We start from the raw sequence: 57,671 nt of genomic DNA, 5'->3' as shown, positions 1-57,671 counted from the left end.
CGGTGACCCAGGTCGCGGCCGCGACATCCCTCGCCCGCACCTACCGGTACGTCCGGCTGGCGATCCTCGGGGCTGTGCTCGCCCTCCTCGTCTCCGTCGCCGCGGTCGCGATCGACGTCGGGACCGCACCGGAGTCGTTGAGCGCCGGCTTCTACACCCCTGCTCGGACGGTCTTCACCGGGTCGCTCTTCGCCGTGTCGCTCGCCCTCCTCGCCCTATCGGGGCGGAGCGTGCCCCAGGCTCTGCTCGATGTCGCCGCGGTCCTGGCCCCCCTCATCGCCATCATCCCGACCCCTGTGGGTGGCGTCGTGCCCGCCGCCGTGCACGCCGACGTCGTCAACGGTCTCATCACGTTCGCGATCGTGGGGGTGGTCGCGCTCGTCGCCACGCTCTTCGTCGCCCGCGCCCAGCGGACCCTCACCCGTGGCGTGCTGACCACGGCCGGCGCCGCGGGCGGGCTCATCGTCGGGTTCCCCCTGTGGTCGGCCGTGGATCAGGAGAGTCTGCTCCGTTTCGGCCATCTGGCGGCGACCCTGGCCTTCTTCGCCCTCATCGCCGCTGTCGCCGGGTGGACCGCCTGGGCGCCGACCTCCTCCCGGCCGGCCGCCCGCGCGATCTACGGAACGATCGCCGTGGGAATCCTCGCCGCGATCGGCTTCCTCTTCGTCGTCTTCCTCCTGAGCGTCGCCGATCCGCGAGGGGCGGCCACCGGCATCCCGCTCGTCCTCATCGGCGAGGTCGTGCTCCTCCTGCTGTTCTCGGCGTTCTGGATCGTCGAAACGGCTCAGACGTGGAACGATCCGGATCCGACTTTTCGGTGACGGCGGTGGGAATAGTCGCCATCACGTCGCGTTGAAGTTGATACGTGTCTGCTCAAGTTCCCGTACCGGGATCTCCGAGCAGGCTTCGCATCACCCTTCACGGAGACTGACATGCCCGAAGACTTCCCCCAGACCGGTGACGGTCAGAGCGCGTTCGACGAGTTCCTCGCTCGCTACCTCGCGGGCGAGCGGGCTCGCGCGGAGCGTTCGATCGACCTCAGCCGCTTCCTGAGCGCCCGAACCCAGGAGATGCTGCAGCGTTCCGGCCGCTACGCCCTCGAGCGCGGGCAGCGCGAACTCGACGCCCTGCACGTGCTCCGCGTGCTGGTCCAGCACGCCCCGGCACGCGATGCGGTGGCGCGGATCGGCTCCGATCCCGACGCGATCGCCCGCGCGGCCGAACAGCGGCTCCCCGCCGCGTCGACGGCCGCCGACGTCGACGGCGCCGTGATCACTCCGTCGGTGCAGCGCGCCCTCTTCCACGCCTTCCAGGTCGCACGCTCCTCAGGCTCGACCTACGTCGACCCCGAGCACCTGTTCTTCGCCCTCGTCCTCGCGCAGGACACACCGGCCGGGCAGATCCTCGCCCAGGCGGGCGTCACCGCCGAGGCGCTCACCCAGAGCGTGCGCGAGACGGTCACCCCCGGCGGAACGAGCGCCGAAGAGAGAGCGGACGCCGCGGCATCCGATTCCCCCATGCTCGACCGTTTCGGCACCGACCTCACGGCCCGTGCCCGCGACGGACTGCTCGACCCGGTGATCGGGCGCGAAGACGAGATCGAGCAGACGATCGAGATCCTCAGCCGCCGCACGAAGAACAACCCCGTGCTCGTCGGCGAGGCCGGCGTCGGCAAGACCGCGATCGTCGAGGGCCTGGCCCAGGCGATCGTGGCGGGCGACGTTCCCGAGCAGCTGCGCGACAAGCGCGTGATCGCCCTCGACCTGCCCGCGATGCTCGCCGGCACGCGCTACCGGGGCGACTTCGAGGAGCGCCTCACCCACACGATGGACGAGATCGCCGCGCGCTCGAACCAGCTCATCGTCTTCATCGACGAGGTGCACACCGTCGTGGGCGCCGGGGGCGGCGGCGAGGGTGCGATGGACGCCGGCAACATCCTGAAGCCCCGGCTCGCGCGCGGCGACCTTCATCTCGTGGGTGCGACGACGCTGAAGGAGTACCGCACGATCGAGAAGGACCCCGCCCTGGAGCGCCGTTTCCAGCCGGTGAGGGTGGGCGAGCCGTCGCTCATCGATGCCGTCGAGATCCTCCGCGGCCTCCGTGGCGCCTATGAGGAGCACCACGGGGTCACCTACACCGACGACGCACTGCGTGCCGCCGTCGAACTCAGCGACCGGTATCTCACCGACCGGGTTCTTCCCGACAAGGCGATCGATCTCATCGACCAGGCAGGGGCACGGCTCCGGCTGCGCCTGGGGTCGAAGGTCGACACCCGGGAGCTCCTGGAGCGTCTCGCCACGCTCGAGGCCGACAAGAATGCCGCGGTCACCGCGGAGCGCTACGAGGAGGCGTCTCAGATCCGCGACGAGATCGCCGCGGTGCAGGAGCGCCTGCGTGTGGCGACCGAGGCCGGCGCGAAGGCGGGTGCGGCGGTGGTGGACGAACCCGAGATCGCCGCGGTGATCAGCCGCGCCACGGGCATCCCCGCTCAGCGTCTGACCGAGACCGAGCGTGAGCGCCTGGCGGTGCTGGAGAGCGAGCTGCACGCGCGGGTGATCGGACAGGATGACGCGGTGACCGCCGTCGCCAAGGCGGTGCGGCGGAGCCGCACCGGAATGGGGGACAGCCGCCGTCCCGTCGGTTCGTTCCTCTTCCTCGGCCCGACAGGGGTGGGCAAGACCGAGCTGGCGAAGGCCCTGGCGGCCTCCCTGTTCGATGACGACGGCGCCGTCATCCGCTTCGACATGAGCGAATTCGGCGAGCGGCACACGGTGTCGCGCCTGGTCGGTGCCCCTCCCGGATACGTCGGATACGACGAGGCGGGGCAGCTCACCGAGCGCGTGCGGCGCAACCCGTACTCGATCGTGCTCTTCGACGAGATCGAGAAGGCCCACCCCGACGTGTTCAACCTGCTGCTGCAGGTGCTCGACGATGGCCGCCTCACCGACGGTCAGGGACGAACGGTCGACTTCCGCAACACCGTGGTCGTGATGACCTCGAACATCGGGAGCGAATTCCTCGCCTCGCGCTCGGGTGCCATCGGCTTCATCGCCGACGGCGGCGGAGCCACCGGTTTCGGCTCGGACAAGGATCTCCGCGACCGTGTGATGGGGCGTCTGCGCGACGCCATGCGACCGGAGTTCCTCAACCGCATCGACGAGATCGTGCTCTTCCGCAAGCTCGAGAAGGAGCAGCTGGAGCAGATCGTCGGACTCATGCTCGGGGCGACCCGTGCACGGCTGAGCGCCCGCGAGGTGTCGCTCGAGATCGATGACTCGGCGATCGCATGGCTCGCCGAGAACGGCTACGAGCCCGAGTACGGGGCGCGTCCCCTGCGCCGGCTCATCCAACGCGAGGTCGACGACCGCATCGCCGACCTGTTCGTGTCGGGAGCGCTCAGCGACGGCGGAGCGGTGAGGCTCGACGCCGCCGACGGGATGCTGCGGGTCGCCGCCGGAGCGACGGTCGCCGCTGCAGCCTGACGCTGGTTCCGATGGGGCATGCTGAGGACATGGCATGCTCCATCGGAATCGCCGCCGCCGTCGGGCCCGCGTTCGCTCGCACGATCGCCCCGGTCGTCGAACGAGCCGGGTTCACCACCCTGTGGGTGAATGACACCCCGGGTCACGACGCACTCGAGGTGCTCGCCGCCGTCGCCGAGGTCACCGACACCCTGGGGCTCGCCACCGGCGTCATCCCGGTGGACCGGCGTCCGGGAGAGGAGATCGCCGGGCAGGTGAGGGCGCTCGAACTCCCCGCCGCGCGTCTCACCCTGGGAATCGGGTCCGGGGGCCTCCGACGCGGCGCCCTCGATGCGGTCCGCACCGCGATCATCCGGCTGCGGGAGGGGACCGGCGCGCGCATCGTCGTCGGCGCCCTCGGACCGCGGATGCGCGACCTGGGCGCGACGACGGGGGACGGCGTGCTCCTCAGCTGGCTGAGTCCCGCACTCGCGGCCGCACAGGCGGCCGAGGCGCACCGCGCCCAGGACGGCGCGCACGCGGCGCTGTATGTCCGCGCCGCCCTCGACGTCGACGCGCTGCCGCGGCTGGAGGCGGAGCGCGACGCCTACGCCGAATATCCCGCCTACGCGGCGAACTTCGCGCGACTGGGTCTGGCGCCCTCCGACACCGTCCTCACTCCCGACACCGCCGCGCTGCGGCTGCCGGACTACCTCGACGCCGTCGACGAGGTGGTGCTGCGGATGATGCTGACAGATCCGGGCGACAGCGTCGCGGCTGCGCGGTTCATCGAACGGGCGGCGGAGATCCGTGCCCGCTGACCGGTGTCGCACCCCCGTGGCAGAATCGCGCCCATGCTCCTGAGAGAGGTGGTCGAGGCCACCGAGGTCGTCTCGCAGACGGCGTCGAGGAAGGCGAAGGTGGTGGTGCTCGCCGAGACGCTTCGCGGCCTCGAGCCGCAGGAGGTCTCGATCACCGTGGGGCTGCTGTTGGCGAAGCCTCGACAGGGTCGGCTGGGTGTCGGGTGGCGCACGCTCTCCGCCGAGCGTGAGCACGCGCCCCACGCCACGCTGTCCGTCCTCGACGTCGACGCGGCCTTCGAGCGCCTGGCCGTCGCCGCCGGAACAGGCTCTGCGGCACGGCGGCAGGCAGAGCTCGATGCCCTCGCGCAGGCCGCGACGGCGAGGGAGTGGGACTTCCTGACCCGCGTCATCCTCGGCGAGCTCCGCACGGGGGCCCTCGAGGGCGTGCTCCTCGACGCGGTCGCCCTCGCAGCCGATCGTCCGCTCGCATCCGTGCGTCGGGCGGCCATGTTGTCGGGAGACCTCGGCGAGGCGGCGTCGGTGGCCCTCTTCGGCGGCGCCGACGCGCTCGACGAGGTCGGGCTCATCGTCGGCCGCGCCGTCCTGCCGATGCTCGCGGCGACGGCGGCCAGCGCGGGCGAGGCGGTGTCGGCGACCGGGGACTCATCGGTGGAGTACAAGCTGGACGGCGCCCGCATCCAGGTGCATCGTCACGGCGACGACATTCGCGTCTTCACCCGCACCCTGGCCGATGTGACCCATCGCCTCCCCGAGATCGTCGAGGCCGTCCGGGCACTGCCGGTGAGCGCGGCGATCTTCGACGGGGAGACCCTCGCCCTCGATGAGGACGGCGCCCCCCGGGCCTTCCAGGAGACGATGTCGCGGTTCGGATCCGAGGCTGCCACCGCGGTGGCGCTGCGCCCGTGGTTCTTCGACCTGCTGCACCTCGACGGCCGCGACCTGATCGATCAGCCCTTGCACGTGCGACAGGAAGAACTGGATCGCGTGGCAGGGGAGTGGCGCATTCCCGCGGTGCGCACGGCTGATCCCGAAGTCGCGGAAGAGACCGCCCGCGCCGCCCTCGCCGCCGGGCACGAGGGCGTGATGGTCAAAGCCATCGACTCCGCCTACCAGGCGGGCCGTCGAGGGAAGAGCTGGCTCAAGGTCAAGCCCGTGCTCACCTTCGACCTGGTCGTCCTCGCCGTGGAGGAGGGATCGGGGAGACGGACCGGGTTGCTCTCGAACCTGCACCTGGGTGCTCGCGACCCCGACGGTGCGTTCGGGCCGCCCGGCGGGTTCGTGATGGTCGGGAAGACCTTCAAAGGCCTGACCGACAGGCTCCTGGCCTGGCAGACCGCCCACTTCCCGACGATCGCGACCTCCCGGAGCCCGCACGCCGTCCACGTCCGACCCGAAACGGTCGTCGAGATCGCCATCGACGGTGTGCAGCGTTCGACGCGCTATCCCGGCGGCGTCGCGCTCCGCTTCGCACGGGTCAAGGGGTATCGACCCGACAAGTCCGCGGCGGAGGCCGACACCATCGACGCGCTGCGCTCGCTTCTGCGGGGCTGACCGTGCGCGTCGTCGTCCTCACCGGTGCGGGGATCTCCGCCGAGAGCGGTGTGCCGACCTTCCGCGATGCCGACGGACTGTGGGAGGGGCACCGGGTGGAGGACGTCGCGACGCCGGAGGGGTTCGAGCGCGATCCCGACACCGTGCTGCGCTTCTATGACGCGCGTCGGCGGGCCGTGGCATCCGCTCTGCCTCATGCGGGCCATCGCGCCCTGACCGAGCTGGAGGCGGCGATCGGCGATGACCTGCTCGTCGTCACGCAGAACGTCGACGACCTGCACGAGCGCGCCGGCACAAGGCGGCTGGTGCACATGCACGGCACCCTCGCGAACGCGTTGTGCACTGCGTGCGGGGAGGTGTCGGTCATCGTCGACGACCTCGAGGGCCGACCGGCGTGTCCGGCGTGCGGAGCGTCTGCGCTTCGCCCCGACGTCGTGTGGTTCGGCGAGATGCCCTACGAGCTCGACCGGATCGAGCGGGCGCTCGTCACCGCGGACGTGTTCGTGTCGATCGGGACCTCGGGGAGTGTCTACCCGGCCGCGGGATACGTGGCCTTCGCCTCGGCGCTGGGTGCCCGCACCGTGGAGCTCAACCTCGTGCCGAGCGACGCGGCTGTTCCCTTCGACGAGGTCCGCGCCGGGCCCGCGTCGCAGGTGGTGCCCGCGTGGGTGTCGGAGGTGCTGACGAAGGGGTGAGTGCGCCCGGACGCGTGCCGGGGCGCACTCACCCCGCAGTCAGATCCGTATGCCTCCCGACCGGAGGCGCGAGAGCGCATCGACCGTGGCGGCGAGGATCAGCACACCGCCGGTGACGAGCAGGTTGACGCCGGCGGGCAGGTTCAGCAGCCCCAGGCCGTTCGTGATGACGGCGATGACGAGCGCACCGATGGCCGCGTGGACCAGGCGCCCGCGTCCGCCGAAGAGGCTGACGCCACCCACGACCGCCGCCGCGACGCCGCTCAGCACGATGTCTCGACCGACCGTAGCGTCCACCGAGCCGACACGGGTCACCGCGAGAAGGGCCGAGGCCACGGCGAGACTCGAGCAGATGACGAAGGCCCACCACTTGACCCAGCGCACCTTCACGCCCGAGCGACGTGCCGCCTCGGCGTTGCCGCCGATGGCGTAGATGTAGCGGCCGAACTTCGTGCGGTCGAGCACCAGCGTCCCGATCCACAGGATCGTCAGCACGACGGGGACGATGATCGGCACGCCCTCGACCGCCACGACCGACTGGCCGCGGTTCTGGTTGAGGACGTACACCACGACCCCGCCGATGACGGCGATGGCGGCGAGCTTGATCCACACCAGCGACAGCGCCCGGTTGGGCACGCCCGCCCGGGTGCGCCGATTGCGGTCCCAGAAGCTCGTCGCGGCGGAGATGAGGAGCATGACCAGCAGCATCACCCAGCCTCCCCACACCGGCAGGTTGCCGTTCTGCAGGGCGAGGAGTTCGGGGACTTCGACGCGGTAGAGGCCGCCGGGTCCGATGACCGTCAGGGCGAGACCCTGGAATCCCAGGAACAGACCCAGCGTCACCACGAACGAGGGTATGCCCACCCTCGCGACGAAGAATCCGATGAACGCGCCCGTGAGGAAGCCGAAGGCGAATCCGATGAGGAGCGCCAGCGGCCAGGGAATGCCGAACTGGGCCGTGAGCACGACGAACAGCGCCATGCCGACGCCGCCGGTCACACCGGCCGACAGGTCGATCTCGCCGAGCAGCAGCACGAAGACGAGCGCCATGCCGAGGACCACCAGGGTTGCGGCCTGGTTGAGGAGATTGGCGAAGTTGCGCTCGGTGAGGAAGAAGGGGCTGAGTGCGCTGAAGAGGATGCCGAGGACGACGAGGCCGCCGATCGCGGGAAGCGCGCCCATGTCGCCGCCGCGGACGCGCTGGAGCCAGGCTCTCACCTGGTCCATCAGGCCGCCCTCGACGCCGCTGCCGATCAGATCGCTGGTCACCGGGTCGGGTGCAGCCTCGGTTCGGGTCGCGTTGCTGCTCATTCGGCTCCTCCCGTGCTGAGGGTGGTGGTGTCGATGATCTCGACCCCGTTGGTCTTGGTACCGGTGATATAGCCGACCACGTCGTCACGCGTGGTCTCACCGGTGGGGATCTGCGCCACCATCTGACCGAGGTAGAGCACGGCGATGTCGTCGGCGACCGCGAACACATCGGCCAGGTTGTGGCTGATGAGGATGACGGCGACACCCTGCTGTGCGAGGCGCTGAACGAGATTCAGCACCTGTTCGGTCTGGGCGACCCCGAGCGCTGCCGTCGGCTCGTCGAGGATGACCACGCGGGCCTTCTTCAGGACCGCACGAGCGATGGCCACGGTCTGCCGCTGCCCACCGGACAGGGAAGAGACCTTCTGGCGCACGGATTTGACGGTGCGCACCGACAGGGAGCGCAGGGTGTCGGAGGCGTCCTTCTCCATCCGCCCCTCGTCGAACATGCCGAAGGTGAGCTCCTCGCGCCCGAGGAACATGTTCTGGACGATGTCGAGGTTGTCGCACAGCGCGAGGTCTTGGTAGACGACTTCGATGCCGAGGCCCGAAGCGTCCCGCGGGGCGACGAGATCGCGATGCTGGCCGTCGATGAGGACCTCGCCCTCGTCATAGGGCTGCACACCGGCGAGCCCCTTGATGAGGGTGGACTTGCCGGCGCCGTTGTCGCCGACCAGAGCGGTCACCTTGCCGGGGTAGACCTTGAGATTCACGCCCTTGAGGACGCTGACGGGGCCGAAGGACTTCTTGACCCCGACGAGTTCGATGATGGGTTCCAGGGCGGTGGGGGTGTGGATGGTGTCTGTCATGCTCGCTTCCTTGCGACCGGGTGGAGGGGCGCGGCGGGGGCGCCACGGCGCGGTGCCGTGGCGCCCCCGGTTCGGCGCGTTGTCACGCGCGGGGCATCACTCGGTGACGCCGAACTCCTCGCACGCGGCCATCACGTCGGGGGTGCAGACGTCGTCGTAGGAGGCGTCGCCGGCGGCGATGACGTCCTTGACTTCGTTCGGACCGACGAGGACCGGCGTGACCTGGATGTAGGGCGTGCCGTCTTCGAGCTCGGCCTCGGCGGTGACCTCTTCGCCGTTGAGCAGCGCCACGGCGAGCTCGACGGCCGCGTCGGCCTCATCCTTCACCGGCTTGTAGACCGTGGCGGTCTGCCAGCCGAGGAGGATGTTCTGCAGGCCCGCGACGTTGGCGTCCTGACCGGAGACGGCGACACCTTCGAGGTTGTTGTCCTGCAGCACCTTGATGACGCCGGCGGCGTTGGTGTCGTTGGCCGCCCAGACGCCGTCGACCTGACCGCCGAGCGAGGTGAGGGCCTGCTCGAAGTTGGTCTGCGACTCAGCCTGGTCCCAGACCCCCGGGGGCTCGGCAGCCGGGGTGATGCCGGCGGCCTCCATGACCTCCACGGCGCCGGACTTGAACATCGCGGCATTGCCGTCGGTGGGGTCTCCGCCCATGTAGACGACGGTCGCGGTGGCGGGGTCCTTGCCGGCGGCTTCGAGGCCGTCGAGCACCGTCTGGCCCTGCAGACGCCCGACCTCCATGTTGTCGAACGAGACGTAGTAGTCGGCGCCCTCGAAGGGACGGTCGTACGCGATCACCGGGATGCCCTCAGCCGTGGCGTTCGCAGCGACGGCCTCAGCCGCACCCTGGTAATCCACGAGCAGCATGACACCGCAGCCCTGGGTGAGCTGCTGGTCGGCGATCGTCGAGTAGGTGTTGGTGTTGCCCTGCGCGTTCTGGATGTCGACCTCGAAGCCGGCTGCCTCCAGGCCCTCCTGCAGGTACTTGCGGTCGAAGTTCTCCCAGCGGGGCGAGGATGCCGCGTCGGGGAGGATGACGCAGGCCCGGCCCGCGGCGTCACCGCCGCCGGTCTCGCCACCGCCACCGCCGCTGTCGCCGCCGGTCGAGCTGGAACAGCCCGCCAGCAGCATCACGGCTGCGCCGGCCACCGCCGCGGCCGAAAGGAAGGATTTCTTCATTGTTCACCTTTCATCGTCGAATGGTGAGCGCGACGCCCCCATTGGGCCGCTCACGAGACTGATCATCCCGAGTGGCCACCCTTGGCGTCAAGTAGTGAACGTAACGCTTTCGCAACGGCGCTCATGCGTTCGGTCCCTGAAGGCAGTTACCGGCCGGTGGCCTCCCGGGTCCGTCGTGAGAGGGAGTCGATGATCACGGCGATGACGAGTACGAGGCCGGTGATCATGTAGTGCACCGACGAGTCCAGGGTCAACAGCGTCAAGCCCGAGGAGATCGACTGGATCACGATGATGCCGAGGAGTGCGGAATACGCGGTGCCGCGTCCGCCGAACAGGCTCGCCCCGCCGATGACCGCGGCGGCGATCGCATTCAGGTTCGTGTCCCCGCCGCCGGAACTCTGGCTCACCGCGGCGAGCCGGGCCGCAGCGAGGATGCCGCCGATGGCGGCGAGACTGGAGCACAGGGCGAACACCGTGACGTAGATGCGTCCGACGCGGATCCCCGCGCGCCGCGCGGCCTCCTTCGACCCGCCGACGGCGTACACCGCGCGGCCCCATCGCGTCTGCTGCAGCACGATGTCGATGACGACGACCAGGGCGAGGAAGAACAGGAACATCACCCCGACGCCGCGCGAGAGGTTGAGGTACCAGGTTGCACCGGCGAGGAAGACACCGAGGATGATCGTCCGCACGGCGATCTCGCGGTAGCTCTGGCTGTCGAGGTTCGCCTGCACGCGCCGCTGGGCGCGGCGGACGCGCGAGAGAGCGTAGCCGGCGACGGCGAGGCCGACGAGCACGTAGGAGAGCCAGGCGGGAAGGAACAGCTGCTGCGCGAAGACCACCAGCCACGAGTCGAAGGGCAGGTTGATCGATCCGGTCTCGCCGAGCACCCACAGCTGCAGGCCGAGGAACCCCAGGAGTCCCGCCAGGGTGATGACGAAGCTCGGCAGGGCGAACCGGGTCAGCAGCAGTCCGTACCCGGCGCCGATCGCCGCCCCCGCAGCGACGGCGGCGACGATCGCGAGGATCAGATCCCACTGCATCTGCACGAACGTCACGGCGAGGATCGCGGCGGCCAGTCCGGAGACCGACCCGACGGAGAGATCGATCTCACCGACGAGCAGGACGAGCACCACTCCCAGCGCGATGGTGCCGATGGCGGCGCACTGCATCGTGAGGTTGACGAGGTTCTGGCTCGAGAGGAACGACGGATTCAGCGACTGGAACACCGACCAGATGACGACCACCCCGACGATGACGGGGAGTGCACCCAGGTCGCCCTCCCGAACGCGAGCGGCGACGCGCGAGAACGTGTCGGCGGCGGTCATCCGTCGAGGTCCTGCGTGCGCGGACGTCGGCGGGGGCGGTCGGTGGGGAGGGGGATGATGCGACCGGGCGTCGCCTGCTCGGGCGCCGGCGCGGGGGGCGCCGGCGCGTCGGCGGTGGCCCCGGTGATGGCGGCGATGAGGGTCTCGGTCGTGATGTCGGCGACGTCGTACTCGCCGTTGTTCCGGCCGAGGCGCAAGACGACCGCGCGGTCGGCGACGGCCATCACGTCGGCCATGTTGTGGCTGATCAGGATGACGCCGTGCCCGCGTTCGCGCAGCCGCTCGATGAGGTTCAGCACTTCGGCGGTCTGCGCCACACCGAGTGCCGCCGTCGGCTCGTCGAGGATCACCACGCGCGGGTCGCCGATCAGCGATCGGGCGATCGCGACGGTCTGGCGCTGACCACCCGACAGCGAGGCGACCGGCACCCGCACCGAGGGGAGCTTCGCGGCGAGCTCGCGCAGCAGCGTCCAGGTGCGCTGCTCCATCTCGACCTCGTTCAGGCGTCGTCCCGAGACGAGTTCTCGACCGAGCCACAGGTTGGCGACGACATCGAGGTTGTCGCACAGGGCGAGGTCCTGGAAGATCGTGGCGATTCCCAGCTCCTGCGCGTCGGCGGGGCTGCTGAGGCGCACGGGTGCGCCGTCGAACTCGATCACACCGGCGTCGGCGGTGTACACGCCGGCGAGGATCTTCACCAGCGTCGACTTGCCGGCGCCGTTGTCGCCGACGAGGGCGACGACCTCGCCCTCGTCGACCCAGAAGTCCACATCGCTGAGGGCGCGCACGGCGCCGAACCGCTTGCCGATGCCGTGCATCGTCAGCACGCGCTCCCGGGGGCGGGGCTTGGGCGCCGTCATGCCGCCGGTCATCGCAGTCCCGCCTGCTCGCAGGCTGCGGCGTACTCGGCGGTGCAGATGTCGTCGATCGTCCAGAACCCGTCGGCGACCACGGTGTCGGCGATGTTGTCGACCGTCACCGCGACCGGGTCGAGGAGCGTCGTCGGCGTCCCTTCGATCTCCAGAGGTGCACTGACCTCCTCGCCGCGCAGCAGCGCGACCGCCACATCGGCGGCGCGCTCGGCCTGGGGGCGGATGGCCTTGTACACCGTCATGAACTGATCGCCGGTGAGGATCCGCTGAATGGCGGTCAGCTCGGCATCCTGGCCGGTCACGATCGGGAACGGCGTGACGTTGCCGGCGCGCAGCGCCGCCACCGCGCCCCCGGCGGTGGCGTCGTTGGCCGCATAGACCGCGGCGATGCGATCACCGAACTGGGCGAGCTGCCCGGCGACCCACTCCTGCGCGAGATCGGGGCTCCATTCGGGTGTGTCGAAGGACGACAGCACGGTCAGCCCGGCGTCATCGATGACCTCCAGGGCGCCGGACTTGAACAGCGCGGCATTGCTGTCGGTCGGCGAGCCGTTCACCATCAGGATGCCTCTCTGCTCCGTCTCGGGTTCAACGCCGGCCAGGGCCTCGGTGAGCGCGGCCGCCTGGAGCTGGCCCACCTTCTCGTTGTCGAACGAGACATAGTAAGCCAGATCGCCCCCCGCGACGAGTCGGTCGTAGGAGATCACCGGAACCCCCTGCGCATTGGCCTCCCGCACGATCGTGACGGCGGCGTTGGCGTCGACCGGGTCGAGCACCAGAACCCCGGCGCCCCCGGTGAGCGCGGCCTCCGCCTGCTGCTGCTGCTTGGCGGCATCCTGGTCGGCATTGGAGTACAGCACTCGGAAGTCACCGAGCTCTTCCACACGCTGTTCGAAGTACGGGCGGTCGAAGGTCTCGTATCGGGCGGTCTTGGCGTCGGGAAGCAGGAGCGCGATCGTCCCCTCCTCGCCCTCCGTCGGCGACGCGCAGCCCGCTGATCCCAGCACGACCATCGTCGCGAGGAGGGCCGCGGCGGCGCGGCGGAGAGCGGAGGTCATCGGCCGCTCACGCGGTGGCGCGATCGACTCCGCTGTCGACCGCCACATGATCGAAGGCGACGGCGTCGAGCGCGGCCGCGATGGCTCCCCGGGTCTCGGTCCATTCTCCGAACGAGCTCGCGACGATCTCGGGCAGGCCGTTGCCCGCGGCCAGCGCCGTGCGCTCGAGCGAGTGGCGCATCGGTGCCATGAGGGTCTCGCCGGCCTCGGCGAGTTCGCCGCCGACGACGATCAGCCCGGGATCGAGGAGGTTGCACAGGCTCGCCGCAGCGATGCCGATGTGCCGACCGGCGTCGGCGATCACCCGTCGTGCGCTCCCGTCGCCGGACTCCGCGGCCTGGATGAGGTCGCTGAGACGTCGCATCCCCTCCCCGGGCGGGAAGAGGGAGAGGAGGGCCGGCCCGCCGGCGTAGGTCTCGAGACATCCGCGGTTGCTGCAGCGGCAGATCGGCCCGTTCTCGTCGATCGTGACGTGGCCGATCTGGCCGGCCTTGCCGTTGACACCGCGGAAGAGCTCTCCGCCGACGACCATCCCCGCGCTGATCGTGTGTCCCACACGGAGGTACACCGACGACGCGACGTCCCTCGACACGCCTTCGCGGGCCTCGGCGAGTGCCCCCAGATTGGCCTCGCTGTCGACGAGGACCGGACGCTGGATGCGGGCGGTCAGGGATGTCGCGATATCGACGTTCTCCCAGCCGCGGAGGATTCCGGCGGCGCTCACCATGCCGGTCCGCGGGTCGATCGGGGCGGGAAGGGCGAGCCCCACGGCAAGGAGATCGTCGACGGCACCGCCGAGGGAATCCATCATGTCGCCCAGGAGCAGCGCGAGACGGTCGAGCTCGGCATCGTGCCGGTGATCGAGGGGAAGGGGGAGCGAGCTCTGGCTCACGACGGTGCGGGTGACATCCGAGATGGCGATGTGCAGCTGACGCGAGCTGAAGTGCGCTCCGGCGACCAGACCCAACTGGCGCGCGAGGGAGACCAGGGTCGCCCGGCGACCGCTGCGCGAGGTGATCGAGGTGTGCAGCACCCCGGACGCGACGAGCTCCTTGACGATGTTCGACACCGTCGCCGGGGACAGCCCGGTGATACCGGCCAGCTCGACCTGCGTCATCCGCCCGTGCCTCTTCAGCGTCTCGAGCAGGCGCGCGCGGTTGGCTTCACGCAGTGACGACTGCGAGCCCGGCGGCGTCTCTCGGCGGATCACATGCACACTGTAGCGGGTCAGGTCTTCTCGCCCGCGAGGCGGACGAGCACGATGTGGCCCGACTCGTCGACCTCGGCGACGTCGGCGTGGGCCTTGACGAACTCCGAGAAGCTGCGGAATCCGTAGGCCTTCTCGCTGAAGGACGGGTCCAGACGCTTGATGAGGCTCTTCACCGCCGACGCGTGCTGCCAGTCCTCGCCCTCGCGGTCGCTCTCCAGCCGCAGCGCCCGCTGGAGGAGCTCGGCGCCGGGGTCGACGGTCTTCTTCCGCGACCGGCTGCGGGCGGTTTCCGGCTTCTCGGTCACCGCCGGGGCGGGGATTCCCGGGAGGGCGTCGTAGGCATGGAATTGGTCGCACGCGGCGGCGAGGGACTTGGCGGTGGACCCGGCCACCCCGATGCCGACGACGAAGCGTCCGAGTCGTTTGCATCGCTGAGCCAACGGGACGTAGTCGGAGTCGCCCGCCACGATGACGACGTGAGTGAGGTCGTCGAGGCGGAACATGTCCTCGACCGCGTCGACCGCCAGGCGGATGTCGGCGCCGTTCTTGGCGTACGCCGCCGCCGGGAAGAGCTGAACGAGGTCGACGGCGCGGGCGACGAGCTGGGAACGGTACACCGCGTTGACCGGAGACGACCAGTCGGCGTAGGCGCGCGTGAGGACGAGGGTGCCGAAGGTCGCCGCGTAGTCGATGATCGCGCCGACGTCGATCATGGCCGCGGCCAGCCGCTCGGTGATCTCGGCATCGCCGTCGCCGGCGACGATGCGCTGACGGTCACGGGCGTAGGAGTTCCGCCCGTGCACCCGGTCGTACCAGGACATGACGATGTTGTCGAAATCGAGATAGACCGCGACGCGGCCGTTCTGATCGGCCATCACTTCTCCCCGGGGTAGCGCACGCCGATCTGGGTGCGGATGTCGTCGAGGGTGCCCATGATCGCCACGGTCTCGTCGATCCCGAGCAGGGGACTGTCGGTCTCGCCGCGCGCGATGATCTCCTCGGCCGCCAGCGCCTGGAACTGCATCCCGCGGCCGGCGATGTCGCTGACGTAGTCCTCGATCACGGTGCCGTCGGGACCGATGACGCGGAAACTCGTGGGGGTGTACCAGGTGCGATCGATGTCGATGCGAGCCTCGGTCCCGATGATGTGGGCGGTGTTGGGGCCGGCCGAACGCGACGAGGTGATCGACGTCGAGATGGCGCCGGAGGCGTGGGTGAAGATCGTCGACACGTCGGCGTCGGCGCCGGTGTCGGCCAGTCGCGCCCGTGCGGTGACCGAAGCCGGCGCGCCGAGGATGTCCCAGAAGAACGAGATGGGATAGATCCCGAGGTCGAGCAGCGCGCCGCCACCCAGGTCGAGAGCGTTCAGCCGGTGCGAGGGGTCGGCGGAGATCTTCTGGGTGTGGTCGGCGAAGACGGCGCGGATCTCGCCCAGCGTGCCGGCGGCGAGGATCTCGCGGATGCGGATCATATGGGGGAGGTACCGCGTCCACATCGCTTCCATCGCCAGGAGCCCGTGCGCTCGGGCCGCGTCGCGGATCGATGCGGCCTCGGCGGCGTTGAGGGTGAAGGGCTTCTCGACCAGGACGTGCTTGCCGTGCTCGAGCGCGAGGATCGCGTTCTCGGCGTGGAAGGGGTGGGGGGTGGCGATGTAGAGGATGTCGACATCGGGGTCGGCGACGAGCGCTTCGTAGGAGGCGTGCGCGTGCGGGATGCCGAACTCGGCGGCGAACGATCGCGACGCCTCCTGACGCCGCGACCCGACGGCGACGATGTCGCGCTCGGCGGTGCGCAGATCGGTGGCGAAGGCATGCGCGATGCCCCCCGTGGCGAGGATCCCCCAGCGAAGTCCAGTCATGCGTTCGAGCGTACCGGGGTGGGCGGTGGCGTCACGGAAGCAGGATGACCTTGCCCGCGGCGCCCTGCTCGACGGCGCGGTGCGCGGCAGCGGCGTCCCCGAGCGCGAAGGAGGGTCCGAGCTCGACGGAGAAGGCTCCGCCGGCCAGGAGCGCGAGCGCCACCGGTATCGCCTCGGCGCGCCATGCCCGCTGCTGCGCGGTGAGCGGGGTGGGCGCGCCGCCGGAGAAGGCCCGGATGCCGTAGCCGGCGGCATCGCGACCCCGGACGAGTGTGGCGATGCGCGCCGCGGGGGCGAGGGCGAGGGAGGTCTCGATCGCCTCGTCGGTGCCCGCTGCGTCGAGGGCGACGGTGATGCCCCCGGGGGCGGCCGCACGGACGCGGTCGGTGAGGCCCTCGCCGTAAGCGATCGGTTCAGCCCCGAGATCGTGGACGCGATCGAAGCGCTCCGGCGAGGAGGTGGCGATGACCCGCGCGCCCCACAGGGTCGCGAGCTGAATGGCCGCTTGACCGACGGCGCCGGATCCCGCGTGGACGAGAAGGGTGTCACCGTCGCGGACACCGAGCGAGCGCAGCGCTTGATACGCCGTCGCCACGGGGATGCCCAGGGCCGCACCCTCGGCCGCCGTCACGGATGCCGGCCGGGGCTGCGCCGACCGGACGGGGACGGCGATGTCGGTGGCATAGGCCCCCGTCGCGCCGAACACGACGACAGGGTCGCCCACGCGGAAGCCGTCCACGTCGGGGCCGACGGCCGTGATCACTCCGGCGCCGTCGGTCCCGATGCGCCGGGGCTCGGCGATCGGCGCCGAGGGTCGGAGGCCTGAGCGCAGCTTGTGGTCGATCGGATTGACGAACGCCCCGGGGCGTGGATGCTATTCCCGCAGCGCCTTCTGGATCCGCTGCAGCGAGACCGGTTCGGCGGTGCCGAGGGGCTGGGCGAAGAGACTCACGCGATACTCCTCGAGCAGCCACCGTGCGCGCACGAGGGCAGGCGGCGCTTCCGCCGGAAGAGGGATGATCCCGCCCGCCTCGGCGAACATCGCGGCGGCCCGTTCGAACTCCGTCATCCGCTGACGGTCGCGGCCGGGGTTGTCGACGAGGGTGTGCGCCCGCTCGGCGGCGGCGCGGAGATAGCGGGGGAGGTGCGTCAGCCGTGCTGCGCCGGTGCGCGAGAGGAACCCCGGGAAGATGAGGCCCGCGAGCTGCGCCTTGATGTCACCGAGCGCGCCGAGGAGGGCCATGGACGTCACACCGCGCACCGCCCGCTCCACGTCGCGAGCCGCGGTGAGGATCTTCGCGGCCAGCGAGACCAGGGCGAACAGCTCGTCGACGTTCGCGCGGGAGAACTCCTCGCGGGCACGGCCGAAGACCGCGGCCGTCCGCACCGGCTCCGCGCCGGCCACGCGGTCCAGAACCGCATCGGCGAGGGTGGAGCGCGCATCCTCGATGAGTGCCCGGGCCGACGGGTAGGGGCTCGCGGCGAGCGCGAGCTTCTCGGCCGCGGTGAGGTGATCGAGGATGTACGCCGCGGGCGAGGGCACTGCGAGGAGCAGCAGACGACGCACGCCTGCGCGCAAGGCCGTCGCGGCGGCATCCGGAGTGGACTCGATCCGCAGTGCCACGCTGTCCCGCTCGTCGACCAGGGCAGGGTAGCCGCGCACCACCCCGCCGGCGACGCGGGTGTCGACGACTGCGGCGAGGTCGCCGACGTCCCACGTGGTGATGCCGGTGCGTTCAGCGGGCGTGGCGCCGGCCGGCGCCGTTGCCGCGGCCACTCGATCGGTCGGACGCTCCAGGGTGCGGGCGACCGAGGAGCGGGCACGTCCGCGAAGGCGGTCCTGGAGCGCTTCGAGGTCGCGGTCGCTGCCGAGCGCCCGCCCGCGGTCGTCGACGGCGCGGAACGACATCCGGAGGTGGCCCGGGATGCGCTCGAGGTCGAAGTCCGAGGTCGTGACGGGCTGGCTCGCGGCGCGCTGGATCAGCCGCGCGAGTCCGGCCACGAGTGTGGTCGCCGGCAGCCCGTCGGAGGACTCAGGGCCCTGGCCGTCGAGTTCGTCACCCAGGCGCGCCGCCCAGTCGGCGGCGGGGACGACATGGCGGCGGATGGCCTTGGGGAGGGAGCGGATGAGCGCGGCGATGAGCTCGGGGCGAAGCCCCGGGACCTGCCAGTCGAAGCCGTCGGGCCGCAGCTGTGCCAGCAGCGGCAGCGGGATGACGACGGTGACGCCGTCGTCGGGAGCCCCGGGCTCGAACCGGTAGGCGAGGGAGAGCACCTGGTCGCCCTGCCGCCACCGGGTGGGGAAGTCCCGCTCGTCGGCGCGTGTCGCGTCGTCGAGGAGATCGGCCTCGGTCATGTCGAGAAGGCGCGGTGTGCGGGCCGAGGTGTCCTTCCACCAGCGCTCGAACGAGCGCACGTCGAAGACGTCGACGGGAAGGCGCGCGTCGTAGAAGGCGTACACGGCCTCGTCGCCGGCGAGGATGTCGCGGCGGCGCTCGCGCTCCTCGAGCTTCTCCAGGCGCCGCCGGAGGTCGGCGTTGCGGCGCTCGAAGGCACTCAACCTCTTGTCGAGATGCGACAGATCGACATCGCCCTCCACCAGCGCGTGGCGGAGGAACAGCTCGCGGGCGAGGGGCCGATCGAATCGGGCGAGCTGCACCCGCCGCCGCGGGATGATCTCCACCCCGAACAGCGTGATCTTCTCGTACGCCGACGCGGCCCCGGCGCTCTTGGACCAGTGGGGCTCGCTGACGCTGCGATGGGCGAGGTCGCCGGCGAGGGCCTCCGCCCACGCCGGGTCGATCTCGGCCACGGTGCGTGCGAACAGGCGCGAGGTCTCGACGAGTTCGGCGGCCATGACGGCCGCAGGACGCCGCTTGCGCAACCCCGAGCCGGGGAACAACGCGAAACGCGTGCCCCGCGCGCCGCGATACTCCGCGCGCCCCTGCTCCGGGCGTTTCCGATCGCGGTTGCGGTCACTGGTACGGGTCGCGGTCCGCTCATCGAGCACGCCGATCTGCGAGAGCAGGCCCGAGAGGATCGCGCGGTGGATGTCATCGGGGTCGGCCGTGGCCGTGGCATCCGCTCTCTTCACGCCCAGCAGCGCACCCAGCTGCCGGTGCACGTCGAACCATTCCCGAACGCGGACGTAGTTCAGATGCTCGCTGCGGCAGAGGCGCCGGAAGGCGCTCGAGCCGAGCTCCGCCTGCTGCTCGCGGAGGTGATTCCACAGATTCAGGAGGGTCAGGAAGTCGCTGGTCGGATCGGTGAACCGGGCATGCAGGCGGTCGGCCTCCTCACGACGCTCCTCCGGCCGCTCGCGCACGTCCTGGATGGAGAGGCCGGCGACGATCGCCAGCACCGGCCCGAGGACCTTCGTGCGCTCGGCCTCGACCAGCATGCGCGCGAAGCGCGGGTCGATGGGCAGTCGCGCGATCCGCCGTCCGACCTCGGTGAGGCGGGGACCCCGCTCGCCGGCGTCGACCGCGCCGAGCTCGGTGAGGAGGTCGAGCGCCGCCTTCACCCCACGCGAGTCGGGTCGGGTGAGGAAGGGGAAGGATGCCACGTCGCCGAAGCCGAGGCTGAGCATCTGCAGGAGCACGGAGGCAAGGCTCGTGCGGAGGATCTCTGGCTCGGTGAACTCCGGGCGCGCGGTGAAGTCGTCTTCGCCGTAGAGGCGGATCGCGATACCCGGCGCGGTGCGGCCCGCACGGCCGGCGCGCTGCTGCGCGGACGCCTGCGAGACCGGCTCGATGGGAAGGCGCTGGATCTTGCTGCGGTTGCTGTACCGCGAGATGCGCGCCGTGCCGGTGTCGACCACGTACCGGATGCCGGGAACGGTCAGACTCGTCTCGGCGACGTTGGTCGCGAGGATGACGCGGCGGCGGAGCCCTGCCGTCGTCGACCGCTCGAACACCCGATGCTGCTCCGCCGAGGTGAGCCGGCCGTAGAGGGGGAGGACCTCGGTCGGCGCGGCGTCCTTGGCGTACATGCCGCGAACGGCATCCATCGCGTCACGGATCTCGGCCTCTCCGGGCAGGAAGACGAGGACGTCGCCGGCCTGCTCGCGATCGAGTTCGCGCAGCGCCGCGAGCAGTCCGTCGATGTCATCGTCGGCCGCCTCCGTCTGCGGGCGGTAGCGGATCTCCACCGGATACGTGCGACCCGAGACCTCGATGATCGGGGCCGGGGTGCCCGACCGGTCGGCGAAGTGGGCGGCGAAGCTCTGCGGGTCGATCGTGGCCGAGGTGATGATGACCTTGAGGTCGGGACGCAGGGGGAGGATGCGGGTGAGGTAGCCGATCAGGAAGTCGACGTTCAGCGACCGCTCGTGGGCCTCGTCCACGATGATCGTGTCGTAGCGGCGCAGGAGCCGGTCGCGGTGGATCTCGTTGAGGAGGATCCCGTCGGTCATGAGGGCGACACGGGTGTCGTCGGAGACCTGGTCGGTGAAGCGGACCTTGTACCCGACCGTGCCGCCGAGGGGCACCTCGAGCTCCTCGGCGATGCGCTCGGCGATCGAGCGCGCCGCGATGCGGCGGGGTTGGGTGTGTGCGATGCGCTCCCGCCCGAGCTCGAGGCAGATCTTCGGCAGCTGCGTGGTCTTGCCCGACCCGGTCGCCCCGGCGACGATCACCACCTGGTGGTCGCGGATGGCGGCGGCGATCTCGTCCCGGGCCGCGCTGACGGGCAGCTCGGGCGGGTAGGTGATCACCGGGAGCGTCGTGGGCATAGCCCTCCATCGTACGACCGCGGGCGAACCGGGTAGCGGGTGGCGTGGGATGGCGCAACACGCGACCGCGGCCGGGGTGGAGATCCTAGGCTGAGGGAATGACCATCCCCACTCTGAAGCTCAACGATGGACACGAGATCCCCCAGCTCGGCTACGGCGTCTTCCTGGTCCCGCCGGAGGACACCGAGCGGGCGGTGAGCGAGGCCCTCGAGATCGGGTACCGCCACATCGACACCGCCGCGATCTACCGCAACGAGGAGGGTGTCGGCGCCGCGATCGCGAAGTCGGGCATCCCGCGTGACGAGCTCTTCATCACCACGAAGCTCTGGAACGACAGGCAGGGCGGCGACGCGCCGCACGCGGCGATCGACGAGAGCCTATCGAAGCTCGGTCTCGAGCAGGTCGATCTCTATCTCATCCACTGGCCGGCGCCCAAGCGCGGCACCTACGTCAACGCGTGGGAGAAGCTGGTCGCGATCCGTGACGCCGGCAAGGCCCGCTCGATCGGTGTGTCGAACTTCCACGTCAGCCACCTCGAGGAGGTCATCGCGGCGACGGGTGTGACCCCGGCGATCAACCAGATCGAGCTGCATCCGGCCTACCAGCGTCGCGACATCACCGGGTGGGCCGCCCAGCACGACGTCCGCATCGAGTCGTGGGGACCGCTGGGGCAGGGCAAGTACGACCTGTTCGAGCTGCCGGCCGTCGCCGATGCCGCCGCAGCGCACGGCAAGACGCCCGCGCAGGCGGTGCTGCGCTGGCACATCCAGCACGGCTTCATCGTCTTCCCGAAGTCGGTGCGCCGCTCGCGCCTGGAGGAGAACTTCGACCTGTTCGACTTCGAGCTGACCACCGATCAGATGGCGGCGATCGACGCGCTCGATCGCGCGGATGAGGGGCGCGTGGGCGGCAGCATCGACGAGGTCGACTGACCCCGGAGTGTCGTCAGTCAGCCGGCGGCCGGTGACGCCGCGCCGCCGGCTTCTGCCGCGCCGTGGTCGACCGAGATCCCGAAGACCAGATCCAGCGCGCGCTCGAACTCCTCCAACTCGCCGGCTGCCGCCGCCTCTCGGGCGCGCACCGACGGACGGTGGGAGAGGACTCCGGCGAGATGGCGGAGGGCGGCGCGAGCCTGCTCCGCGTCTTCGGGCAGTCGCGACAGCTCGTCGTCGAGGGCGTCTTGGATATGACGGCGCACCGCGACGATCGCGGGGGCGGCGGCCCGCTCTGCGGTGAAGGTCGCCGCAGCCGTGCCGACCAGCTCGTGGGCGCCGGGGCCGAGCTCGGGAAGCGCGGCGTGACGGCCGAGGAGCTCGAGGTCGAGCAGCTCGACGCCGGGAAGGTCGCCCACCTCGGGGGAGACGTTGCGCGGGAGACCCAGGTCGATGACGATGCGCCGAGCGGTGTCGGGGATGTCGTCGGGGGTGACGACGTAGCGGGCGGTGCAGGTGATGACGATCTCGGCGTGCGCGATCGCGCGGGACAGATCGGCCTCGGGGCGGACGCCGTAACGGGCAGCGAACCGTGCGGCACGGCCGGTGGCGGAGTACACGCCGATGTCGCGCGCGCCGCGGGCGCGCAGGGCGGCGATGGTGGTCGCCGCGTAGCTGCCCGTGCCGACGAGGAGGACCGGGACGCTGCCCCAGTCGGTCACGCGGGTGTCGACGAGGTCGAGGGCGAGGCGGGCGAGTGAGCGACGGCCGGCGCCGACATCGGCCTTGGCCCGCATCTCACGGGTGGCGTGGGTGGCGCGCTGGAAGACCTGCTCGAGCTGCGTGCTGGTCGTGCCGTCGGTGCGGGCCTGGACCAGTGCCCGCTGCACCTGCCCGCTGATCTCCTCTTCGCCGACGACCATGGACTCCAGGCCCGAACTGACCGCGAAGAGGTGACGCACGACATCGTCGCCGCAGAGCGACACGGCGGATTCGCGCAGCGCGTGCGCGTCTTCGCCGGCCGCGTCTCCGAGAGCCTCGAGCACCGCTTCCCGGGCGACGACCGCGCCGCCGGTCAGCGGTTCGTCCACCTCGAGGTACGCCTCGAAGCGGTTGCAGGTGGACAGCACCACCGCGCCGCGGACGAAGTCGTGCTCGGAGACGAGCGCTCGTCCGGTGGATTCGGCGACGGCCGAGATGCGACCCAGCACCTCGAAATCCGTATTGCGATGATTCGCCGTCACACAGAACAGCACCGGACAAGTCTACCCAACCGTCGAGCCCGGGGCCGCGCGCGTCTAGCCTGGAGGGCGTGTCATCCCCCGAATCCACGTCCCTCCTTCCCGCCGCGCACCCCCTGGTCGACGGGCGGACCACGGACAGTCCGCTGGTGCGTGCCGCCCGGGGGGACCGCCCCGAGCGCCCCCCGGTGTGGTTCATGCGGCAGGCGGGGAGGTCTCTTCCGGAGTACCGTGCGTCGCGCGCCGGCACGGAGATGCTCGACGCGTGCCTCACCCCCGACTTGGCCGCCGAGATCACCCTGCAGCCGGTCCGGCGCCACGGGGTGGACGCGGCGGTCTTCTTCAGCGACATCGTCGTTCCCGTGCTGCTCGCCGGCATCGACGTGACCATCGTCCCCGGCCGCGGTCCGGTCATCGATCAGCCGGTGCGCTCGTCCGCCGACATCCTGCGCCTGCGCCCGATCGATCCTGAGGCGCTCGCTCCGATCCGCGAGGCTGTCGCGATCGTCGTGGCCGAGCTCGGCTCGACCCCCCTCGTGGGGTTCGGGGGAGCGCCGTACACACTCGCCAGCTACCTCGTGGAGGGCGGCCCCTCCAAGGAGCAGCTGCGCACCCGCGCCCTCATGCGCACCGATCCCCCCGCGTGGGCCGCTCTGCTGAACTGGTGCGCCGACGTCACCGGCGCGTTCCTGCGCGCCCAGGTCGAGTCGGGAGCAAGCGTCGCGCAGCTGTTCGACTCCTGGGCGGGGTCTCTCTCCCGCGCCGACTATCACAAGCGGGTGGCGCCGCATTCGCGTCGCGCGTTCGACGCGCTCCGGGGCACCGACGTGTCCCGCATCCACTTCGGTCTCGGCCTCGGAGACGTCCTCGACCTGCTGCCGGGCATCGGTGCCGACGTGGTCGGCGTCGACTGGCGCCTCCCGCTGGATGAGGCCAACCGCCGTCTCGACGGGCGCGTGCCGCTGCAGGGGAACATCGACCCGGCGCTGCTGAACGCCCCGTGGCGACTGCTCGAGCGCCATGTCGAGGAGGTCATCGAAGCGGGCTCGGCGGCGCCCGCCCACATCCTGAACCTCGGGCACGGCGTTCCTCCCGAGACCGACCCCGACGCCCTCACGCGCATCGTCGCCTTCGTCCATGACCGCTGACCTCCTCGTCGCCGGCGGCGGTGTCGCGGGCCTGGTCTTCGCAAGGCGGGCCGCGCTCGCCGGGCACCGGGTGCGGCTCTTCGAGGCAGAGAGCGTCTTCGGCGGGCAGGTGGCCAGGCAGGATGTCGCGGGCGTGGCCCTCGACGCCGGGGCGGAATCGTTCGCCACCCGCGGCGGTGACGGGCCCGGAACCGTCCTCGCGCTGCTGGCCGAACTCGGGTTCGCCGACGACATCGTCGCGCCGGCCGCGGGTGCACCCGCCTGGGTGCAGGAGCGGAGCGACCGCGCCTTCCCGCTCCCGGCAGCCGGGCTCCTCGGGATCCCGACGATCCTCGACGAGTCCCTGCTCCCGGCGCTCGGCGCGGACGGCCTCGCCCGCGCCCGCCAGGACGCGACCCTCCCGCCCGATGAGGGAGCGAAAGCCGAGACGCTCGGTGCGCTCGTGCGGACCCGCATGGGAGACCGTGTCGTCGATGCCCTCGTCGCCCCGGTCGTGCGGGGTGTCCATTCGACCACCCCCGACGCCCTGCCCATCGACAGTGCCTCGCCGCGCCTGCGCGAGGAGTTCCACCGCACCGGTTCGCTCGCCGCGGCCATCGCCTCGATCCGGTCCACTTCGCCCGCCGGAAGTCAGGTCGCCGGGGTGCGCGGAGGGGTGTTCCGCCTCGTCGATGCCCTCGTGGCCGATGCCGCCGCGCACGGCGCCGAGCTCATCACCGGCGCCCCGGTGACCGCCGTCGCAGACGACGGTATCGAGGTCGGCGGACGCCGTCTCCGCGGCATCCCGGTCCTCGCCCGGCCGCGGCGGGCACCCGACCCCACTCGGCGGATCACCGTCGTCACCCTGGTCGTCGAAGCGCCCGCGTGGCGTGGCGCCCCGCGGGGGACCGGTGTGCTCGTGGGCCCCGCCGCGCAGAACGTGCGGGCGCGGGCCCTCACCCACCTCACCGCGAAGTGGCCGTGGATCCGACAGGCCCTCGGCGAGCGAGAGGCGGTGCGGCTGTCGTACGACGGCTCCGCCGATTCGGATGCCGTCGACGCGGCCGTCCGCGACGCCCAGACCCTGCTCGGGGCACCCGTCGACACGCTCCTCGACCACACCGTGCGCACGTGGGATCGCTGGGGCCGCGCGGGCACGGGCGACCCCGCCCTCGCCGTCGGCGAGGAGAGGGCGGGCACGGGGCTTGCCGCCGTCGTCCGTCACGCCGAGGCGCTGGCCACATCTCTCACCGTCGAGAGGGCCAGTGGCCAGCCGTCCGGCGAACGGGGGAGGATGGAGGGGTGACCGATACCGCTCCCTCCGCTTCGTCTGAGACCCCGAACGACCGGCACTACGCCCTCTGGGCGGTGCTGCGGCGCGAGCCCGGAACGCCGGTGCCGGAGGGTCTGCCCTCCATCGTCGACGCGGCAGCCACCGCCGGTGACGCTCTCCGCGGCGTCTACGACGTGTCGGGGCTGCGGGCCGACGCCGACATCCTGCTCTGGCTCGTCGGCCACACCGCCGAGCACCTGCAGGCGGTGCTGCGCGACCTTCGGCGCACGCGCGAGCTCGCGGCGCTCGCCCCGACCTGGAACGCCCTCGGTGTGCATCGCGATGCGGAGTTCAGCCGCGACCACAGCCCCGCCTTCGCTCGGGGCCTCGCGCCCAAGCAGTGGCTGACGGTCTACCCGTTCGTGCGCAGCTACGAGTGGTACCTCCTCCCCGCCGCCGAGCGCGGGGCGATGCTCGGCGAGCACGGCCGGATGGGCCGCGACTATCCGCAGGTGCAGAGCAACACCGTCGCGAGCTTCGCCCTCGGCGACTACGAATGGTTGCTGGCTCTCGAGGCCGACGACGTCATCGACCTGGTCGACCTCATGCGCTACTTGCGCGCCACCGAAGCACGGCGTCACGTGCGCGAAGAGGTGCCGTTCTTCACCGGGCGTCTGATCCAGCCCGCCGAGATCGCCGACGTGGTGCGATGACCCTGCGCCTGGGAACCCGCGCCAGCGCGCTGGCGATGGCGCAGGCCGGCACCGTCGCCGCCGCCCTCGGTGCGCAGCTCGTGCCGATCGTCTCCGATGGCGACCGATCCAGCGCGCCGCTGGCGTCGCTCGGCGGTGCCGGGGTGTTCGCCACCGCGCTGCGCGCGGCCCTGCGGGCGGGCGAGGTCGACGTCGTCGTGCACTCGTACAAAGACCTCCCCACCGCCCCGGAGGAGGGGCTCGCGATCGGCGCCGTCCCGACGCGGGCCGACGCGCGCGACGCGCTGTGCGCGCGCGACGGCCTCACCCTCGACACTCTGCCCGAGGGCGCGCGTGTGGGCACCGGCTCACCCCGTCGGCGCGCACAACTGGCCGCCCGGCGCCCCGACCTCGACCTGGTCGACATCCGCGGCAACATCGACACCCGGCTCTCTCGCGTGGGAGCGGATGACCCGGAGCGGCGTCTGGACGCGATCCTCCTCGCCGCGGCGGGGCTCAGCCGGATCGACCGATCCGATGCCGCGACGGAGTTCCTGCCGCTCGAACGATGGCCCACCGCTCCTGCCCAGGGAGCGCTTGCGGTCGAGACCCGTGCGGGGGAGGAGAACCGGGTGTCGCGGCTGGATCATCGTCCGACGCGGATGGCCGTCGACGCCGAACGCGGCGTGCTCGCTCGTCTGGAAGCAGGCTGCGCCGCCCCGATCGGGGCCCACGCCTTCTTCGACGACGGACTGATGTTCCTCACCGCGCGGATCTACCGCCCCGACGGCACGGCACAGCTCACCAGCGCCCACGCCGCCGACGCCGACGACCCCGACGTCGCCGCAGAGCTGGCCGTCAGAGTCGCCGACGAGCTCCTGGCCCAGGGGGCCGCCGACCTCGCGCCGGTCGGCCCCGGGGCCCGAGAGGATCACGCATGACCCCCACCCCTCCGCCCTTCCCGACCACCCGCCCCCGCCGGCTGCGGCAGAGCGCCGCCTGGCGACGGCTGGTCGCTGAGACCCGTCTGCACCCCGCGCAGCTCGTGCTGCCGATGTTCGTCCGCGAGAACGCCGACGCGCCTCTCCCGATCGGATCGATGCCGGGCGTGCAGCAGCACTCCCTCGACTCGTTCCGCGAGGAGCTGCAGCGCGCCGCGGCCGCGGGCATCGGCGGCGTCATGCTCTTCGGTGTGCCCGAGCACAAAGACGCCGAGGGTTCCGGCGCGACCGATCCCGACGGGATCCTCAACGTCGCGACGCGCATCGCCGCTGACGAGGTCGGCTCCGACCTCGTCGTGCAGACCGACCTGTGCCTCGACGAATTCACCGACCACGGTCACTGCGGGGTTCTCGACGCGCAGGGCCGCGTCGACAACGACGCCACCCTCCAGCGGTACCGCGACATGGCCCTCGCCCAGGCTGCCGCGGGGTCGGAGCTCCTCGGTCTGTCCGGGATGATGGACGGCCAGGTCGCGGTCATCCGCTCGGCTCTCGACGAGGCGGGGTACGCAGACGTCGCGCTCCTGGCCTACGCGGCGAAGTACGCCTCGGCGTTCTACGGGCCGTTCCGTGAGGCCGTCCAGTCCTCCCTCCAGGGCGACCGGCGCACCTACCAGCTCGACCCGGGCAACCGGCGCGAGGGGGCCCTCGAGGTGGCCATGGATGTCGCCGAAGGCGCGGACATCGTGATGGTCAAGCCCGCGATGTCGTACCTCGACGTGCTGGCCGATGCCGCGGCATCCTCCCCGGTTCCCGTCTGGGCGTACCAGGTCAGCGGCGAATACGCGATGATCGAGGCCGCCGCCGCTCACGGGTGGATCGATCGGGATCGCGCCATCGACGAATCGCTGCAGAGCATCGTCCGCGCGGGCGCCGACGCGGTGCTGACGTATTGGGCTGTGGAGGCCGCAGAAAGGTGGGCACGATGAGCATGACCCTCATTCCGACCGACAACGTTGAGGCCGCCGCCCGGGCCCGTGCGGTCATTCCCGGCGGTGTGAACTCCCCCGTGCGTGCCTTCGGTTCCGTGGGCGGCACGCCGCTGTCGATCGTGGGCGCTCGCGGCGCGTACGTCCGCGACGTCTCGGGACGCGAGTACGTCGACCTCGTCGCGTCGTGGGGTCCTGCTCTCCTCGGGCACGCTCATCCCGGTGTGGTGGCCGCCGTGCAGGAGGCGGCCGACCGCGGGCTGTCCTTCGGCGCCTCGACCCCCGGCGAGACCCTTCTGGCCGAGGCGGTGATCGGCCGCCTTCGGGTCGGGGGCGCGTCCGAGATCGAGCGCCTGCGCCTGGTGTCCACGGGTACCGAGGCGACCATGACCGCGATCCGCATCGCCCGCGGCGCCACCCAGCGCGACCTCATCGTGAAGTTCGCCGGTCACTACCACGGTCACTCCGACGGCCTCCTCGCCGAGTCGGGGTCGGGGGTGGCGACCCTCGGCCTCCCCGGTTCGGCGGGAGTCCCGGCCGACATCGCCGCGCTCACCCTGGTGCTGCCGTACAACGATCGGGCGGCGATCGAGGAGGCGTTCGCGCTCCACGGCGACCGCATCGCCGCTGTCATCACGGAGGCTGCCGGCGCCAACGCCGGGATTCTGCTCCCCGAGGACGGCTTCAACGCCTTCCTCGCCGATACCGCCCACGCCCACGGCGCGCTGCTGATCTCCGATGAAGTGCTCACCGGCTTCCGGGTCGACCCCGCCGGCTGGTGGGGGCTCGAGCACCGCGCCGGGGCCTCGTGGACCCCCGACCTCGTCACCTTCGGCAAGGTCATCGGCGGCGGGATGCCACTGGCGGGGATCGGTGGCCGCAGAGACCTGATGGAACTGCTCGCCCCCCTCGGGCCCGTTTACCAGGCAGGCACGCTCAGTGGGAACCCGCTCGCGGTGGCCGCGGGGCTGGCGACCCTCCGGCTCGCCGACGACGCGGTGTACGCCCACGTCGATCGGGCTGCCGGCGTGGTCTCCCGCGCCGCCGGGGAGGCCTTGGACGCCGCGGGTGTCGCCCACGTCGTCACCCACGCCGGGAGCCTGTTCTCGATCGCCTTCCGCGACCGGCCGGTGCGGGATTACGACGATGCCAGGGCACAGGAGGGGTGGCGCTACCGCGCCTTCTTCCACGCGATGCTCGAGGCGGGGGTCTCCCTCCCGCCGAGCGTGTTCGAGGCGTGGTTCCTCACGGCCGCGCACGACGACGAGGCGCTGGAGAAGATCCTCACGGCGCTTCCCAGGGCTGCGGCCGCCGCGGCATCCGCCACGCCGCCCGACGCGGTCTGACGCGTCGGGCCGGGGAGGTCTTTTCAGACCCAGCCGGGGAGCCAGTTGTGCGCGCGCCAGAAGTCGTAGGGCACGGTCGTGGCGGTGAGGATCGGGTACCAGAACGCCGACACCAGCAGGGCGATCCCGAGGAAGGCGAGCACCGCCACCCGGCCGGTAAGACGGCGCTGCGGGTCGGGGGAGCGGGTGATGTCGCGGAGGGCGAAGGTGAGGGCCAGCACCGTGAAGGGCAGGATCGCCACGGTGTAGAACTGGAACACCGTGCGCTCGGGATACATCAGCCACGGCAGGTACGTCACCGCGACGCCGGTGAGGACGAGCGCGTGACGCCAGTCGCGATCACGGAAGAACCGGTACGCGAGGTAGACCACCGCCGCGACCCCCGCCCACCAGATGAGCGGGTTGGGCATCGAGTAGATGTTCTGCACGCCCGCGTCGGTCTGGTCGTAGTACATCGAGGTCGGGCGCAGCAGCAGCGGCCACTGCCACGCGGGGCTCTCGTAGGCGTGATCGGTGTCGAGGCCGACGTGGAACGTGTAGATGGCCCGGTGGTAGTTCCACAGGCTCTCGAGCGCCGTCGGTGCGGACTGGCGGTCGTAGCCTCCCGTCGTCGCGAGCCACCCCCACCACGACGAGACGTAGATCAGCGCGGCCACCGGGACGAGCAGCAGGAAGGACACCGGCCCCTGACGCAGAACACCGTCGACGGCCCAGAGGCGGATGCCCGCGCGCCGGCGCTGCACGAGGTCGGTGACGACGGCGTAGATGCCGATTCCCGCGAGGGCGTAGAGCCCCGACCACTTCACCCCGCTGGCCGCACCGGCCGCGACCCCGGCGGCCACGAGCCACGGACGATCCCACAGCACGGGTCCGAATCGATACCCGCCGTCGCCCTCCGGCGGTCGCGCGGCGAGCGCCGCGGCGAGCCGATCGGGGAGGCGCCGTCGATCGAGGGCGAGGAACCAGAAGGCCAGCAGAACGAACAGCGCCACGAAGATGTCGAGGAGCGCCACCCGGCTCATCACGATCGCCAGGCCGTCGACGGCCAGCAGCAGCCCCGCGACGGTGGCGAAGACGGTGGAGCCGGTGAGGGTGCGGGCCAGGAGAAACAGCACGAGGACCAGGGCGGTGCCGGCCAGCGCTGTGGCCACGCGCCATCCGAACGACGAGTCGGCGCCGAAGAGCGCCATCCCGGCGCCGATGAGGAGCTTGCCGAGCGGTGGATGCACGACGAAGGCGGGCTCATCGGAGAGGAAGATCCCCGTCTCGCCGGCGACGAACCGATCGTTGGTGTCGTCGCCTTCGGGCCACTCCGCGGCGTATCCCAGCACCCACTGCGTCCAGGCGTCTTTGACGTAGTACGTCTCGTCGAAGACCAGCGCCTGCGGGTGGCCGAGGTTCCAGAACCGCAGCACGGCGGCGAGGAGAGTCACGGCGACCGCGGCGAGGACCGTCCAGCGGCGGGCGAGCCGTTCGTCGCCGGAGATCCGCTGCTGCCACCGATCCCACGCCGACGGCCGGATCAACGTGGGTGCGGGGGCGGTCACGTCGACCAGCCTAAAGGCGCTGCCGCCTAAGCTGACGGCATGCTGATCCTCGCGGCCACACCGATCGGCAACCTCGGCGATGCATCGGACCGCCTCCGCCGCGCGCTGGCGGACGCTCCCGTCATCGCGGCGGAGGACACCCGCACGACGCAGCGCCTGCTCGCCGCCCTCGGGGTCGAGAACCGCCCGCGGCTGATCGCCCTGCACGATCACAACGAGAAGGGCAGGGCGGCGGAGATCGTCGAGCTCGCCCGAGAGCACGATGTCCTCCTCCTCAGCGATGCCGGCATGCCGACGGTGAGCGATCCCGGATTCTCCGTCGTCGCGCGCGCCGCCGTCGACGGGGTCACCGTCACGGTGATCCCGGGTCCGAGCGCGGTGGTGACCGCGCTCGCCGCCTCGGGGCTGCCGACCGACCGCTTCACCTTCGAGGGGTTTCCGCCCCGGAAGGCCGGCGAACGCGACGCGCTCTTCGCGGAGCTGTCGACGGAGCGCCGCACGATGGTGTTCTTCGAGGCTCCGTCGCGCATCGCCGAGACCCTCGCCGCCCTCGCCCGCGCCTTCGGACCCGAGCGCCCCGCGGCGGTCTGCCGAGAACTCACGAAACTCCACGAGGAGATCCGCCGGGGTTCCCTCCGCGAGCTGGCCGAGTGGGCAGGCGACGGAGTGCGCGGCGAGATCGTCGTCGTGGTGGCCGGTGCCGAGCGTCGCGGGGTGTCGCTCGCCGATGGTGTCGCCGAGGTGACGGACCTCGTCGCGGGGGGCATGAGATTGAAGGATGCCGCGGCCGACGTGGCCGGCCAGACGGGCCTGTCCCGTCGAGATCTCTACGAAGCGGCGCTGGCGGCACGTCACACGGCGGCCGGTGGCATCCGGTCCACCTAGAATTCTCGGGTGACTTCCGGCCGATCTTTCTACATCACGACGCCGATCTACTATCCGAGCGACGTGCCCCACATCGGCCACGGCTACACCACCGTCGCCGTGGACGCGCTGGCGCGCTGGCACCGGCAGGCCGGTGACGACACCTGGATGCTGACCGGCACCGACGAGCACGGGCAGAAGATGCTGCGGGCGGCCGCCGCCAACGGGGTGACACCGCAGGAATGGGTCGATCGCCTGGTGGGCGAATCGTGGTTCCCGCTGCTGAAGACACTCGACGTGGCCAATGACGACTTCATCCGCACCACGCAGGAGCGGCACGAAGGCAACGTGCAGAAGTTCTTCCAGGCGCTCTATGACCGCGGCTACATCTACGCCGGAGAATACGAGGCGCTCTACTGCGTGGGGTGCGAGGAGTTCAAGCCCGAGTCCGAGATCGTCGACGGGACGGGCGCCTTCGAGGGCCTGAAGGTGTGCGCCATCCACTCCAAGCCCCTCGAGCTCCTGCAGGAGAAGAACTATTTCTTCAAGCTCAGCGAGTTCACCGAGCCGCTGCTGAAGCTGTACACCGACAACCCCGACTTCATCCGGCCGGAGTCGGCGCGCAACGAGGTCATCTCGTTCGTCAAGCAGGGATTGAAGGACCTCTCCATCTCGCGGTCGACGTTCGACTGGGGCATCCCGCTGCCGTGGGACGAGAGCCACGTCATCTACGTGTGGGTCGACGCGCTGCTGAACTACGCCACCGCTGTGGGCTTCGGCAGCGATCAGGAGACATTCGCGCGGCGCTGGCCGGCGTACCACGTGGTCGGCAAGGACATCCTCCGCTTCCACGCCGTGATCTGGCCTGCTCTGTTGATGGCCGCCGGTATCGAGGTGCCCCGCGGAGTCGTCGCTCACGGCTGGCTGCTGGTCGGCGGCGAGAAGATGTCGAAGTCGAAGCTGACCGGAATCGCGCCTGCCGAGATCACCGATGTCTTCGGGTCGGACGCGTACCGGTTCTACTTCCTCTCGGCCATCGCCTTCGGGCAGGACGGCTCGTTCTCGTGGGAGGACCTCTCGGCCCGCTATCAGGCGGAGCTTGCGAACGGCTTCGGCAATCTCGCCTCCCGCACCACGGCGATGATCGCCCGCTACCGGGAGGGCATCGTGCCGCCCGCGGGGGAGACGACCGAGGCGGACCGGGTCATCCGTGACACGGTCGCGGCGGCGACGGAGCGGGCGGATGCCGCGATCGAGCGGTTCCGGCCGGACGAGGCGATCGCCGCGATCTGGACGATCGTGGATGCGCTGAACCTCTACATCACCGAGAACGAGCCCTGGGTGCTCGCGAAGGACGACGGATCCCGCGCCCGCCTCGACGCGGTGCTGTATACCGCCGCCGAAGGCCTCCGCGCCCTTGCCGTGCTGCTGTCACCGATCATGCCCATCGCCACCGAGAAGCTGTGGGTGGGTCTGGGTGCGGCCGAGTCGCTGGGTCGACTGCAGGATCAGCCGCTCCGCGACGCGGGGCGTTGGGGGCAGCTGCGCCCGGGAACGAGCGTCAACGCCCTCTCTCCCCTCTTTCCGCGCGTCGAGCAGCCGGGGGACGGCAAACCCGGAGCGGCGAAGGCGTGACCGATCCGAGCGGATACATCCGCGAGCGTCACAACGACGGATCGCGGGACGTACGCTGGCCCGCCGCGCCGGAGCCGCTGCGTGTCCCCGTCTACGACAATCACGCCCACCTCGAGATCATCGACGGCGACGAGCCGCTGGACCTCGACGCCCAGCTCGCCCGCGCCCGGGCCGTCGGTGTGATCGGGGTGGTGCAGGCCGGGGGCGACATCGATTCCAGCCGCTGGTCGGCCGCTGCCGCGGCATCCCATCCCGACGTCCTCGCCGCCGTCGCCATCCACCCGAACGAAGCACCGGCCTACGCCGAGGCCGGACGCCTCGACGAGGCCATCGGCGTGATCGACGCGCTCGCCGCCGAACCGCGCGTCCGCGCGATCGGCGAGACGGGCCTGGACTTCTTCCGCACCGGCGAAGAAGGTCTCACCGCGCAGCACACCTCCTTCGAGGCGCACATCGCGCTGGCGAAGAAGCACGGGATCGCGATGCAGATCCACGACCGTGAGGCGCATGAGGCCGTTCTGGAGACGCTCGGCCGGGTGGGTGCGCCCGACAGGACGGTGTTCCACTGCTTCTCGGGCGACGCCGAGATGGCGCGCCGTTGCGCCGACGAGGGCTACTACCTGTCGTTCGCGGGCAATGTGACGTTCAAGAACGCCCAGAACCTGCGCGATGCGCTGAAGGTCACCCCGCGGGAGCGGGTGCTGGTCGAGACCGATGCCCCCTTCTTGACGCCGACGCCCCACCGCGGCCGCCCGAACGCGCCGTATCTCGTTCCCGTCACCGTGCGGTTCCTCGCGGCCGAGCTCGAGGTCGACGTCGACGAGCTGTGCGCTCAGCTCGCTGAGAACACCCTCGCCGTCTACGGCGCGTTCAGCGACTGAGGTGCGATGAGCGAGCTGTGATCAAGGACTGGCCGCTCAGACCGCGGAGGCCGCGGGGCCGCCGTCGCGCGCGGGAGGGGCGGCGGCGATGTGGGAGATCGACCGCCACACCAGTGCAAGGGTGATCGCCGAACCCGCGAACGCGAACCACCACGGCCCGGTCGGACCCCAGATCTGCGCGATCACGCCGCCGAGGAACTGACCGATCACCAGTCCGCCGAACACCCCGACCATGTTCACCGAGGCGATACGTCCCTGGAGCGGCATCGGTACGAGGCGCTGGCGCACGGTGGTGGAGATCGTCCCCCAGACGAAGGCGTAGAGGCCGAAGCCGAACATGAGCACGAACGCGACGGCCGGCACCGTGGTCAGCGCGAAGGCGAGGTGCATGAGGACCTCGCAGGAGAGGACCACGCGCATGAGTGTGGCGAAGGGCACCTTCTTCTCCAAGAAGCCGAAGCTGAAGATCGCGATGATCCCGCCGAGGGCCGAGGCCGTCGTCAGCGCCCCGTATCCGACGGGCCCCATGCCCAGGTACTCGGTGGCGTACAGCACGAGCACCCCCCAGGGCGCCGCCCAGGTGACGTTGAAGACGAGGATGATGACCACGAGCGTCCGCACCGGCGCATTGTGGCGGAGCCAGCCGAGGCCCTCCCGGATCGCGCGGAACTTCGACCCGCGCTCGGTCTCACCGGGATGGGGTGCGGGGGTGCGCGCGATCCGTGAGATGAGAAGGATCGCCAGGCTGACGCAGAACACCTGCAGCAGGAACGGCAGGAACGATCCTGCGGCGAAGAGGAAGGCGCCCAGCGGCGGTCCCGCCAGCTGATTGCCGACGAGGAAGCCGGCCTGCATCCGCGCGTTCCCGATGCCGAGATCGGCGGGACGGACGAGCATCGGCAGGAGCGTGCTGCCGGCCGTGTCGGCGAACACCTCGGCGGTGCCGTAGAGGAAGGACGTCACGAGCACCAGCCACACGCTCGCCTGTCCGGTCACGAGGAAGACCACGAGCCCGAGAATCACGAGGCCGCGCAGGGCGTTGGCGAGCATGACCAGCCGGCGCCGGTCGTGGTGGTCGGCGACAGCCCCCGCGAGCAGGCCGAACAGCAGCCACGGCAGGAACTGCATCATGGCGCCGGCGGCGACGAGGATCGGAGACGACGTCAGCGACGCGATGAGCAGGGGAGCGGCGGCCAGCGCGATGCCGTCGCCGAGATTGCTCGTCCACGACGACGCCAGCAGCCACCGGAAGTCGCGCCCGAGGCGACGCGGTGCGACGAGCTCGCCGAGGGAGGGCATCCGTTCATCCTACGATCGGATGCCACGCCGAACGGTCCTGGTCAGGCGCTGCGGCCGGCTTTGACACGCTCCTTCGTCACGAACAGCGTCTCGGTCTGCTCCAGCTCCATCCCCTTGGTCTCGGGGATCTTCAGCAGCACGTAGACGAAGGACAGTCCGGCGAAGATCGCGTACATCGCGTAGGTGAGGGGCAGCGACCAGCTCGACATCGCCGGGAAGCTCACCGTGATGAGGAAGTTCGCTATCCACTGAGCCCCGGCGGCCACACCGAGCGCCTTGCCGCGGATGCGGCTCGGGAAGATCTCGCCGAGCAGCACCCAGACCAGCGGGCCCCACGACGCGCCGAAGCCGATGACGAACAGGTTCGCCGCGACCAGGGCGATCGGACCCCAGGCGCCAGGCAGGCTCACTTCGCCGTCCACGGTCTCGGCGAAGGCGAACGACAGCGCCATGGCGCCGAGCGACACGGTCATCATCACCGATCCGGTGAGGAGGATGGGCTTGCGTCCCACGCGATCGACGAGCACGATCGCCACGATCGTCACGAGCACGTTCGTCACCGAGGTGATCACACTGATCAGCAACGAGTTCTGCTCGGTGAACCCGACCGCACGCCACAGCGTCGTGGAGTAGTAGAAGATCACGTTGATGCCGACGAACTGCTGGAACACCGACAGGATGATGCCGACCCAGACAATTCCCTGAAGCCCGAACCGGGGTCCGCGCAGCGAGACGCCCTTGGACTTCTTGTCGGCGGCGATGGCCTGCTCGAGGTCTTTCATCGTCTGGTTCAGATCGGCTTCGGGCACGAGCCGCGCGAAGATCGCACGCGCCTCGTCGTACTTGCCCTGAGAGATGAGGAACCGCGGCGATTCGGGCATCGTGAACGCCAGCACGCCGTAGACGATCGCGGGCACGGCCTCGACCAGCAGCATCCACCGCCAGGCTTCGAGCCCCAGCCACAGCTGTGAGGAGGCGCCTCCGGCGACTCCGGCCAGCAGCGCGTTGGAGAGGAGGGCACCGAAGATGCCGAGCGTGATCGCGAGCTGCTGCAGCGAACCGAGCGTGCCACGGATCTGCCGCGGCGCGACCTCCGCGATGTAGGCGGGTGCGACCACCGAGGCGATGCCGATGCCGAGGCCCCCGATGAACCGCCACACGGTCAGGTCGATGGCGCTGAAAGCCAACCCCGACCCGATCGCGCTGACGAAGAAGAGCACGGATCCCATGAGCATCACCCGCAGGCGGCCCCAGCGGTCGCTGAGCACCCCGGCCAGCACCGCGCCGAGCGCGCACCCGAGAAGCGCGACCGCCACCACGAAGCCGGTGATGACCGCGGTGAGGTCGAATTGGCTCTCGATCGAGTCGACGGCGCCGTTGATCACGGACGAGTCGAAGCCGAAGAGGAAACCGCCGACCGCCGCGGCGATCGACAGAGCCACGGCGCGGCGACCGAACGGGCTGCGCATGGAGAAGGCCTGGGTGGGAATCGACGCTGAGGAGCTCACGTGGGTCACCCTAGTCCTGCGCGTTTCCGGGAGATGGGGCTTGCGCGGCGAGTCACTAGGGTGGAAGCCATGGCCGTCACCCTTCTCGGCGCGGGCGAGATCCGTGCACTGGCCGCCGAACTGGACGTCACCCCCACGAAGAAGCTCGGCCAGAACTTCGTTGTCGACGCCAACACGGTCCGCCGTATCGTCCAGGCGGCGCGGGTGGCCCCGGGCGAACACGTCGTCGAGGTCGGACCAGGGCTGGGTTCGTTGACCCTCGCCATCCTCGACGCCGGCGCAGAGGTGACCGCCGTCGAGATCGACCACCGCCTCGCCGCGCGGTTGCAGATCACGGCCGCGGCACACGGCGCGACGCCAGGGTCGCTGCACGTCATCGACGCCGACGCGCTGGCCGTCACCGACCTCCCCGGCGATCCGGCCGTCCTGGTGGCCAACCTCCCCTACAACGTCTCGGTGCCCGTCCTGCTGCACTTCCTCGAGACCTTTCCGGCTCTCCGGCGCGGGGTGGTGATGGTTCAGGCCGAGGTGGGGGAGCGGCTCGCGGCGGCACCGAGGACGAAGGCGTACGGTTCCCCGAGCGTCAAGGCGTCGTGGTACGGGCCGTGGCGGTTGGCGGGGAACGTGCCGCGCCAGGTGTTCTGGCCCGTCCCGAACGTCGACAGCGTGCTGGTGGCCTTCGAGCGTCGAGACACACCGATCGGGTCGGAGGACGAGCGCCGAGCGACCTTCGCTCTCATCGATGCCGCGTTCGGGCAGCGGAGGAAGATGCTCCGTCAGGCCCTGGCCGGCGTCCTCGGAGGGAGTTCCGCGGACGCGTCGGCGATCTTGGAGGCCGCGGGCGTCGCACCCACCGCCCGCGGCGAGGAGCTCGTGGTGGACGACTTCCTGCGCATCGCGCACGTCGTCTAGGCCCGGGCCTCGTCCTGACGACATCGTGTGTATACGGGGTGTGCCGCCCGTGTTCACCTGACGGCACCCTACGGTTTAGGTGTCCGACTACCATCGGACGGACCCGACCGCCAAGGGGGCGGAGAACGAAGTGGACAGACTCCTCGCCGAGTACCCCAGACCCGAACGCGTGCTCCTGCATCTCAGCGACACGCATCTCAGAGCCCATGGCTCCCGCCTGTACGACCGCATCGACGCCGAAGAGCGGCTCGAGCGCGCACTCACGGCGATCACCGATTCCGGGGTGAGGCCTCACGCGCTGGTGTTCACCGGCGACCTCGCGGATCACGGTGAGCCCGAGGCCTACGATCGCGTCCGCAGCCTGGTCGAACCGGTGGCGGAGGCCATCGGTGCGCGCGTGATCTGGGTGATGGGGAACCATGACGAGCGGGCGGCGTTCCGCGCAGGGCTGTGGGGTCGGCCGGATGACTCGGGCCGGCCGGTCGACCGGGTCGACGAGATCGACGGTCTGCGTATCGTGACCCTCGACACGAGCGTCCCCGGCAGGCACCACGGCGAACTGACCGATGCGCAGCTGTCGTGGCTTCGCCGGGTGCTGGCGGTGCCGGCGCCGCTCGGCACCATCCTCGCAATGCATCACCCGCCCGTGCCGAGCGTGCTCGATCTCGCCGCGAGCGTCGAGCTTCGCGACCAGGCGAGGCTCGCCGAGGTCATCCGAGCCGGCGACGTCCGCGCCATCCTCGGCGGGCACCTGCATTACTCCACCTTCGCGACGTTCGCCGGTGTTCCCGTCTCGGTGGCGTCGGCGACGTGTTACACCCAGGACCTGACCGTGCCGGTCGGCGGAACGCGAGCGCAGGACGCCGCCCAGGCGTTCAATGTCGTCCACATCTACGACGACACCGTCGTGCATTCGGTCGTCCCGGTGGATGCCGGACCGATCCTCGACTTCGTCGACGCGGCGGAGTCGCGGCGCCGCCTGGACGACGCCGGCGTCGCGCTTCGAGGCGCCGAAGAGATCGGCGCCGACGCGGTCAACGGGAGTTCGCCGCCGACGTCCCCGTTGCCGGTGCTGCGCTGATTTCGTCACGCTCCCACGGAGCCCGCACCGGGAAGTAGCGCTCGAGGCTGTCGCGGATCGCGCGGATGCGCACCTCCTCGGGGAGCTCGGGCACGCTGCCGTCGTTCAGGCAGAACATGTCGGTGTCGCGGCGGGCCAGAAGCCGCTCCATCCGACGCAGTGAGGCGAGCTGCGTCGTCTGGATGTACCGGACCCGGGGTTTGGTGGTCACGATCGCCCGCCCGGTCAGCAGGGCGTAGTAGTGGTACAGGCTGTTGGTCACCGAGATGTCGGTGGCCGACCGGAACGGGCTGCCCGCGGTGCGGGCGTAATCGTCGGCGAACTCGCGTTCGAGCTCGTAGGCGACCGATCGGCGCATCGGCACCGCGCAGTGCTCGAGGTCGTGGGTGATCAGACGTCCGAAGCGCTCGCGCAGCAGAGCGCGGTTGACGCGGAGGCCGTTGTCGTGGCCGCTGCGTTCAGGGCGAGGGTCGCCGGTGCCGATACGCACCCGGCTTTCGACGAAGGTGCTGACGCCCCCCGGGGAGAAGAACAGCTCGGGATCGACGGGGCGCCCGAAGAACATGTCGTCGTTGCTGTAGAGGAAGTGCTCGGCGAGCCCGTCGATACGGTGCAGCTGCGCCTCCACCGCGTGGGAGTTGTGCGTGGGGAGGGCGCCGGGGTCTGCGAAGAACCCCTCGCTCCTGACGATCGTGACACGAGGGTGGTCGGCCAGCCACGCGGGGGCGGGCGAGTCGGTGGCGATGAAGATCCGCCGCACCCAGGGTGCGTGCATGAAGACGCTGCGCAGCGCATACTTCAGCTCGTCGATCTGCCGGTACCGCGCGGGGGCGTCGTCGCCGTCGCCCACGACGTAGCTCTGCATGCGCGCCGCGCGGCTGCGCTGGAATTCGCTGGATGACCCGTCGACCCACGAGAAGACCATGTCGACATCGGCCGAGAACTCCGTCGCGTGCGTCTCGTACATGCCCGACAGGGTGCGCCAGCGCCGACCGTGACGTTCGACCGTGGTGTACGACACGTCGTCGGCGGCCATCGTCCGACGGGTGAGGAGCGTCGGCCGCGGTGCCTCGACCAGAACGGCGCCGAACCGCCAGAGATCGACCCGGGTCCCCGAGGCCGACCCGTACCGAAGCGAGCCGCCGGGGGTGACCCTCGGCCGGAAGACGTTGACGGTGGCAAGGCCCACCGGCTCGGCAAGGGTGTGAAGCGGCACCGCATCTTCGCCGGGAGTTCGCGCGTAGAACGGTTCGTCGGTACCCAGGCGGCGGAGCGCGTCGTATGCCCGCGACCCATCCTCGACGTCGATGACGAGACGATCGCGACGTTCGGCGTCTCGAACCAGCAGCACGTCGATCCTGTGGGCGGCCAGTGCATCGGCGACGGCGAGGAGGTCGGCGACAGCCGCCTCGTTCACCGGGAGCGTGTCGTGGACGGTGTGCAGCATCCCGTCGACGAGACGGACGTCGTCGCGAGCGAGCAGATTCGTCCAGGGATCGCTCATCGACGGAAGGGGAGCGACACGTGCCATGGGAACCTCCTCGCGAAGTCAGATAGGGGCGCACCTCGAGTGGGGCACCGGACAACTGTAGTTCGCCTTCTGTTTCCTCGGCGTTTCACCGGATCTCCGCCGCGGGCGCGAGGACCCGCCCCCGCCCTGGGCGATAGCCTCGATGCATGACCGTGGACCCTGCCGGCCCCGCCGATCGCGTCCACGTCCGCGCTCCCGGGAAGCTGAACGTGTTCTTCGAAGTCGGAGCGGTGCAGCCCGACGGCTACCACGACGTCGCCTCCGCCTATCAGGCCGTGTCGCTCGTCGAGGATCTGTGGGCCGAACGGGACGACGACTTCTCGCTGACGGTGTCGGGATCGGTGTCGGTCTCCGGCGTGCCGGTGGATGACCGCAACCTCGCCCTGCGGGCGGCCCGGCTGGTCGCCGCCGAGATCGGCCACCGCGGGGGAGTGCGGCTGCACATCGACAAGCACGTGCCGGTCGCGGGGGGGATGGGCGGAGGATCCGCGGATGCCGCGGCCGCGCTGGTCGCCTGTGACGCCCTGTGGGGCGCAGAGCTCGGGTCATCCGGACTGCACCGACTCGCCCGCCGCCTCGGCGCCGATGTGCCCTTCGCCCTCATGGGCGGGACGGCCATCGGCACGGGCCGGGGAGACCAACTGAACCGCGCCCTCGCCAAGGGCCGGTTCGACTGGGTCGTCGTGACCTCTGAGGACGGATTGTCGACACCGGAGGTCTACGGGCACCTCGATGTGATGAGGGGTCGCTCCGACATCGCTCCGCCGCCGCGCGCCCCCGACGTCGATCCGGGCGTGCTCCAGGCGCTGCGCATCGGAGACGCCGTCGCGCTCGCCGCCCACGTGCGAAACGACCTGCAGGCGGCGGCGCTGTCGCTGCGCCCCGACCTCAGGGACGTCCTCGAGCTCGGTGAGGGGTCGGGCGCCCTGGTCGGCATCGTGTCGGGGTCGGGGCCGACGCTGGCCTTCCTCGCGGCCGATCCCGAATCGGCACTCGAGCTGCAGGTCGCGCTGAGCGTCGCGGGTCACCACGCGCTGCACGTGCACGGCCCGGTCGCCGGGGCGCGGATCGTGTCGGAGTAAGTCGCGATCGGACCCCGGTGTCGGCGGGGTCGGCTAGCGTGATCAGGGTCCGTCGCTTCGGCGGCGCATCCGCGCGACCTCGAGAGGACCCCATGAAGGCAGTACTGGACGGAACGGTGATCGCCGAGGCGTCGAAGGACGACCTCGTCTCGATCGAGGGCAACTGGTACTTCCCACCGAGCAGCGTGGTCGAAGGGGTTCTGGTCGACAGCCCCACCCCCTACACCTGTCCGTGGAAGGGGGAATGCCAGTACTACGACGTGACCTCGGGCGAGGGAGCGTTGAAAGACCGCGCGTGGTCGTACCCGACCCCGTACCCGACGGCGATCGAGCGCGTCGGCAAGGACTTCTCCGGCTACGTCGCGTTTTGGAAGGAAGTCCAGGTCGTCGACTGAGGCGACCGGACGCACGTGCCATGATCGAATTCCGAGGCGTCACCAAGCGCTTTCCCGACGGCACGGAAGCGGTCCGGTCCTTCGACCTCGTCCTGCCTGCGCACACCACCACCGTCTTCGTCGGCTCTTCCGGATGCGGCAAGACGACACTCCTGCGCATGATCAACCGGATGGTCGAGCCCAGCGACGGCACGATCCTCATCGATGGCGACGACATCGCCGGTCGCGACCCGGTGAAGCTGCGCCGCAGCATCGGGTACGTCATGCAGAACTCCGGACTTCTGCCGCACTTCACCGTCGCCGAGAACATCGCCACCGTTCCCGTGTTGGAGGGCGTGAACCGGAAGAAGGCCCGCGCGCAGGCGCTCGAGCTGATGGACACCGTCGGCCTCGACCGGGGGATGGCCGATCGCTATCCCAGTCAGCTCTCCGGCGGCCAGCAGCAGCGCGTCGGCGTCGCGCGTGGCCTGGCGGCGAACCCCAACATCCTGCTCATGGACGAGCCTTTCGGCGCTGTCGATCCCATCGTGCGCGCGGAGCTCCAGGAGGAGCTGCTCCGCATCCAGCGCGACGTCGCCAAGACGATCGTCTTCGTCACCCATGACATCGACGAGGCGTTCCTGCTCGGCGATCAGGTGGTCATTCTGGAGAAGGGCGCACAGATCGCCCAGCGCGGCACCCCCGACGAGATCATCGAGGCACCCGCCACCGATTTCGTCGCCTCCTTCATCGGCGCCGACAGGGGCAAGCGCGCGCTGCGGCTGAAGCAGACGCCGCACGGGACGGTGGTGGTCGACGGCGAGGGACGCACGCAGGGAGCTCTCATCGAGGACGGCGCTCGCACGTGACCTGGGTTCTGGACAACCTCGACCTGATCGGCGAACTCGCCGTGGTGCACCTGCGGCAGAGCGTCATCGCCCTGGTTCTGGGGTTCGTCATCTCCGTGCCGCTGGGCTGGGTCGCGTGGCGCTACCGACTGGTGCGCAGCGGGGTGATCACGATCACCGGTCTGCTCTACACGATCCCCTCGATCGCCCTGCTCGTGCTGCTGCCCAGTGCCACGGGTTTCTACTCGATCACCAGCGAGACGAACCTCGTCGTCGCCTTGACGATCTACGCGGTGGCCATTCTGGTGCGCGCCGTCGCCGACGGGCTCGACTCGGTCGACGAGGGCGTGCGGCAGTCGTCCACCGCGATGGGGTACGCCTCGTTCCGCCGGTTCTGGGCGGTGGAGTTCCCGCTGGCGGGTCCCGTCATCCTCGCCGGGCTCCGGGTGACAGCGGCGAGCACCATCGCGCTGGCGACGGTGGGGATCCTCGCCGGGATCATCAACCTCGGCTACCTGTTCACCAACGGCCTCGACCGACGGATCATCCCCGAGGTCGTCGCGGGTGTCGTCGCCGTGGTGGTCCTCGCACTGATCGTCGATCTCGTCCTCATCGTCGCCGGCCGGCTCCTCATGCCGTGGACCCGGCGCGTGGCGAGCACGCGGGTGAGGTCGGGCCGAGTCGCCCTGACGGGAGCGAGCGCATGAACTACTTCATCGACGCGTTCGCGTGGATCTTCGGCGGCGACACCGGCTACCTCGATCCCATTCCGGTCGCCTTCGCCCAGCAGGTCGCCTACACCGTGGTGTCGGTCGTGATCGCCGGCGCCATCGCGACGCCCATCGGGTGGTGGATCGGGCACACCGGCAAGGGCCGGGAGGTCGCCGTGGCGATCTCGGGCGCCGCACGCGCGGTCCCCTCGTTCGGATTGCTGATCCTCCTCACGCTGCTGCTCGGGGTGCTGCGCAAGCCAGAGGCCGCCGTCATCACTTTCGTCGTGCTCGCCATCCCGTCGATCCTGGCCGGGGCGTACGCCGGATTCGAGGCCATCGACCGTCGGGTGATCGACGCAGGACGGTCGATGGGCATGACCGAACGGCAGATCCTCTGGCGGATCGAGGTGCCGCTTGGACTCTCGCTCCTGGTCGGTGGCATCCGCTCCGCTACCCTGCAGGTCGTGGCGACGGTAACGATCGCCGCCTATATCGGACTGGGCGGCCTCGGGCAATACATCATCACCGGCTTGGAACTGCGCCGCATCGAGGTCATCATCGGTGGTGCGATCCTCGTCGCGGCGCTCGCCCTCGTCCTCGACGGTGTGTTCGCGATCCTGCAACGAATCGCTGTCCCGCGGGGTGTCGTCGTCGGCCTCCGGCAGTCCACCTCCTCACGTGCTCGGGCCCCGCGCGTGGCGGCCGCTTGACTCAGCTCCTTCCCTGTCCGCATCAGAAAAGAGGAAACCATGTTCACAGCACGACTCCGAAAGGGCCTGGCAGGCGTCGCGATCCTGACGGGCGCCGTCGTCACGATGGCCGGATGCGCGTCGAGCGATCCGCTGGACTCCGGTGACGGGGACGAGAGCGCCGGAACGGGCGACAGCAGCACGATCGTCGTCGGGTCGCAGGCCTACTATTCCAACGAGATCATCGCCGAGATCTACGCGCAGGCCCTGGAGAACGCCGGTTTCGAGGTCGAGAGGCAGTTCAGCATCGGACAGCGCGACGCCTACATCCCGCTGCTCGAAAGCGGCGAGGTGAATCTCTTCCCCGAGTACAGCGGAAACCTGCTGCAGTACTTCGACGAAGAGACCACCGCCCGCACCGCGGAAGAGGTCTACGCCGCTCTGCCCGACGCGCTTCCCGAGGGGCTGACGGTGCTCGACCAGTCCACCGCCAGTGACCAGGACTCGTACACCGTGACCGCCGCGTTCGCCGACGAGTACTCGCTGACCTCGATCGCTGACCTCGCGAACGTCGACGTGCCGCTGACCCTGGGCGGGCCGCCCGAGCTCGCCGAGCGTCCCTACGGCCCCCAGGGCCTGGCCGACACCTACGGTGTCGACGTGTCCTTCTCGGCGACCGGTGACACCACCGTCGAGGACCTCGTCGCCGGTACCGTCAACGTCGCGAACGTCTTCACCGCCGACCCGCGGATCCAGACCGAAGACCTCGTCGTGCTCGACGACCCCGAGGGTCTGTTCCTCGCCTCGAACGTGGTGCCGGTCGCCAGCGCCGACATCGCCGACGAGATCGCCGACGTCATCAACCAGGTGAGCGCCGCGCTGACCCCGGAGGCGCTCGTCGCCCTGAACGTCCAGAGCACGGTCGACCAGCTCTCCAGCGACGACATCGCCACTCAGTGGCTCGAGGAGAACGGTATCTCCTGAGCCGAGCGGCGTGAGGGACACCGACCGGCGTGCGCCTGTCGGTGTCCCTCACTAGCGTGGTGGGCATGGATGCTTCTGCTGCCGCCGCCCATCTCGCGCGCGACGTGGATCCGATCTCGCGAGAACGCCTCGAGGCTCAGGGCCTCGAGATGAGGTTGGTCACCGGCGACGCCGACCGCGAGGACTTCATCCAGGTCGTCGCCCGCGGTTTCCTCGATCCCGAACTGACTGATGAGCAGGTGCGCGAGACGCGCGCCCGCGGGGACTATCGACGCATGACGGGGGTGTACGACCCTCAGACCCCGACCAGGTCGGCGCCCGTGGCCACGAGTGCATCGTGGCTGTCGGAACTCACCGTCCCCGGCGGCGGTGTTCTGCCGGGCAGCGCCGTGAGCGCCGTCTCGGTCGCGCCCACCCATCGGCGCCGCGGTATCGCGCGCGCCCTGCTGGAGGCGGAGCTGCGCAGCGCCGTCGCCGGCGGCGTGCCGCTGGCGATGCTGACCGTCAGCGAAGCCACGCTCTACGGCCGCTACGGCTTCGCCCCGGCGGCTCCGGCGGCCACCTGGGTCATCGACACAAAGCGGGCCGGATGGCGCGGACCCGGCAGATCCGGCCGGGTGGACTTCATCTCGCGAGAGACCTGGCGCGAGATCGCGCCCGGCCTGCACGAGGAGGTGCGCCTGCGATCGGCCGGTGAACTGGAGATCCCCGCCGGCCACTGGGACAGTTTCGCGGGCACGCGGCCCGATGCGAAGGACCCCGGGAAGCGGCGGGCGATCCAGTGGCGTGACGACGCCGGCGCGGTGCGGGGAGCAGCGCTGTATACAGTGACCGAGAACAGCGATGACTGGACCAAGTCCCGCGTCGACGTGTCCTCGCTCATCGCCGTCACGCCCGCGGCCTACGCGGCGCTCTGGCGCTTCCTCCTCGAGCTCGACCTCATCGGCGAGGTCCACGCCGGCGAACTCGCTGTCGATGAGCCGCTGTGGTGGATGATCGCCGACCAGCGCGCCGCGACCATCACGGTTCGCGACCACCAGTATGTGCGGATCATCGACGTCCCCCGCGCGCTGGAAGCGCGGACCTACACGGGTTCGGGCGATGTCCTGCTCGACGTCGAGGACTCCCTGGGCCTGTCCACCGGTCGCTGGCAGCTGCGGGTGGTCGACGGCATCGGAACTGTCGAAGACGTCGGCGATTCCGCCTCCGCCGCCCCGGTCATGCGCCTCGGGATCGAGGAGCTGTCGGCGATCTATCTCGGCGGCGTCTCGGTGACGACCCTCGCCGCCGCCGGTCGGCTCGCCGTCGACGACGCCGATCTCGTTGCACCGCTCTTCCTCACACCTCGCGCGCCACGCCTGAGCTTCTGGTACTGAGGGTCTGGTTTGCGCGCCCCATCGCGGGACATAGCCTGGAAGGGATATGGCGCATCTTCTCGGGGCTGAAGCCCTGCATCTGGAATTTCCCACGAAGGTCGTCTTCGACGGCGTCTCCCTCGGCATCGACGAGGGAGATCGCATCGGCGTCGTGGGCCGCAACGGCGACGGCAAATCGACCCTGCTGGCCATGCTCGCCGGACGGCTCGAGCCCGATTCCGGCCGGGTGACCGTCAGACGGGGTGTGCGCGTCGGCGTCCTCGACCAATCCGACACCCTGGATGACGCTCACACCGTCCGCTTCGCCGTGGTCGGCGACCGCCCCGATCACGAATGGGCAGGGGATCCGCGCGTGCGCGATGTGATCGCCGGCCTCCTCGAAGGACTGGACTGGGAGGGTCCGGTCGCCGGGCTGTCGGGAGGGCAGCGCCGCCGCGTCGCCCTGGCCGCCCTCCTCGTCGGCGACTGGGATGTGCTCTTCCTCGACGAACCGACCAACCACCTCGACGTCGAGGCGATCGCATGGCTCGCCGACCACATCCGCCGCCGGTGGCCGGCGAACCAGGGCGGGCTCCTGGTCGTCACCCACGACCGCTGGTTCCTCGACGAGGTCTGCACCATGACCTGGGAGGTCCACGACCGGATCGTCGAGCCGTTCGAGGGAGGGTACGCCGCCTACATCCTCCAGCGGGTCGAGCGCGACCGTCAGGCTGCGGCGATCGAGGCACGACGCCAGAACCTCGCTCGCAAGGAGCTGGCGTGGCTGCGCCGCGGTGCTCCGGCCCGAACGTCCAAGCCGAAGTTCCGCATCGACGCCGCCAACGCCCTGATCGAGGACGTGCCCGAGCTGCGGGATCCGGTCGCCTTGCAGGCTCTGGCGATCACCCGACTCGGAAAGGACGTCGTCGACCTGCTCGACGTCTCGGTCGTCTTCGGCGACGGCGCCACCCGCACCGACGTCTTCCACGACGTCGAATGGCGCATCGCGCCGGGTGAGCGCACCGGCATCCTGGGAGTCAACGGCGCGGGCAAGTCCACTCTGCTGTCGCTCATCTCGGGCGAGCTGGAGCCCACGTCCGGGCGGGTCAAACGGGGGAAGACCGTGCGGGTGGCCATCCTGAGCCAGCGCATGGACGAGCTCGATCCGCACCTGGACGATCCCGTGCGCGTGGTCATCTCGGGCCTGCGGACGACCTACACCCTCGGCGCCGGGTCGAAGGCCCAGGAACTGTCACCCGGGCAGCTTCTGGAGCGGATGGGATTCTCCAGCGCACAGCTGTCCACTCCCGTCCGAGACCTCTCAGGAGGGCAGAAGCGGCGCCTGCAGCTGCTGCTGATCCTGCTGTCCCAGCCCAACGTGCTGATCCTCGACGAGCCGACCAATGATCTCGACACCGACATGCTCGCCGCGCTCGAAGACCTCCTGGACTCCTGGCCCGGCACTCTGATCGTCGTCTCGCACGATCGATACTTCATGGAGCGGGTCACCGACCAGCAGTACGCGCTGCTGGGGGGCCGGCTTCGACATCTGCCCGCCGGCGTCGATGAGTATCTGCGGCTGCGCGCCGCGGGGAGGCTCTCCTCCGCCGCGACGCCGGCTTCCTCCGAATCGACGGCGTCGCCGGCCACCCCGGAGCTCACCGGAGCCGAGCTTCGCGCGGCGCAGAAGGAGGCCGCCGCGCTCGAACGGCGGATCGAGAAACTCGAGACGGAAGTGTCGCGCGCGAAGATCGCCCTGGCCGACCATGATCAGTCCGACTATGCAGGTCTCTCCGCGGAGATGAGCCGCATCGGCGCCCTCGAGGCCGAGCGTGACACGACGGAAGCGCGCTGGTTCGCCCTCATCGAGCAGATCGGTTGACACTCACGCGTCGAAACCCAGGCTGAGTTTTCTCAGCAGTCCGGCGAGGCGATCCCGATCTCCGCGAGACAGCGCGCCGAGAAGGAGGGCCTCGGCATCGACGAGGCGGGTGATCGCGGCGTCGACGCGGGTGCGCCCTTCCTCGGTGAGCGTCACCAGGATGCTCCTCCCGTCACCGGGGTCCGCCTCCCGGCGCACGAGACGTCGGCCCACGAGGCGGTCGATGCGATTGGTCATCGTGCCGCTGGAGACGAGAGTCTGCTGCAGCAGCTGCTTGGGGCTCAGCTGGAACGGCTCGCCGGCCCGCCGCAACGCCGAAAGGACGTCCCACTCCCACGGCTCCAGCTCGCTGCGGCGGAACGCCTCCCGCCGGGCGCGATCGAGATGCCGCGACAACCTGTCGACCCGGGAGAGCACCTCCAGCGGCGAGAAGTCGAGGTCGGGGCGCTGCGCATCCCACGCCTCGACGATGCGGTCGACTTCGTCCGACTCTCGGGGCATGCATCCACTCTGGCAGACTTGTCGGGCGCCCTCTGCGGGCGCGGTCCGCCGTGGTGTAATGGCAGCACGACAGCCTTTGGAGCTGTGAGGTCTAGGTTCGAGTCCTGGCGGCGGAGCATGACAGACACCACCGCATCCTCCTCGCTCTCGGTGATCGTCCTGGCCGCCGGGCAGGGCACACGGATGAAGTCCGCCACGCCGAAGGTGCTCCACCGCATCGGCGGACGCTCGCTCCTCGGTCACGTCCTGCAGACCGCGGCAGGACTCGGCCCCCGGTGCACGGCCGTCGTCGTGCGTCACGAACGCGATCTCGTCGCGTTCGAGGCGACCGAGGTGTTCCCCGAAGCGGTGATCGTCGATCAGGACGAGGTTCCCGGCACAGGGCGTGCCGTCGAGCTCGGGTTGGAGGCGCTCGGCGAGGCCGACGACGACGTCCTGGTCCTCAGCGGCGACGTGCCTCTGCTCGACGCCGAGATGCTCGCCGTGCTCCTCGACACCCACCGTCGACGCCGGGCCGCCGCGACCCTGCTGACGGCCGTGCTCGAGGACGCCTCGGGATATGGACGGGTCATCCGCTCGAGCGACGACACCGTCGCCCGGATCGTGGAGCAGAAGGATGCCGATCCCGACGAACTCGCGGTCACCGAGATCAACGCGGGGGTCTACGTCTTCCACGCGGCCTCGCTCCGACGCGAGCTCGCGCGGGTGGGCACCGCGAACGCTCAGGGTGAGAAGTACCTCACCGACGTCATCGGTCTGCTGCGCGAGGCGGGGTTGCCCGTCGCCGCCGTCACCGCGCCCGACGCGGCCGCCGCCCTCGGGGTGAACGATCGCATCCAGCTGTCCGAGGCGGCGCGCACGCTGAACGCCCGCACCGTCCGTCGCTGGCAGCGCGAAGGCGTGACCGTGATGGATCCGGCCACGACCTGGATCGATGTCACCGCGACCCTCTCGCCCGATGTCACTCTGCTGCCGGGCACGCACGTCCTGCGCGCGACCGTCATCGGCGAGGGAGCGGTCGTCGGCCCCGACACCACGCTCGTCGACTGCGAGGTGGGGGAGAGGGCGACGGTCACCCGCACCGACGCGACCCTCGCGGTGATCGGCGCCGAGGCGACGGTCGGACCGTTCGCGTACCTCCGCCCCAACGCCCGTCTGGGGGCCGGTGGCAAGATCGGCACCTTCGTCGAGGTGAAGAACTCCGACATCGGCGAGCGCAGCAAGGTGCCGCACCTGTCGTACATCGGCGACACCACGATCGGCACCGGAGTCAACCTCGGCGCCGGGGCGATCACCGCCAACTACGACGACGTGGCCAAGCATCGCACCGAGATCGGCGACGAGGTCCACAGCGGCTCGCACAACGTCTTCGTCGCGCCCGTTAGGATCGGAGACGGCGCGAAGACCGGAGCCGGCGCCGTCATCCGCAAAGATGTCCCCGCCGGTGCTCTGGCCCTGAGTGTTGCCCCTCAGCGCAACGTCGAGGGGTGGGTCGAGAAGAACAGGCCCGGGACGGCCGCGGCCGAGGTCGCGGCGCGAGCCCGGACGTCACAGAAAGCGGACGATGGCGCGCAAAACGAAGACAGTTGATCTCGACCGCGACAACGACATCGCCCCCGGTATCGTCGCCAAGACCAAGAAGCGGCTCGTCGTCGCAGCCGGTCGCTCCCACCAGGCTCTCGCCAACGAGGTCGCAGCGGGGCTGGGCACGCAGCTCGTGCCCACCGAGTACCGCACCTTCGCCTCCGGCGAGATCCTGACCCGATTCGAAGTGTCGATCCGCGGATGCGACTTCTTCCTCGTTCAGAGCTTCGGTCCGCCGGTCAACGAGTGGCTGATGGAGACTCTCATCATGCTCGACGCGGCCAAGCGGGCGTCGGCGAAGCGCATCACCGTGGTCGCGCCGTACTACCCGTACAGCAGGCAGGACAAGAAGGGCCGCGGCCGCGAGCCGATCAGTGCGCGCCTCGTCGCCGACCTGCTCCGCACCGCGGGCGCCGATCGCGTCATGAGCGTCGACCTGCACGCCGCGCAGATCCAGGGCTTCTTCGACGGTCCGGTGGATCACCTCTTCGCCAAGCCCGTGCTGTTGGAGTATTTCCGTGACACCCTCAGCGCCGCCGACCGCGCCAAGCTGACCGTCGTCTCGCCCGACACCGGCCGCGTGCGCGTCGCCGACACGTGGTCCGACAGCCTCGGCGCGCCGCTGGCCATCATCCACAAGCGCCGCGACCCGAACGTGGCGAACCAGGTCACCGTCAACGAGATCGTGGGTGAGGTGACGGGGCGCGTCTGCCTCCTCGTCGATGACATGATCGACACCGGCGGCACGATCGTCAAGGCCGCCGAGGCGCTCAAGGCCAGCGGCGCGGAACGTGTCATCGTCGCCGCCACCCACGCGATCTTCAGCGACCCGGCCGCCGAGCGTCTGCGCAGCGATTCGATCGACGAGGTCGTCGTCACCGACACCGTGCCGGTGCCGGACGAGAAGCGCTTCCCGGGCCTGACGATCCTCCCGATCGCGCCGCTGCTGGCTCGCGCGATGCGCGAGGTCTTCGAGGACGGCTCGGTCACGAGCATGTTCGACGGCGCCGCGTGAGCTGACTCTTTGCTGGGCCTGCGGCCACTCAAAGCCACTGCATAGGGTGAGCGGGGCAGGATGACGGTATCCGACCCTTCCCTGGAGGAACAATGATCCGTCTCGACCTCGCCCCTCGTCCCGTCCGCGTCGGCGCCGCCGGTGCCGGTGTCTTCGGAGCCCTTCTCCTGGCCGGATGCTCCGGAGCGGCCGACGCGGGGACCCAGGATGCCGGGGCGAACAGCGATGCGGGCGCAACGACGACGGAAGGGCCGTACGCCGACGGCACCTACACCGCCGAGGGCACCTACAACACCCCCGAGTCCGTCGAGCAGATCACCGTGACCCTCACGCTGCAGGACGACGTCGTCACCGACGTCGAGGTGACCGGAGATCCCCAGCGGCCGGAGTCGGAGCAGTATCAGTCGCAGTTCATCGGCGGTATCGCCGACGAGGTCGTGGGCCAGAACATCGACGACCTCTCGGTCGACCGCGTCGCGGGCTCGTCGCTGACCAGCGGCGGATTCAACGCGGCGGTCGAGGAGATCAAGGCCGAAGCGGCCGCGTGAGATGTCTTCGCCCAGCGCACCGGGCGCGACGACCGAGATCTGGCGGTTCGAGGCGATCGGCACCCGGTGGGAGGTCGGAAGCGCCCACGCGCTGACCGCGGGTGACCGCGCGGCCGTGGCCGACGTGATCGAGTGCTTCGATCATGCGTGGTCGAGATTCCGCGACGACTCCGCCGTGACCGCCCTCGCCCACTCGGGGGGAGAGATACCCGCGCCCATCGACACCGATCTCCTGCTCTCACGTCTGGCCGAGATCGCCGACGCCACCGGCGACGCGGTCAGCCCCCTCGTCGGCGGGGTCCTCGCCCGTCGCGGCTACGACGCCGAGATGACGCTGACCGATCGCGGCGCCGAACCCGCACCCCCGTGGCGCGACGTCCTGTCGTGGACCTCCGACACGCTGAGCCTCTCCCGCCCCGCGACGATCGATGTCGGGGCGCTCGGCAAGGGTCGGCTGGTCGACATCGTCCACGGCGTGCTCGCCGAGCGCGTGACGGGGCCCCTCCTCGTCGATGCGTCGGGGGATCTGCGGGTGAGCGGCGCCGATCTCCGAGTCGCCCTCGAGCACCCCTACGACAGCGCCCGGGCGATCGGGGTCGTGACCATATCGGCCGGAGCGGTCTGCGCGTCGGCGGTGAACCGGCGGCGCTGGGGCCCGGGCCTCCATCACGTGCTGGACGCGCGCACCGGTCAGCCGGTGCGCACGATCGCCGCGACCTGGGCTTTCGCACCCGATGCCCTGACGGCCGATGCGATCGCCACCGCGCTGTTCTTCGACGGCGGACCGGAGATCGCTCACCGGTGGGGCGTGGAGTGGGTGCGGATGACCACCGACGGCCGCGTCGAATGGTCGCCCGACAATCCGGCCGACCTGTTCCTCCGGGCGGATACGGTGGCATCGTGAATGCGTTGACCGTGGGCGTCCGCGCCGCCGCCGCCCGGGTCTTCGCGGTTCTCGGCCGGTTCTCGATGTACCGCGTCATGCTGCTGGCGCTTGCGGCGCTGACGGCGGTCTCGCTCGTGCTGTCACTCTTCGGCGCGCTGGCGCAGACACCGCTGGAGATCCTCGCCACCGGCGTCGTCCTCGTCGTCGCCTGCGTCGTCGTCGATCTCGCCGCCCAGCGCCTTCTGCGCCTGCCGTGGCGGTGGGAGTCCTCGCTCATCACCGCGGGCATCCTGCTCTTCGTCCTCCGCCCGTCGCTGGATCCCCTTCTGCTGCTCGGCGCCGCACTCGCCGGCGCGATCGCCGCCCTCTCGAAGTACGTCCTGGCCTGGCGGGGTCGGCATGTTCTCAACCCCGCCGCCACCGGCGCATCGGCGCTCACCCTGCTCAGCATCTGGGTTCCGGCGCTGGGCGCCTCGGCTTGGTGGGTCGGCAGTCCCGTGCTGGCCGCACCGGTCGTCATCCTCGGGCTCATCGTGCTGTGGCGTGCGGAGAAGCTGCGCGTCGCGGCGCTCTTCCTCGTCGTGGCCGTCGGCGTGGCCCTCGTGCGCGTCTTCTCGCAGTACGCCGCCCTGGGCGTGCCCGTCGTGCTCGGCGACATCCTTCCCCAGGTGCTGTTCTCCTCTCCGTTCCTCTTCCTCGGCGCGTTCATGCTCTCGGAGCCCCTCACCCTCCCGCCGAGGCGATGGCAGCAACTGCTCGTCGCTCTGGTGGTCGGGGTCCTCGCGGGATGGCCGATCGTCATCGGGGCGTTCAGTCTCGGCCAGGAGCGCGCCCTCCTCATCGGCAACCTGCTTGGCTTCCTCCTCGCTGTCCGTGCCGCCAACCGGCTCCGGCTGCAAAGACGCGGGCATCTCAGCCCGACGGTGCGCGAGCTCACCTTCTCCGTCTCCGGTCCGCTGTCGTTCGCGCCAGGCCAGTACCTCGAACTCGACGTGCCGCATCGGAGGGCCGACACACGGGGGACCCGCCGGGAGTTCAGCATCGCCTCTGCCCCCGAAGACCTCCCGGAGCTGAAGATTGCCTACCGCGAGCCCGCCACGGGCGCTGCATCGAGCTTCAAGCGCGCCCTCGCCGAGATTCCGACCGGAACCGACCTCGCGGTCACGGGCGTGTGGGGGGATTTCGTGCTTCCCCGGAGCACGGCGGCGCCGGTGCTCCTCGTCGCGGCCGGCATCGGGATCACGCCCTTCGTCTCCCAGCTGCGCCATCATCGTCTGACCGGTGAGGACCGCGACATCGTGCTGGTCTATGTCGCCTCGGATGCCGCCGAGCTCGCCTTCCGCGACGAGATCGCCGCCTCGGGGGTCCCGGTGATCGTGTTCACCCGCGGCGCCCCTGCCGACCTCCCGCCGCATTGGCGGTGGGCGCGCGGAGTGCGACTGGATGCCGACGGACTGCTGGGCGTCGTTCCCGACATCTCCGCCCGCCACGCATTCGTCTCCGGCCCCGCGGGGCTCATCGCCGAACTCGCCCCCGCGCTTCGCCGGGCCCGATCACTGACGACCGACGCCTTCAGCGGGTACTGAGCTCGGCGGCGTCGCGATCGTCTTCCTGCGTCCGGACCGGATCCTCGGGCCGCGCCGGCAGGCGCATTTCGAAGGTCGTGTCACCCGGCGAGCTCGTGACGGCAAGGGTGCCGCCATGTGCCACGACGATGGCGCGAGCGATCGACAGACCCAGGCCCGTGCCGCCGGTGTTGCGCGCTCGTGACCGGTCGGCGCGAGAGAAGCGCTCGAAGAGCTCATCGGCGATCGCCGGGTCGATTCCCGGACCGTCGTCGTGCACCCGCACGACGGCGTCCGAGTCGTTGCGCTCGATCGAGACCCGCACGGTGGTGCCTGCCGGAGTGTGGATCCGCGCGTTGCCGAGGAGGTTCGCCATCACCTGGTGCAGGCGTCGTGCATCGCCGGCCACGACGACGGGCTCCTCACCCATATCGGCGACCCAGTGATGCTCGGGTCCCGCCGCCTGTGCGTCGCCGAGGGCTTCGACGGCCAGCTGCGACAGATCGACCGCGCCATAGACCAGTTCCTGACCCTCGTCCAGACGGGCGAGGAGCAGCAGGTCCTCCACGAGAGAGGTCATCCGCAGCGATTGGCTCTGGATCCGCTCCAGCGACGCCTCGGCGGTGTCGACGGCGCCGTCGTCGTGGCCGCGTCCGAGCGCCCGCAGCGAGAGCTCCGAGTATCCACGGATCGACGCCAGCGGGGTGCGCAGCTCGTGACTGGCGTCGGCGACGAAGGATCGCATCCGCTCCTCGTTGCGCTGCCGAGCGGTGAGCGACGTCGACACGTGGTCGAGAAGGGTGTTGAGAGCCTGCCCGACCTGTCCGATCTCGGTGCGCGGGTCGGCCTCCGCGTCGGGGACGCGGTCGCGGATCGAGACCTCGCCCTGGTCGAGGGGAAGTGCGGCGACCCGGCGGGCGGTCTCGGCGACGGAGCGGAGGGGCGCGAGGCCCGCGCGGACGGTCCACGCGGTCGCGACCGCCAGGAGCAGCAGGCCGCCGAGGGTGAGAAGCGCGATCGTCAGGAGCATCTCGCCGATGGTGGTCGCCACGGCGGTGCGCGAGATCCCGATGACGACGATCGCGGGGGAGGCGGGGACGTTCGCGAGTCGGTAGGTCCCCACACCGTCCAGAGCCGTCACCGCGGGCCCGGCGGTGTCGAGCCGGTCCACCAGCTCGGTGATCTGGGCGTCACTGAGCTCCACCACCCGGCCCCGGTCGTCGGTGGCCGCCGCGGTCGTCTCGCCGGTGACGGGGTCGCCGACCACGAGGAGGAAGCCCGGCTGCGGGGCCTGTTCCCCCAGGATGTCGGCAGCGGTGGCGCCACTGCCGATCAGCGGCCTGATCCAGGTCGCCGCGCGGTTCGCCGTCGCCTCGACCTGGCTGTCGAGACTCCGCTCCAGCACGGATCCGAGGATGGCGGAGGTGGCGACGCCCACGAGGATCAGGATGAGCGACACGATGGCGGCGATCGTGACGATCAGCCGTCGCTGCAGGGTCCAGGGGTGGCGGGGTCGCCTCACTGGGGCGCCTTGATCATGTATCCGACACCGCGGACGGTGTGGATCAGGGGTTCGTGGCCCTGGTCGATCTTTTTGCGAAGGTAGGAGATGTACAGTTCGACGACGCTGGAGCGTCCGCCGAAGTCGTAGTTCCACACGCGGTCGAGGATCTGGGCCTTGGAGACGACGCGGCGCTGATTGCGCATGAGAAAGCGCAGGAGTTCGAACTCCGTGGCCGTCAGCTCGATCTCCACTCCGGCGCGCTCGACCTCGTGGCTGTCTTCGTTGAGCGAGAGGTCGCCGACCCGGAGGATCGGCTCGGCCTCGGCGGTCTGCGCGGTCCCGGCGCGGCGCATGAGGCTCCGCAGACGCGCGACCACCTCTTCGAGGCTGAACGGTTTCGTGACGTAATCGTCGCCGCCCGCGGTGAGTCCCGCGACGCGATCCGACACGGCGTCCTTCGCCGTCAGGAAGAGCACGGGCACATCGTCGCCGGAGGCGCGAAGGCGCTGCAGCACCGACATCCCGTCGAGGTCGGGCATCATGACGTCGAGCACCATCGCATCGGGCCGGAACTCGCGCGCCGCCTGCAGGGCCTCGAAGCCCGAGGACGCGGTCTTCACCTCCCACCCCTCCATCCGCAGGGCCATCGACAGCAGGTCGGTGAGCATCTGCTCGTCGTCCACGACGAGGAGGCGGAGAGCCTGCCCGTCGGGGCGGCGGAGGGCGGAGGGCGCGAGGGTCGTCATGGTCCTCAGTGTGCCGGGTCTCCTATGGATTTCCTATGGCATCCGCTATGCGCCGGCTGAGAGCGGCGCATACGAATCCCATACGTGCCGCCAACGGTGCTCTTTGGCGGCGGACCTAGCGTCGCCTCGACGGCCGGTACCGCAGCCCGGCGAGAGGAGACCCATGTATACGACGTATCTTCGGCGAGAGCTTGCCGGGCGGAAGAAGCAGACCATCATCGTGGCGACCGGTCTGGCCGTGGCGATCGCCCTGGTGATGATCGTGACTTCGCTGACCGCCGGGGTGCGAGACGCTCAGGCTCAGGCGCTCGAGTCGGTCTACGGCGTCGGCACAGACCTCACGGTGAGCGGCAGCGCCGCCGAGCCCGGCCAGGGCGGCACCGCGTTCGACTTCGGCGAGGATGCCGGACAGACCGGTGACGACGGCACGACCCAGCTGGAACAATCGCGCCTCATGACCGAGCCCTTCCGTTCCACCCTTGACGCCGCCGCTGTCGAAACCGTGACGTCGACCGATGGAGTCGCCTCGGCGACAGGCGCTCTCAGCTTGACGAATATGACCTTCTCGGGAGAGCTTCCCGAGCCGCCGAGCGACGCGGCCGATGACACCATGACGCAGGGGCAGCCACCCCAGCAGTCCGAGGGCGGTGGCGGCGGCGGATTCGGCGGCGGCTCGTTCGATCTGGATTCCTTCACCGTGCTCGGACT

The 57,671-nt window shown here is 70.4% G+C and carries 51 protein-coding genes and 1 tRNA gene (2 of these 52 cut by a window edge); 33 read left to right on the top strand and 19 right to left on the bottom strand.

The features are described 5' to 3' along the window. The 6 genes from nagA to V6S02_RS09020 all read left to right on the top strand — a co-directional run. Positions 1-6 carry the final stretch of an N-acetylglucosamine-6-phosphate deacetylase gene (gene nagA / locus V6S02_RS09045; RefSeq protein ID WP_336400568.1) on the top strand. The gene continues 1,149 nt to the left of window position 1, outside the view, so only the last 6 of its 1,155 coding nucleotides appear in the window; the start codon falls outside the window, past its left edge; its stop codon occupies positions 4-6. Next, positions 3-821, top strand: a complete 819-nt coding sequence (locus V6S02_RS09040; RefSeq protein WP_336400567.1) for a hypothetical protein — start codon at positions 3-5, stop codon at positions 819-821. The genes nagA and V6S02_RS09040 overlap by 4 nt, the downstream gene beginning before the upstream one ends. Positions 822-932: 111 nt before the next feature. Beyond that, positions 933-3,482, top strand: a complete 2,550-nt coding sequence (locus V6S02_RS09035; protein ID WP_336400566.1) for an ATP-dependent Clp protease ATP-binding subunit — start codon at positions 933-935, stop codon at positions 3,480-3,482. Between the two features lie 29 nt (positions 3,483-3,511). Next, on the top strand, positions 3,512-4,282 hold the full coding sequence (locus V6S02_RS09030) for an LLM class flavin-dependent oxidoreductase (protein WP_336400565.1): 771 nt from the start codon (positions 3,512-3,514) through the stop codon (positions 4,280-4,282). 33 nt (positions 4,283-4,315) lie between these two features. Then, positions 4,316-5,836 carry an ATP-dependent DNA ligase gene (locus tag V6S02_RS09025; RefSeq protein WP_336400564.1) on the top strand — a complete coding sequence of 507 codons (1,521 nt, stop codon included), beginning with the start codon at positions 4,316-4,318 and terminating at the stop codon, positions 5,834-5,836. Positions 5,837-5,838: 2 nt separating this feature from the next. After that, positions 5,839-6,531, top strand: a complete 693-nt coding sequence (locus V6S02_RS09020; protein ID WP_336400563.1) for an NAD-dependent deacylase — start codon at positions 5,839-5,841, stop codon at positions 6,529-6,531. A 39-nt stretch (positions 6,532-6,570) separates the two neighbouring features. Here V6S02_RS09020 and V6S02_RS09015 read toward each other — a convergent pair whose 3' ends face one another. The 11 genes from V6S02_RS09015 to hrpA form a co-directional block, all read right to left on the bottom strand. After that, a complete protein-coding gene (locus V6S02_RS09015) occupies positions 6,571-7,842 on the bottom strand; it encodes a sugar ABC transporter permease (RefSeq protein ID WP_124293670.1) in 1,272 nt (423 codons plus the stop codon). After that, positions 7,839-8,651: an ATP-binding cassette domain-containing protein gene (locus V6S02_RS09010; protein WP_124293669.1), complete on the bottom strand. Its 813-nt coding sequence runs from the start codon at positions 8,649-8,651 to the stop codon at positions 7,839-7,841. The genes V6S02_RS09015 and V6S02_RS09010 overlap by 4 nt, the downstream gene beginning before the upstream one ends. Before the next feature lie 96 nt (positions 8,652-8,747). Next, positions 8,748-9,830, bottom strand: a complete 1,083-nt coding sequence (locus V6S02_RS09005; protein WP_124293668.1) for a sugar ABC transporter substrate-binding protein — start codon at positions 9,828-9,830, stop codon at positions 8,748-8,750. 146 nt (positions 9,831-9,976) lie between these two features. Then, entirely contained in the window at positions 9,977-11,158 is a 1,182-nt protein-coding gene (locus V6S02_RS09000) for a sugar ABC transporter permease (RefSeq protein WP_336400562.1), read from the bottom strand. Beyond that, positions 11,155-12,030, bottom strand: coding sequence for an ATP-binding cassette domain-containing protein (locus tag V6S02_RS08995; protein ID WP_336400561.1), 876 nt, complete (start codon positions 12,028-12,030; stop codon positions 11,155-11,157). The genes V6S02_RS09000 and V6S02_RS08995 overlap by 4 nt, the downstream gene beginning before the upstream one ends. Then, positions 12,027-13,088 carry a sugar ABC transporter substrate-binding protein gene (locus V6S02_RS08990; RefSeq protein WP_336400560.1) on the bottom strand — a complete coding sequence of 354 codons (1,062 nt, stop codon included), beginning with the start codon at positions 13,086-13,088 and terminating at the stop codon, positions 12,027-12,029. Before V6S02_RS08990 ends, V6S02_RS08995 begins: the two co-directional genes overlap by 4 nt. Before the next feature lie 7 nt (positions 13,089-13,095). Next, positions 13,096-14,298, bottom strand: coding sequence for an ROK family transcriptional regulator (locus tag V6S02_RS08985; protein WP_336400559.1), 1,203 nt, complete (start codon positions 14,296-14,298; stop codon positions 13,096-13,098). 17 nt (positions 14,299-14,315) lie between these two features. Then, a complete protein-coding gene (locus V6S02_RS08980) occupies positions 14,316-15,173 on the bottom strand; it encodes an NYN domain-containing protein (RefSeq protein WP_124293664.1) in 858 nt (285 codons plus the stop codon). Continuing rightward, positions 15,173-16,156 carry a Gfo/Idh/MocA family protein gene (locus V6S02_RS08975; protein WP_124293663.1) on the bottom strand — a complete coding sequence of 328 codons (984 nt, stop codon included), beginning with the start codon at positions 16,154-16,156 and terminating at the stop codon, positions 15,173-15,175. Before V6S02_RS08975 ends, V6S02_RS08980 begins: the two co-directional genes overlap by 1 nt. A gap of 31 nt (positions 16,157-16,187) precedes the next feature. Beyond that, complete coding sequence (locus tag V6S02_RS08970; RefSeq protein WP_442927923.1) at positions 16,188-17,000, bottom strand: quinone oxidoreductase family protein; 813 nt, start codon at positions 16,998-17,000, stop codon at positions 16,188-16,190. Positions 17,001-17,030: 30 nt separating this feature from the next. Then, complete coding sequence (hrpA, locus tag V6S02_RS08965; protein WP_336400558.1) at positions 17,031-20,888, bottom strand: ATP-dependent RNA helicase HrpA; 3,858 nt, start codon at positions 20,886-20,888, stop codon at positions 17,031-17,033. 98 nt (positions 20,889-20,986) lie between these two features. Here hrpA and V6S02_RS08960 point away from each other — a divergent pair, with 98 nt between their 5' ends. Then, on the top strand, positions 20,987-21,820 hold the full coding sequence (locus V6S02_RS08960) for an aldo/keto reductase (RefSeq protein WP_336400557.1): 834 nt from the start codon (positions 20,987-20,989) through the stop codon (positions 21,818-21,820). A gap of 17 nt (positions 21,821-21,837) precedes the next feature. Here V6S02_RS08960 and V6S02_RS08955 read toward each other — a convergent pair whose 3' ends face one another. Next, entirely contained in the window at positions 21,838-23,076 is a 1,239-nt protein-coding gene (locus V6S02_RS08955) for a glutamyl-tRNA reductase (RefSeq protein WP_336400556.1), read from the bottom strand. A 47-nt stretch (positions 23,077-23,123) separates the two neighbouring features. Here V6S02_RS08955 and hemE point away from each other — a divergent pair, with 47 nt between their 5' ends. Genes hemE through hemL form a run of 6 tightly spaced genes read left to right on the top strand, consistent with a single transcriptional unit; the run spans position 23,124 to position 29,429 of the window. Next, the gene (hemE, locus tag V6S02_RS08950) at positions 23,124-24,209 is read left to right on the top strand and encodes a uroporphyrinogen decarboxylase (protein ID WP_442927922.1); all 1,086 of its coding nucleotides are present in this window, start codon (positions 23,124-23,126) and stop codon (positions 24,207-24,209) included. Next, positions 24,199-25,494, top strand: a complete 1,296-nt coding sequence (locus V6S02_RS08945) for a protoporphyrinogen/coproporphyrinogen oxidase (RefSeq protein ID WP_336400554.1) — start codon at positions 24,199-24,201, stop codon at positions 25,492-25,494. The genes hemE and V6S02_RS08945 overlap by 11 nt, the downstream gene beginning before the upstream one ends. Beyond that, entirely contained in the window at positions 25,491-26,174 is a 684-nt protein-coding gene (hemQ, locus tag V6S02_RS08940) for a hydrogen peroxide-dependent heme synthase (RefSeq protein ID WP_124293656.1), read from the top strand. Before V6S02_RS08945 ends, hemQ begins: the two co-directional genes overlap by 4 nt. Then, positions 26,171-27,094 carry a hydroxymethylbilane synthase gene (gene hemC, locus V6S02_RS08935; protein ID WP_124293655.1) on the top strand — a complete coding sequence of 308 codons (924 nt, stop codon included), beginning with the start codon at positions 26,171-26,173 and terminating at the stop codon, positions 27,092-27,094. The genes hemQ and hemC overlap by 4 nt, the downstream gene beginning before the upstream one ends. Further along, positions 27,091-28,083, top strand: coding sequence for a porphobilinogen synthase (gene hemB / locus V6S02_RS08930; protein ID WP_336400553.1), 993 nt, complete (start codon positions 27,091-27,093; stop codon positions 28,081-28,083). Before hemC ends, hemB begins: the two co-directional genes overlap by 4 nt. After that, the gene (gene hemL / locus V6S02_RS08925; RefSeq protein WP_336400552.1) at positions 28,080-29,429 is read left to right on the top strand and encodes a glutamate-1-semialdehyde 2,1-aminomutase; all 1,350 of its coding nucleotides are present in this window, start codon (positions 28,080-28,082) and stop codon (positions 29,427-29,429) included. The genes hemB and hemL overlap by 4 nt, the downstream gene beginning before the upstream one ends. A gap of 23 nt (positions 29,430-29,452) precedes the next feature. Here hemL and V6S02_RS08920 read toward each other — a convergent pair whose 3' ends face one another. Then, the gene (locus V6S02_RS08920) at positions 29,453-30,976 is read right to left on the bottom strand and encodes a dolichyl-phosphate-mannose--protein mannosyltransferase (protein ID WP_336400551.1); all 1,524 of its coding nucleotides are present in this window, start codon (positions 30,974-30,976) and stop codon (positions 29,453-29,455) included. Positions 30,977-31,015: 39 nt separating this feature from the next. Between V6S02_RS08920 and rsmI the strand changes: the two genes are divergently transcribed. The 3 genes from rsmI to V6S02_RS08905 are packed head-to-tail and all read left to right on the top strand — an operon-like array spanning position 31,016 to position 34,356. Further along, positions 31,016-31,861, top strand: a complete 846-nt coding sequence (rsmI, locus tag V6S02_RS08915) for a 16S rRNA (cytidine(1402)-2'-O)-methyltransferase (protein ID WP_336400550.1) — start codon at positions 31,016-31,018, stop codon at positions 31,859-31,861. Positions 31,862-31,870: 9 nt separating this feature from the next. Then, positions 31,871-33,475 (top strand): methionine--tRNA ligase, encoded by a 1,605-nt coding sequence (gene metG, locus V6S02_RS08910; RefSeq protein ID WP_124293651.1) that lies wholly within the window; start codon positions 31,871-31,873, stop codon positions 33,473-33,475. Further along, the gene (locus tag V6S02_RS08905) at positions 33,472-34,356 is read left to right on the top strand and encodes a TatD family hydrolase (RefSeq protein WP_124293650.1); all 885 of its coding nucleotides are present in this window, start codon (positions 33,472-33,474) and stop codon (positions 34,354-34,356) included. The genes metG and V6S02_RS08905 overlap by 4 nt, the downstream gene beginning before the upstream one ends. 36 nt (positions 34,357-34,392) lie before the next feature. Here the strand turns inward: V6S02_RS08905 and V6S02_RS08900 are convergent, their stop codons facing one another. Together V6S02_RS08900 and V6S02_RS08895 are read right to left on the bottom strand one after the other, a co-directional pair. Further along, positions 34,393-35,655: an MFS transporter gene (locus V6S02_RS08900; RefSeq protein WP_336400549.1), complete on the bottom strand. Its 1,263-nt coding sequence runs from the start codon at positions 35,653-35,655 to the stop codon at positions 34,393-34,395. A gap of 41 nt (positions 35,656-35,696) precedes the next feature. Then, positions 35,697-37,124: a sugar porter family MFS transporter gene (locus tag V6S02_RS08895; protein ID WP_205783128.1), complete on the bottom strand. Its 1,428-nt coding sequence runs from the start codon at positions 37,122-37,124 to the stop codon at positions 35,697-35,699. Between the two features lie 108 nt (positions 37,125-37,232). On the opposite strand from V6S02_RS08895, the gene rsmA reads away from it, so the two are divergent. Both rsmA and V6S02_RS08885 read left to right on the top strand, forming a co-directional pair. Beyond that, entirely contained in the window at positions 37,233-38,075 is an 843-nt protein-coding gene (rsmA, locus tag V6S02_RS08890) for a 16S rRNA (adenine(1518)-N(6)/adenine(1519)-N(6))-dimethyltransferase RsmA (protein ID WP_336400547.1), read from the top strand. Positions 38,076-38,205: 130 nt separating this feature from the next. Then, a complete protein-coding gene (locus V6S02_RS08885; RefSeq protein WP_124294513.1) occupies positions 38,206-39,156 on the top strand; it encodes a phosphodiesterase in 951 nt (316 codons plus the stop codon). On the opposite strand, the gene V6S02_RS08880 is transcribed toward V6S02_RS08885, so the two are convergent. Next, a complete protein-coding gene (locus tag V6S02_RS08880) occupies positions 39,110-40,687 on the bottom strand; it encodes a stealth family protein (RefSeq protein WP_336400545.1) in 1,578 nt (525 codons plus the stop codon). The two genes, V6S02_RS08885 and V6S02_RS08880, sit on opposite strands and share 47 nt — an antisense overlap. Positions 40,688-40,833: 146 nt before the next feature. On the opposite strand from V6S02_RS08880, the gene V6S02_RS08875 reads away from it, so the two are divergent. From V6S02_RS08875 to V6S02_RS08840, 8 genes are all read left to right on the top strand, one after another. Then, positions 40,834-41,769 carry a 4-(cytidine 5'-diphospho)-2-C-methyl-D-erythritol kinase gene (locus tag V6S02_RS08875; protein ID WP_336400544.1) on the top strand — a complete coding sequence of 312 codons (936 nt, stop codon included), beginning with the start codon at positions 40,834-40,836 and terminating at the stop codon, positions 41,767-41,769. A gap of 92 nt (positions 41,770-41,861) precedes the next feature. Beyond that, positions 41,862-42,164: a DUF427 domain-containing protein gene (locus V6S02_RS08870; protein WP_124293643.1), complete on the top strand. Its 303-nt coding sequence runs from the start codon at positions 41,862-41,864 to the stop codon at positions 42,162-42,164. Between the two features lie 20 nt (positions 42,165-42,184). Beyond that, positions 42,185-43,012: an ABC transporter ATP-binding protein gene (locus V6S02_RS08865; RefSeq protein WP_124293642.1), complete on the top strand. Its 828-nt coding sequence runs from the start codon at positions 42,185-42,187 to the stop codon at positions 43,010-43,012. After that, positions 43,009-43,698, top strand: a complete 690-nt coding sequence (locus V6S02_RS08860; RefSeq protein WP_336400543.1) for an ABC transporter permease — start codon at positions 43,009-43,011, stop codon at positions 43,696-43,698. The genes V6S02_RS08865 and V6S02_RS08860 overlap by 4 nt, the downstream gene beginning before the upstream one ends. Then, positions 43,695-44,414 carry an ABC transporter permease gene (locus V6S02_RS08855; RefSeq protein ID WP_336400542.1) on the top strand — a complete coding sequence of 240 codons (720 nt, stop codon included), beginning with the start codon at positions 43,695-43,697 and terminating at the stop codon, positions 44,412-44,414. The genes V6S02_RS08860 and V6S02_RS08855 overlap by 4 nt, the downstream gene beginning before the upstream one ends. Positions 44,415-44,453: 39 nt before the next feature. Beyond that, positions 44,454-45,377, top strand: a complete 924-nt coding sequence (locus V6S02_RS08850; RefSeq protein WP_336400541.1) for an ABC transporter substrate-binding protein — start codon at positions 44,454-44,456, stop codon at positions 45,375-45,377. Positions 45,378-45,442: 65 nt separating this feature from the next. Next, positions 45,443-46,753 (top strand): GNAT family N-acetyltransferase, encoded by a 1,311-nt coding sequence (locus tag V6S02_RS08845; protein ID WP_336400540.1) that lies wholly within the window; start codon positions 45,443-45,445, stop codon positions 46,751-46,753. A gap of 46 nt (positions 46,754-46,799) precedes the next feature. Continuing rightward, entirely contained in the window at positions 46,800-48,614 is a 1,815-nt protein-coding gene (locus V6S02_RS08840; protein ID WP_336400539.1) for an ABC-F family ATP-binding cassette domain-containing protein, read from the top strand. A gap of 3 nt (positions 48,615-48,617) precedes the next feature. Here the strand turns inward: V6S02_RS08840 and V6S02_RS08835 are convergent, their stop codons facing one another. After that, entirely contained in the window at positions 48,618-49,115 is a 498-nt protein-coding gene (locus V6S02_RS08835) for a MarR family winged helix-turn-helix transcriptional regulator (RefSeq protein WP_124293636.1), read from the bottom strand. 44 nt (positions 49,116-49,159) lie between these two features. Here V6S02_RS08835 and V6S02_RS08830 point away from each other — a divergent pair. From V6S02_RS08830 to V6S02_RS08805, 6 genes are all read left to right on the top strand, one after another. Beyond that, positions 49,160-49,231, top strand: a tRNA-Gln gene (locus V6S02_RS08830). Position 49,232: 1 nt separating this feature from the next. Continuing rightward, complete coding sequence (gene glmU, locus V6S02_RS08825; protein WP_336400538.1) at positions 49,233-50,705, top strand: bifunctional UDP-N-acetylglucosamine diphosphorylase/glucosamine-1-phosphate N-acetyltransferase GlmU; 1,473 nt, start codon at positions 49,233-49,235, stop codon at positions 50,703-50,705. Next, entirely contained in the window at positions 50,680-51,714 is a 1,035-nt protein-coding gene (locus tag V6S02_RS08820; RefSeq protein WP_124293634.1) for a ribose-phosphate diphosphokinase, read from the top strand. The genes glmU and V6S02_RS08820 overlap by 26 nt, the downstream gene beginning before the upstream one ends. Positions 51,715-51,806: 92 nt before the next feature. Beyond that, positions 51,807-52,262 carry an FMN-binding protein gene (locus tag V6S02_RS08815; RefSeq protein WP_336400537.1) on the top strand — a complete coding sequence of 152 codons (456 nt, stop codon included), beginning with the start codon at positions 51,807-51,809 and terminating at the stop codon, positions 52,260-52,262. Position 52,263: 1 nt separating this feature from the next. Next, positions 52,264-53,166 (top strand): FAD:protein FMN transferase, encoded by a 903-nt coding sequence (locus V6S02_RS08810; RefSeq protein ID WP_336400536.1) that lies wholly within the window; start codon positions 52,264-52,266, stop codon positions 53,164-53,166. A 5-nt stretch (positions 53,167-53,171) separates the two neighbouring features. Then, positions 53,172-54,734 (top strand): FAD-dependent oxidoreductase, encoded by a 1,563-nt coding sequence (locus V6S02_RS08805; protein ID WP_442927921.1) that lies wholly within the window; start codon positions 53,172-53,174, stop codon positions 54,732-54,734. Here V6S02_RS08805 and V6S02_RS08800 read toward each other — a convergent pair. Continuing rightward, on the bottom strand, positions 54,721-56,235 hold the full coding sequence (locus tag V6S02_RS08800; protein WP_240638602.1) for a sensor histidine kinase: 1,515 nt from the start codon (positions 56,233-56,235) through the stop codon (positions 54,721-54,723). The genes V6S02_RS08805 and V6S02_RS08800 overlap by 14 nt on opposite strands. Next, positions 56,232-56,963 carry a response regulator transcription factor gene (locus V6S02_RS08795; RefSeq protein WP_124293630.1) on the bottom strand — a complete coding sequence of 244 codons (732 nt, stop codon included), beginning with the start codon at positions 56,961-56,963 and terminating at the stop codon, positions 56,232-56,234. The genes V6S02_RS08800 and V6S02_RS08795 overlap by 4 nt, the downstream gene beginning before the upstream one ends. Before the next feature lie 163 nt (positions 56,964-57,126). On the opposite strand from V6S02_RS08795, the gene V6S02_RS08790 reads away from it, so the two are divergent. Further along, positions 57,127-57,671, top strand: partial view of an ABC transporter permease gene (locus tag V6S02_RS08790; protein WP_336400535.1) — the 5' portion only. Its footprint extends 931 nt past the window's final position; 545 of the gene's 1,476 nt are visible here — the first part of the coding sequence; the start codon lies at positions 57,127-57,129; its stop codon lies beyond the right edge, outside the window.

The sequence above is a fragment of the Microbacterium sp. CCNWLW134 genome, assembly GCF_037083565.1.
GTDB lineage: Bacteria > Actinomycetota > Actinomycetes > Actinomycetales > Microbacteriaceae > Microbacterium.
The sequence above is the reverse complement of the archived record's forward strand: the minus strand, read 5'-3'. Positions and strand labels throughout refer to the sequence as shown.

Coding starts and splice junctions, on each gene's coding strand:
- V6S02_RS09035 (WP_336400566.1), top strand. CDS start 933: ATGCCCGAAGACTTCCCCCAGACCGGTGACGGTCAGAGCGCGTTCGAC.
- V6S02_RS09030 (WP_336400565.1), top strand. CDS start 3,512: ATGGCATGCTCCATCGGAATCGCCGCCGCCGTCGGGCCCGCGTTCGCT.
- V6S02_RS09025 (WP_336400564.1), top strand. CDS start 4,316: ATGCTCCTGAGAGAGGTGGTCGAGGCCACCGAGGTCGTCTCGCAGACG.
- V6S02_RS09015 (WP_124293670.1), bottom strand. CDS start 7,842: ATGAGCAGCAACGCGACCCGAACCGAGGCTGCACCCGACCCGGTGACC.
- V6S02_RS09010 (WP_124293669.1), bottom strand. CDS start 8,651: ATGACAGACACCATCCACACCCCCACCGCCCTGGAACCCATCATCGAA.
- V6S02_RS09005 (WP_124293668.1), bottom strand. CDS start 9,830: ATGAAGAAATCCTTCCTTTCGGCCGCGGCGGTGGCCGGCGCAGCCGTG.
- V6S02_RS09000 (WP_336400562.1), bottom strand. CDS start 11,158: ATGACCGCCGCCGACACGTTCTCGCGCGTCGCCGCTCGCGTTCGGGAG.
- V6S02_RS08995 (WP_336400561.1), bottom strand. CDS start 12,030: ATGACCGGCGGCATGACGGCGCCCAAGCCCCGCCCCCGGGAGCGCGTG.
- V6S02_RS08990 (WP_336400560.1), bottom strand. CDS start 13,088: ATGACCTCCGCTCTCCGCCGCGCCGCCGCGGCCCTCCTCGCGACGATG.
- V6S02_RS08980 (WP_124293664.1), bottom strand. CDS start 15,173: ATGGCCGATCAGAACGGCCGCGTCGCGGTCTATCTCGATTTCGACAAC.
- V6S02_RS08975 (WP_124293663.1), bottom strand. CDS start 16,156: ATGACTGGACTTCGCTGGGGGATCCTCGCCACGGGGGGCATCGCGCAT.
- hrpA (WP_336400558.1), bottom strand. CDS start 20,888: ATGCCCACGACGCTCCCGGTGATCACCTACCCGCCCGAGCTGCCCGTC.
- V6S02_RS08960 (WP_336400557.1), top strand. CDS start 20,987: ATGACCATCCCCACTCTGAAGCTCAACGATGGACACGAGATCCCCCAG.
- V6S02_RS08945 (WP_336400554.1), top strand. CDS start 24,199: ATGACCGCTGACCTCCTCGTCGCCGGCGGCGGTGTCGCGGGCCTGGTC.
- hemC (WP_124293655.1), top strand. CDS start 26,171: ATGACCCTGCGCCTGGGAACCCGCGCCAGCGCGCTGGCGATGGCGCAG.
- hemB (WP_336400553.1), top strand. CDS start 27,091: ATGACCCCCACCCCTCCGCCCTTCCCGACCACCCGCCCCCGCCGGCTG.
- hemL (WP_336400552.1), top strand. CDS start 28,080: ATGAGCATGACCCTCATTCCGACCGACAACGTTGAGGCCGCCGCCCGG.
- rsmI (WP_336400550.1), top strand. CDS start 31,016: ATGCTGATCCTCGCGGCCACACCGATCGGCAACCTCGGCGATGCATCG.
- V6S02_RS08900 (WP_336400549.1), bottom strand. CDS start 35,655: ATGCCCTCCCTCGGCGAGCTCGTCGCACCGCGTCGCCTCGGGCGCGAC.
- V6S02_RS08895 (WP_205783128.1), bottom strand. CDS start 37,124: ATGCGCAGCCCGTTCGGTCGCCGCGCCGTGGCTCTGTCGATCGCCGCG.
- rsmA (WP_336400547.1), top strand. CDS start 37,233: ATGGCCGTCACCCTTCTCGGCGCGGGCGAGATCCGTGCACTGGCCGCC.
- V6S02_RS08880 (WP_336400545.1), bottom strand. CDS start 40,687: ATGGCACGTGTCGCTCCCCTTCCGTCGATGAGCGATCCCTGGACGAAT.
- V6S02_RS08875 (WP_336400544.1), top strand. CDS start 40,834: ATGACCGTGGACCCTGCCGGCCCCGCCGATCGCGTCCACGTCCGCGCT.
- V6S02_RS08870 (WP_124293643.1), top strand. CDS start 41,862: ATGAAGGCAGTACTGGACGGAACGGTGATCGCCGAGGCGTCGAAGGAC.
- V6S02_RS08865 (WP_124293642.1), top strand. CDS start 42,185: ATGATCGAATTCCGAGGCGTCACCAAGCGCTTTCCCGACGGCACGGAA.
- V6S02_RS08855 (WP_336400542.1), top strand. CDS start 43,695: ATGAACTACTTCATCGACGCGTTCGCGTGGATCTTCGGCGGCGACACC.
- V6S02_RS08850 (WP_336400541.1), top strand. CDS start 44,454: ATGTTCACAGCACGACTCCGAAAGGGCCTGGCAGGCGTCGCGATCCTG.
- V6S02_RS08845 (WP_336400540.1), top strand. CDS start 45,443: ATGGATGCTTCTGCTGCCGCCGCCCATCTCGCGCGCGACGTGGATCCG.
- V6S02_RS08840 (WP_336400539.1), top strand. CDS start 46,800: ATGGCGCATCTTCTCGGGGCTGAAGCCCTGCATCTGGAATTTCCCACG.
- V6S02_RS08835 (WP_124293636.1), bottom strand. CDS start 49,115: ATGCCCCGAGAGTCGGACGAAGTCGACCGCATCGTCGAGGCGTGGGAT.
- glmU (WP_336400538.1), top strand. CDS start 49,233: ATGACAGACACCACCGCATCCTCCTCGCTCTCGGTGATCGTCCTGGCC.
- V6S02_RS08820 (WP_124293634.1), top strand. CDS start 50,680: ATGGCGCGCAAAACGAAGACAGTTGATCTCGACCGCGACAACGACATC.
- V6S02_RS08815 (WP_336400537.1), top strand. CDS start 51,807: ATGATCCGTCTCGACCTCGCCCCTCGTCCCGTCCGCGTCGGCGCCGCC.
- V6S02_RS08810 (WP_336400536.1), top strand. CDS start 52,264: ATGTCTTCGCCCAGCGCACCGGGCGCGACGACCGAGATCTGGCGGTTC.
- V6S02_RS08795 (WP_124293630.1), bottom strand. CDS start 56,963: ATGACGACCCTCGCGCCCTCCGCCCTCCGCCGCCCCGACGGGCAGGCT.